50 protein-coding genes are annotated in these 53,678 nt (G+C 53.2%); 31 read left to right on the plus strand and 19 right to left on the minus strand.

Annotated features, from left to right (window positions below; translation table 11 throughout):
* Window positions 1–223: hypothetical protein (locus ACSV5M_RS19955; protein ID WP_439178434.1), on the plus strand; the 223-nt coding region annotated here is incomplete at its 5' end.
* 21 nt (window positions 224–244) lie between these two features.
* Here the strand turns inward: ACSV5M_RS19955 and ACSV5M_RS19960 are convergent.
* Both ACSV5M_RS19960 and ACSV5M_RS19965 read right to left on the minus strand, forming a co-directional pair.
* Window positions 245–682: a VOC family protein gene (locus ACSV5M_RS19960; protein ID WP_439178435.1), complete on the minus strand. Its 438-nt coding sequence runs from the start codon at window positions 680–682 to the stop codon at window positions 245–247.
* 42 nt (window positions 683–724) lie between these two features.
* Window positions 725–1,567 carry a helix-turn-helix domain-containing protein gene (locus ACSV5M_RS19965; protein WP_439178437.1) on the minus strand — a complete coding sequence of 281 codons (843 nt, stop codon included), beginning with the start codon at window positions 1,565–1,567 and terminating at the stop codon, window positions 725–727.
* A 162-nt stretch (window positions 1,568–1,729) separates the two neighbouring features.
* On the opposite strand from ACSV5M_RS19965, the gene ACSV5M_RS19970 reads away from it, so the two are divergent.
* Window positions 1,730–3,208 (plus strand): cellulase family glycosylhydrolase, encoded by a 1,479-nt coding sequence (locus ACSV5M_RS19970; protein ID WP_439178438.1) that lies wholly within the window; start codon window positions 1,730–1,732, stop codon window positions 3,206–3,208.
* Window positions 3,209–3,296: 88 nt separating this feature from the next.
* Here ACSV5M_RS19970 and ACSV5M_RS19975 read toward each other — a convergent pair whose 3' ends face one another.
* The 5 genes from ACSV5M_RS19975 to ACSV5M_RS19995 all read right to left on the minus strand — a co-directional run bounded on the left by ACSV5M_RS19975 (window position 3,297) and on the right by ACSV5M_RS19995 (window position 11,181).
* A complete protein-coding gene (locus ACSV5M_RS19975) occupies window positions 3,297–4,217 on the minus strand; it encodes a hypothetical protein (RefSeq protein ID WP_439178440.1) in 921 nt (306 codons plus the stop codon).
* A 17-nt stretch (window positions 4,218–4,234) separates the two neighbouring features.
* The gene (locus tag ACSV5M_RS19980) at window positions 4,235–5,449 is read right to left on the minus strand and encodes a hypothetical protein (RefSeq protein WP_439178441.1); all 1,215 of its coding nucleotides are present in this window, start codon (window positions 5,447–5,449) and stop codon (window positions 4,235–4,237) included.
* Between the two features lie 226 nt (window positions 5,450–5,675).
* Entirely contained in the window at window positions 5,676–7,271 is a 1,596-nt protein-coding gene (locus ACSV5M_RS19985; protein WP_439178443.1) for a hypothetical protein, read from the minus strand.
* Between the two features lie 96 nt (window positions 7,272–7,367).
* Window positions 7,368–9,920, minus strand: a complete 2,553-nt coding sequence (locus tag ACSV5M_RS19990) for a LamG domain-containing protein (protein ID WP_439178444.1) — start codon at window positions 9,918–9,920, stop codon at window positions 7,368–7,370.
* A 73-nt stretch (window positions 9,921–9,993) separates the two neighbouring features.
* Window positions 9,994–11,181 (minus strand): DUF1585 domain-containing protein, encoded by a 1,188-nt coding sequence (locus tag ACSV5M_RS19995; protein WP_439178521.1) that lies wholly within the window; start codon window positions 11,179–11,181, stop codon window positions 9,994–9,996.
* Window positions 11,182–11,683: 502 nt separating this feature from the next.
* On the opposite strand from ACSV5M_RS19995, the gene ACSV5M_RS20000 reads away from it, so the two are divergent.
* The 10 genes from ACSV5M_RS20000 to ACSV5M_RS20045 all read left to right on the plus strand — a co-directional run bounded on the left by ACSV5M_RS20000 (window position 11,684) and on the right by ACSV5M_RS20045 (window position 20,259).
* Window positions 11,684–14,446, plus strand: a complete 2,763-nt coding sequence (locus ACSV5M_RS20000) for a hypothetical protein (protein WP_439178446.1) — start codon at window positions 11,684–11,686, stop codon at window positions 14,444–14,446.
* A 4-nt stretch (window positions 14,447–14,450) separates the two neighbouring features.
* Window positions 14,451–15,251, plus strand: coding sequence for an SH3 domain-containing protein (locus ACSV5M_RS20005; protein ID WP_439178449.1), 801 nt, complete (start codon window positions 14,451–14,453; stop codon window positions 15,249–15,251).
* Window positions 15,221–15,895: an outer membrane beta-barrel domain-containing protein gene (locus tag ACSV5M_RS20010; RefSeq protein WP_439178451.1), complete on the plus strand. Its 675-nt coding sequence runs from the start codon at window positions 15,221–15,223 to the stop codon at window positions 15,893–15,895. Before ACSV5M_RS20005 ends, ACSV5M_RS20010 begins: the two co-directional genes overlap by 31 nt.
* 18 nt (window positions 15,896–15,913) lie before the next feature.
* Window positions 15,914–16,396 carry a TlpA disulfide reductase family protein gene (locus ACSV5M_RS20015; RefSeq protein ID WP_439178452.1) on the plus strand — a complete coding sequence of 161 codons (483 nt, stop codon included), beginning with the start codon at window positions 15,914–15,916 and terminating at the stop codon, window positions 16,394–16,396.
* A complete protein-coding gene (locus ACSV5M_RS20020; RefSeq protein ID WP_439178454.1) occupies window positions 16,393–16,632 on the plus strand; it encodes a DUF4266 domain-containing protein in 240 nt (79 codons plus the stop codon). Before ACSV5M_RS20015 ends, ACSV5M_RS20020 begins: the two co-directional genes overlap by 4 nt.
* On the plus strand, window positions 16,619–17,824 hold the full coding sequence (locus tag ACSV5M_RS20025) for a DUF3570 domain-containing protein (RefSeq protein WP_439178456.1): 1,206 nt from the start codon (window positions 16,619–16,621) through the stop codon (window positions 17,822–17,824). Before ACSV5M_RS20020 ends, ACSV5M_RS20025 begins: the two co-directional genes overlap by 14 nt.
* A gap of 49 nt (window positions 17,825–17,873) precedes the next feature.
* A complete protein-coding gene (locus ACSV5M_RS20030) occupies window positions 17,874–18,359 on the plus strand; it encodes a hypothetical protein (protein WP_439178457.1) in 486 nt (161 codons plus the stop codon).
* A complete protein-coding gene (locus tag ACSV5M_RS20035) occupies window positions 18,356–18,667 on the plus strand; it encodes a hypothetical protein (RefSeq protein ID WP_439178459.1) in 312 nt (103 codons plus the stop codon). Before ACSV5M_RS20030 ends, ACSV5M_RS20035 begins: the two co-directional genes overlap by 4 nt.
* 196 nt (window positions 18,668–18,863) lie before the next feature.
* Entirely contained in the window at window positions 18,864–19,850 is a 987-nt protein-coding gene (locus tag ACSV5M_RS20040) for a YbaY family lipoprotein (protein WP_439178460.1), read from the plus strand.
* A gap of 97 nt (window positions 19,851–19,947) precedes the next feature.
* Window positions 19,948–20,259, plus strand: coding sequence for a DUF4156 domain-containing protein (locus ACSV5M_RS20045; protein ID WP_439178461.1), 312 nt, complete (start codon window positions 19,948–19,950; stop codon window positions 20,257–20,259).
* Between the two features lie 129 nt (window positions 20,260–20,388).
* Here the strand turns inward: ACSV5M_RS20045 and ACSV5M_RS20050 are convergent, their stop codons facing one another.
* Window positions 20,389–20,577 (minus strand): hypothetical protein, encoded by a 189-nt coding sequence (locus tag ACSV5M_RS20050; protein ID WP_439178463.1) that lies wholly within the window; start codon window positions 20,575–20,577, stop codon window positions 20,389–20,391.
* A 3-nt stretch (window positions 20,578–20,580) separates the two neighbouring features.
* Between ACSV5M_RS20050 and ACSV5M_RS20055 the strand changes: the two genes are divergently transcribed.
* Window positions 20,581–22,305, plus strand: coding sequence for an RICIN domain-containing protein (locus ACSV5M_RS20055; RefSeq protein ID WP_439178464.1), 1,725 nt, complete (start codon window positions 20,581–20,583; stop codon window positions 22,303–22,305).
* Between the two features lie 173 nt (window positions 22,306–22,478).
* Complete coding sequence (ppk1, locus tag ACSV5M_RS20060; protein WP_439178466.1) at window positions 22,479–24,548, plus strand: polyphosphate kinase 1; 2,070 nt, start codon at window positions 22,479–22,481, stop codon at window positions 24,546–24,548.
* A 19-nt stretch (window positions 24,549–24,567) separates the two neighbouring features.
* Here the strand turns inward: ppk1 and ACSV5M_RS20065 are convergent, their stop codons facing one another.
* The 4 genes from ACSV5M_RS20065 to ACSV5M_RS20080 all read right to left on the minus strand — a co-directional run bounded on the left by ACSV5M_RS20065 (window position 24,568) and on the right by ACSV5M_RS20080 (window position 27,532).
* Window positions 24,568–26,079, minus strand: coding sequence for a Ppx/GppA phosphatase family protein (locus ACSV5M_RS20065; protein WP_439178468.1), 1,512 nt, complete (start codon window positions 26,077–26,079; stop codon window positions 24,568–24,570).
* Between the two features lie 198 nt (window positions 26,080–26,277).
* Window positions 26,278–26,787, minus strand: a complete 510-nt coding sequence (gene secB, locus ACSV5M_RS20070) for a protein-export chaperone SecB (RefSeq protein ID WP_439178469.1) — start codon at window positions 26,785–26,787, stop codon at window positions 26,278–26,280.
* A gap of 61 nt (window positions 26,788–26,848) precedes the next feature.
* Window positions 26,849–27,088, minus strand: coding sequence for a glutaredoxin 3 (gene grxC, locus ACSV5M_RS20075; protein WP_439178470.1), 240 nt, complete (start codon window positions 27,086–27,088; stop codon window positions 26,849–26,851).
* Between the two features lie 33 nt (window positions 27,089–27,121).
* Window positions 27,122–27,532, minus strand: a complete 411-nt coding sequence (locus ACSV5M_RS20080) for a rhodanese-like domain-containing protein (protein WP_439178472.1) — start codon at window positions 27,530–27,532, stop codon at window positions 27,122–27,124.
* 408 nt (window positions 27,533–27,940) lie between these two features.
* Here ACSV5M_RS20080 and gpmI point away from each other — a divergent pair, with 408 nt between their 5' ends.
* The 5 genes from gpmI (at window position 27,941) to ACSV5M_RS20105 (ending at window position 33,561) form a co-directional block, all read left to right on the plus strand.
* Window positions 27,941–29,488 (plus strand): 2,3-bisphosphoglycerate-independent phosphoglycerate mutase, encoded by a 1,548-nt coding sequence (gene gpmI, locus ACSV5M_RS20085; RefSeq protein WP_439178474.1) that lies wholly within the window; start codon window positions 27,941–27,943, stop codon window positions 29,486–29,488.
* Window positions 29,489–29,578: 90 nt separating this feature from the next.
* Window positions 29,579–30,736 carry a murein hydrolase activator EnvC family protein gene (locus ACSV5M_RS20090; protein ID WP_439178476.1) on the plus strand — a complete coding sequence of 386 codons (1,158 nt, stop codon included), beginning with the start codon at window positions 29,579–29,581 and terminating at the stop codon, window positions 30,734–30,736.
* A 169-nt stretch (window positions 30,737–30,905) separates the two neighbouring features.
* A complete protein-coding gene (locus tag ACSV5M_RS20095) occupies window positions 30,906–32,306 on the plus strand; it encodes a S41 family peptidase (protein WP_439178478.1) in 1,401 nt (466 codons plus the stop codon).
* 7 nt (window positions 32,307–32,313) lie between these two features.
* Window positions 32,314–33,165, plus strand: a complete 852-nt coding sequence (locus tag ACSV5M_RS20100) for a divergent polysaccharide deacetylase family protein (RefSeq protein WP_439178481.1) — start codon at window positions 32,314–32,316, stop codon at window positions 33,163–33,165.
* Window positions 33,166–33,342: 177 nt separating this feature from the next.
* Window positions 33,343–33,561, plus strand: a complete 219-nt coding sequence (locus tag ACSV5M_RS20105) for a DUF6316 family protein (protein WP_439178482.1) — start codon at window positions 33,343–33,345, stop codon at window positions 33,559–33,561.
* A gap of 79 nt (window positions 33,562–33,640) precedes the next feature.
* On the opposite strand, the gene hisF is transcribed toward ACSV5M_RS20105, so the two are convergent.
* From hisF to hisB, 4 genes are all read right to left on the minus strand, one after another.
* Entirely contained in the window at window positions 33,641–34,414 is a 774-nt protein-coding gene (gene hisF, locus ACSV5M_RS20110; RefSeq protein ID WP_439178484.1) for an imidazole glycerol phosphate synthase subunit HisF, read from the minus strand.
* A gap of 24 nt (window positions 34,415–34,438) precedes the next feature.
* Window positions 34,439–35,170, minus strand: coding sequence for a 1-(5-phosphoribosyl)-5-[(5-phosphoribosylamino)methylideneamino]imidazole-4-carboxamide isomerase (gene hisA / locus ACSV5M_RS20115; RefSeq protein WP_439178486.1), 732 nt, complete (start codon window positions 35,168–35,170; stop codon window positions 34,439–34,441).
* A 155-nt stretch (window positions 35,171–35,325) separates the two neighbouring features.
* Window positions 35,326–35,970, minus strand: a complete 645-nt coding sequence (gene hisH, locus ACSV5M_RS20120; RefSeq protein ID WP_439178488.1) for an imidazole glycerol phosphate synthase subunit HisH — start codon at window positions 35,968–35,970, stop codon at window positions 35,326–35,328.
* A 90-nt stretch (window positions 35,971–36,060) separates the two neighbouring features.
* Window positions 36,061–36,654 (minus strand): imidazoleglycerol-phosphate dehydratase HisB, encoded by a 594-nt coding sequence (hisB, locus tag ACSV5M_RS20125; RefSeq protein ID WP_087467689.1) that lies wholly within the window; start codon window positions 36,652–36,654, stop codon window positions 36,061–36,063.
* Window positions 36,655–36,858: 204 nt separating this feature from the next.
* Between hisB and ACSV5M_RS20130 the strand changes: the two genes are divergently transcribed.
* The 5 genes from ACSV5M_RS20130 (at window position 36,859) to ACSV5M_RS20150 (ending at window position 41,048) form a co-directional block, all read left to right on the plus strand.
* On the plus strand, window positions 36,859–37,491 hold the full coding sequence (locus ACSV5M_RS20130) for a hypothetical protein (RefSeq protein ID WP_439178491.1): 633 nt from the start codon (window positions 36,859–36,861) through the stop codon (window positions 37,489–37,491).
* A 162-nt stretch (window positions 37,492–37,653) separates the two neighbouring features.
* Entirely contained in the window at window positions 37,654–37,779 is a 126-nt protein-coding gene (locus ACSV5M_RS20135) for a hypothetical protein (RefSeq protein WP_439178493.1), read from the plus strand.
* Between the two features lie 113 nt (window positions 37,780–37,892).
* Window positions 37,893–39,269 (plus strand): glycosyltransferase family 4 protein, encoded by a 1,377-nt coding sequence (locus ACSV5M_RS20140; protein WP_439178494.1) that lies wholly within the window; start codon window positions 37,893–37,895, stop codon window positions 39,267–39,269.
* The gene (locus ACSV5M_RS20145; protein WP_439178496.1) at window positions 39,256–39,987 is read left to right on the plus strand and encodes a class I SAM-dependent methyltransferase; all 732 of its coding nucleotides are present in this window, start codon (window positions 39,256–39,258) and stop codon (window positions 39,985–39,987) included. Before ACSV5M_RS20140 ends, ACSV5M_RS20145 begins: the two co-directional genes overlap by 14 nt.
* Window positions 39,984–41,048: a prenyltransferase gene (locus ACSV5M_RS20150; protein ID WP_439178498.1), complete on the plus strand. Its 1,065-nt coding sequence runs from the start codon at window positions 39,984–39,986 to the stop codon at window positions 41,046–41,048. Before ACSV5M_RS20145 ends, ACSV5M_RS20150 begins: the two co-directional genes overlap by 4 nt.
* A gap of 201 nt (window positions 41,049–41,249) precedes the next feature.
* Here the strand turns inward: ACSV5M_RS20150 and ACSV5M_RS20155 are convergent, their stop codons facing one another.
* Entirely contained in the window at window positions 41,250–41,744 is a 495-nt protein-coding gene (locus ACSV5M_RS20155) for a DUF4870 domain-containing protein (RefSeq protein WP_439178500.1), read from the minus strand.
* 37 nt (window positions 41,745–41,781) lie between these two features.
* Window positions 41,782–42,516: a helix-turn-helix domain-containing protein gene (locus ACSV5M_RS20160; RefSeq protein WP_439178502.1), complete on the minus strand. Its 735-nt coding sequence runs from the start codon at window positions 42,514–42,516 to the stop codon at window positions 41,782–41,784.
* Between the two features lie 137 nt (window positions 42,517–42,653).
* On the opposite strand from ACSV5M_RS20160, the gene ACSV5M_RS20165 reads away from it, so the two are divergent.
* Window positions 42,654–46,121, plus strand: coding sequence for an acyl-[ACP]--phospholipid O-acyltransferase (locus ACSV5M_RS20165; RefSeq protein ID WP_439178504.1), 3,468 nt, complete (start codon window positions 42,654–42,656; stop codon window positions 46,119–46,121).
* A 33-nt stretch (window positions 46,122–46,154) separates the two neighbouring features.
* On the opposite strand, the gene ACSV5M_RS20170 is transcribed toward ACSV5M_RS20165, so the two are convergent.
* On the minus strand, window positions 46,155–47,099 hold the full coding sequence (locus ACSV5M_RS20170) for a LysR family transcriptional regulator (RefSeq protein ID WP_439178506.1): 945 nt from the start codon (window positions 47,097–47,099) through the stop codon (window positions 46,155–46,157).
* A gap of 117 nt (window positions 47,100–47,216) precedes the next feature.
* Here ACSV5M_RS20170 and ACSV5M_RS20175 point away from each other — a divergent pair, with 117 nt between their 5' ends.
* From ACSV5M_RS20175 to ACSV5M_RS20200, 6 genes are all read left to right on the plus strand, one after another.
* Window positions 47,217–48,152 (plus strand): sodium-dependent bicarbonate transport family permease, encoded by a 936-nt coding sequence (locus ACSV5M_RS20175; RefSeq protein ID WP_439178509.1) that lies wholly within the window; start codon window positions 47,217–47,219, stop codon window positions 48,150–48,152.
* Window positions 48,153–48,272: 120 nt separating this feature from the next.
* Entirely contained in the window at window positions 48,273–48,683 is a 411-nt protein-coding gene (locus ACSV5M_RS20180) for a phosphate-starvation-inducible PsiE family protein (RefSeq protein WP_439178511.1), read from the plus strand.
* 108 nt (window positions 48,684–48,791) lie between these two features.
* A complete protein-coding gene (locus ACSV5M_RS20185; RefSeq protein WP_439178513.1) occupies window positions 48,792–49,286 on the plus strand; it encodes a hypothetical protein in 495 nt (164 codons plus the stop codon).
* 10 nt (window positions 49,287–49,296) lie between these two features.
* Window positions 49,297–49,728: a hypothetical protein gene (locus ACSV5M_RS20190; protein WP_439178516.1), complete on the plus strand. Its 432-nt coding sequence runs from the start codon at window positions 49,297–49,299 to the stop codon at window positions 49,726–49,728.
* 141 nt (window positions 49,729–49,869) lie between these two features.
* Window positions 49,870–50,982, plus strand: a complete 1,113-nt coding sequence (locus ACSV5M_RS20195; protein ID WP_439178519.1) for a glycoside hydrolase family 5 protein — start codon at window positions 49,870–49,872, stop codon at window positions 50,980–50,982.
* A 244-nt stretch (window positions 50,983–51,226) separates the two neighbouring features.
* Window positions 51,227–53,497: a YgiQ family radical SAM protein gene (locus ACSV5M_RS20200; RefSeq protein WP_439178523.1), complete on the plus strand. Its 2,271-nt coding sequence runs from the start codon at window positions 51,227–51,229 to the stop codon at window positions 53,495–53,497.
* Window positions 53,498–53,678: the final 181 nt, after the last annotated feature.

Here is a 53,678-nt window from a genome sequence, read left to right on the forward strand (position 1 = left end):
GGAACTGGAACTGGAACTGGAACTGGAACTGGAACTGGAACTGGAACTGGAACTGGAACTGGAACTGGAACTGGAACCATTATCATCATTGTCGTCGCCGCCACAAGCGGTTAGCAGGGCAGCGAGCGAAAGAGTCAACAGAAACGTTATTGGTGTTTTCATCGCGGTTTCTCCTATCTGGGATTCGCCGCGAGTCTATGACCGGCATGTTACAACTTCGTGATGTTTTGGATGACAGCCGCCATTACGATTCAAACATCGCGTCGTAACGTCGTTGCATTTCCTCCGGCGTCACCTTCTCGATACTGTGGCCAACATTCCAGCGATGGCCGAACGGATCACGAAAAACGCCGCTACGTTCCCCATAAAATTCATCCTGAGGCTCGCGTTCGAGGGTCGCACCCGCAGCAACCGCCGCTGCAACCACGGCATCTGCATCGTCCACATGCAGATGTAAGCTCACCGGCGTTGCGCCCACCGTCCGCGCACTCAGAATGCCGCATTCGGGATATTCCTCACTCAACATCAAAATGGTGCCGTTAAAATCCAGTTCCACATGCCCCACCCGGCCACTGGGTTCAGTCAGGCGAAACAACTCCTTAACCCCAAAGACCTTGCCATAAAATTCCACGGCGGCAGACGCATCGTGCACATGCAAGTAGGGAAACAGTTCATGAATCATCGGGAATTCTCCTTAGCCAAAAAGTGCAGTCTGCTTCATTCTTCATTCACTATCTTGAATAAAGTTGACCTGCAGATGGTGGGCGAAGCGTGGCGCAAGGTGCCGGTAGGTCAAGGGTGTTACGCCGGTCAGGTTGCGGAAGTCGCGTTGCAAATGCGCCTGATCAGCAAAGCCGGCGGTCAGCGCCAGCTCCGCCAATGTCGTATCGCGCGGCGCCGCGAGCACCTGCTGCAGCCGCCGCACACGGCAATACGCCTTGGAAGAAAGGCCAGTGGCACGTTTGAACAACGCATTGAAGTAGCGATGGCTATAACCGCTCTCCCGAACCACCTCGGTTACTGTGGCACCCTGAGCAAAGCGGCTAAGTCCAAACGCGATAGCCGGGTGCATTGACTTATTGCCCGGCAAGGACCGCCCCGAAAAGCATAACCCCGGCAATCGTGCCAGCATGACCGCCTCCAGCACGCGCAGCTGTTGCTCCGGGGTGGTCGCTGCCAGCAATCGTTCCCAAACTTGCTCGGTGTATTGCCCCCATACCGCATCCAGGTTGGTGTGACGTTCAGCCAAAGCATCCGCCGGTACACCAAATAATGGCTCAGCGACACCGGGATAAAACTGCACGCCCACGGAATACACCGCATCACCAATCCATTTGCCGTAAAACCTGGTGCGGGGACCGCCGATAACGGCTAATGACATAGCTTCGCTAACAGGGCGAGCGGGAGTAACCAGCCGCAAGGGGGCTCCACGCAAGCGAAAAACCAGATGCATATCGCCTGTGGGCAACACGTGCTCAAACGCGGGCCGGCTCGCGGTTTGACTGAACACCCACAGGCGCTTTACGAAAGGCCGCAATGCCGCACAGGCAGGACGCGAATAATGCATAGCCTGTAATCCCCAAATCAGTTATCGGTGCACCGGTTTTACACTTCTTTCAGCAGCGGTGGTAGGCCTTTGCGAGGATGAATGCTAAGCTTTTGCATGAAACCGGTTACACCCGATATACACTCGAGACCATAAAAAGCCTCATGATAATAAGGATCACCCATGACCCCCTTGCGTTTATTAGCCTTTGTGTTGGGCACAGCCCTCGCTTTACCCGTACTGGCGTTCGAGCATTTTATTACCCGCGACGGCCACCGATTGCTGGATGGCGCGCAGGAATTCCGCTTTGCCGGCATCCACGCCCCGGAGTTACACCGCATTGAGGATGACGCCCGCGGCCCCTGCAAAGCGGACCCGCGCGGTTGGGGCCAATACTTCCAGTGGCCCACTGCCGAAGAGCAGGAAAACTGGATCAAGGCATTGGTGTACACCGGCCACAAGGCGATGCGCGTTTATGTGCTCTCGGTAGAAACCGAGCACGATGCCGCTTGCGAGCGAGAGACGCACATTCTTAAACCGACCACACCCAATGGACTGCCGCGCCTGAATGAAGCGGCCATGGTGCATTACGACCGCATGATCGCGCTCGCCGACAAGCACGGCCTGCGGTTGATCTTACCGTTTGTGGACCACTGGAAGTGGTGGGGCGGGCGCGAGCAACTGGCCGCGTTTTACGGCGAGCCCGAAACCGCCCTGCATGACATCAACAGCAAAACCTTTGCGGCTTACCTGCACATTGTCGAGCAGGTCATTACACGCAAGAACACCATAACCGGGCGCGAATACCGCGATGAGAAAGCCATCATGGCGTGGGAAACCGGCAACGAATTAAAAGAAACCACTGAACCTTTTTTGAAGAAAACTGCATCACTGATCAAGTCGCTGGATAAAAATCATCTGGTGATTGATGGCACCTACCTGACCGTTAATAAATTCGCGCTGGACGATCCCAATATCGACATCATCTCCAACCACTTCTATACCACCAATGGCAACAACAACCCCGATCAGGTCTTAAAAGATTTACAAGCGATTGATGGAAAAAAAGTGTACCTGATCGGCGAATTTGGGTTGCGTGATGCGAAGGGATTGAATGACATTATGCAAGCCGCTGTGCATACCGAACACAAGGGCGCGCGCGCCGCTGGTGCATTCATCTGGGGCTTTCGCGGCCATCGTCATAACGGCGGTTTTTACTGGCATAAGGAATATACCGGCCATTACAGCTATCATCTCCCTGGCTTCCCGGAAGGTGAACCCAATGAAGAGCAAGCGGTTGTTGACCTGGTACGCAAAGCCCAGGCCCAAATGAACGGTCAACAAAAAGCGCCGCCACTACCCGTACCGGAAGCACCCGTGCTGCGCGAAATTGAAGATCCCACCAAAGCCATCAACTGGATGGGCTCACCGGTTGGTCGTTTTTACCGCATCGAACGCGCCACGTCGGCCAAGGGTCCATGGAAAGTGATTGGCGATAATATTTCCGACGGCATCCAGGAATTTAATCCACGCACCGATGTGTTGTTTAAAGATGATGGGAAATTGAAGCAAGGAAAGACCTACTATTACCGTGTTATAACGAAGAATGAGAGTGGGGAGTCTGATGCGTCGAATGTGGTGGCGGTGAAGATTGGACCCTAAACGGTTAACAAATTTTTCTGTCGAGCCTGCTGAATGTTATTTCAGCAGGCTGCTGTTTTAAATGCGCGCTATACCAAACAAAACCGTTTTATGGTTGCCCCGCTTGCGGCAATATTCTCTCATCAGGTTCGCCGTCAAAAATCCTTATCAACAAATCAGGATTCTGCTTAATAGTGTCGGTTGTTGATTGTTCAAGCCACTCTTTGCCTACAACCTCTTTAAGCGAATTGTTTAACGCATAATCCAGTTTAAAACTTTCCACCATCGGTTCAAACTTCCTAAATGCCTGACCTCTTCTGAATTCCAATGGCGGCACATTATCATTGTGGCTGTATGTCAATGACGCCTCCAAATACACGCTTGTAGTCAGGGGAATTGCATAAATAACTATCAGCTCTCCTCGGGGCGCAGCAATGGAATAGGCCGTCCATTTTTGCTGATTAAATATGGCATCCCTTTGCAGCGCAGCAACCTCGTCACCAATCATCACTCCAAAACTTGAGTGATACGAAATATCAAGACCAACATCTTCTTCAATTGCTTCATTTAAGGGCTCGTAGCGTTGCATGTAGCTATCATGCAACATCATCATAAAATCGAGTCTGCTAGACGTATCGTAAGGTCTTTGATGAACCAGATGCTGAGTGTTTGAAAAATTTCGCTGGATAGACAAATCAAACATGACCGTCCCTAGCGCCTTACCAAACCAACCCGGTTCTTTAATATCCCACCAACGCCGAATCAGGTTCCCATACTGGGGGTCATCAAACCTGGAAAGATCAGAAATATCCAGCACTTCCACCATATCCCCGGCAGGCATATCTTTACTGAAATCTTCTGGCATTGCGAAATGAAAGACATTGCCCGATAAATTAATCTGGCGCGGATAAAATTTGTTTTTTTCTGCTTGTGCAGATCCGGAAAACATACCAGTCAGTATAGATAGCATAATGAGTACCAGCGTGGTTTTACGCTTCAGCGAACAAGTTGGATTGAGGTTATTTAACACAACATATACCTATCGGCTTATGGCAAATAATTTGGTCTGGACTGGCTGGCAATGCTCGTTTCGATTTTGTTAAAAACCTTTTGGATACCATTTCGTCCCTTACCTGGCCCGTTGTCCATATTATGGCGCCATGACGCCTGACTCTGCATTAATGTATGCGGACTTTGTAGTACTGAGCCTGACATGACGTGGTTACTGTATAGCACTGAGCCAATAATTTTTCGTGGGTTAAGCGTATTCATGCCGATGATGTTGGGCACCATGTCGTAATCATTGCTCCGAATGGCAAGCACTTTTACACCAGCGCGAGAAAATAAGGGTTTGGATCGCAGATTATTATTGGCATTGCCGTGAAAGACAATGCTGTGTCTGTCGAGCAGTTTGCCTTTGTCGGGAGTCCGTAAACCATTTAACCGCCCTTTATTGAACATCCAACTGCTGGAACCATTTAATAGATAACGCACAGCCTCAGCAAAAATGACCCCGCCCTGACTGTGGGCGATCCACTGGGTTTTATTATCCTGCGCCTGAGTATTGGAAAGCACTTTGGCGAAGTGGCGGGTAACTGCCGTGGTGATGCCCATCTTATCGCGGAAGGATTCCCAGGTATCGCCGATTCCGCCATCGCTGGGATTATGGAACAAGGTGTATTCCCGCAAATTTTTAAATTCGTATTCGAGATGTGCACCCATTAGCCAAGCAGCCTTGGTCAGATTATTAGATTGACCATTAACAGCAGCATATGGCGTACTGACTTTGTCTGTCTTAGCTTTAATTTGCCATATACCCTGATTATTCCGTTTAACATGATAGAGAGATGCTTGCTCCAGGCGGTCACGCTGCTTTTGTAATTTATCTATTAATTGGATGTTGTAGACCACCACCTCACCGTTGGCAATTCGATAATCAATGCGATAAGCATTGTTTTCCAGCTTGAAGGTGCTAATGCTGCCTTTCAAAATATTGGCAGATGGGGAACGGGGGATAGCGCGCAGCTGCCTCAGCAGGCCATCAAGGCTTTGATAATCTGATGTTGCACTTTCGCGTGCAAGTATAAATCCTGCATATCCTGTTAACGTAACTTTATAGCCCGCAGGATGTTGAGTTTTATCAATGGTGCTTATGAATTTTTTGTTCGTTTGGGAATTCAACATCGCCGCATGCTGGGGTGATGTCTGCACGGCGCTGTGTCTTAAGAGCAATTGGGTGTGTATATCCTGACTGGTGTCCATAAATAATCCCTTACTGTTTTCTGCTGTCCTGGCAGTTCCATTTTTTGGTTCGCACGGATAATGACGGAATCCGCGCGCGATTTCAATTCTGAATCCAATTTAGTAAACGCGCCTGGTGTTGTTTATTGGCGTGTTGCGGATGACGAAGGCTCCTTCAGATTTTTTCGACCTGAAAAAATTGCCCCGCTTACGCAGGGCAAATTAAAAAATATTATAAAGAGTGCGGTTAAGTCATCGGCGTCGATATCGTGCCATTACATATCGGCTGAAATGCGGTGAGCCGATCCATCATGGCTGCACTGCCTAAACCGTGGGTGGGAAACAAGATCGGGAACTGGCCTTGTTCGTTGTGCAGGGCCATGTAATTTAATATCACCATCTCCACCAGCAAATTCACATTGTTAGCGACGGGACTGGATGCGGTTTCCACGTCGCCGCTGGCACGCATGTAACCAATTTGTTGATGCTGCGCCTGTTGAGCGGCGGTGCCACCGATTAATGCTGGACGACCGGCGGGGTTGTATACCAGAAAGAATGAAGAAGCGGTCTGTTGATCGTCGCCAGTCCAGACGCCTTTGCCGCGCCCTTCTTCTGACATGTCCAACATGCCGTTACTGAATACTGAGCCATCACTGAACACGTAGATCATCAAGGGCACGCCTTTGCGAGCGGCGTATTCCAGGCAGGCGCCGATGCAACGGCCGGCGCGCAGATCGCGCTGCTCGCCGGTGGAGCGGTCGCCGGTATGGTAATCATAGCCACCCATGGTGATGGTGCCAGCACCGGCATACCCTTCAACGACGAGTTTCATGACTGAAGCAGTTTTGCGGAATTCGCCGTCCCTATCGAATTCTGCGTCCGTAAATATACCGCCAGGTCCCACGATCTCCGGATCAGATTCGGGGTTGATCGCGGAAGGATTGCCGAAGCGATCAGCCAGGTCAGCGCTCTTCACGTAACCGCAGCGCATCATTTCTTTCAGGACTTCATCTTTGGTTACGCCGGTACCCGGGTTGACGTGATTCAGTTTACTGTCACTTAACCGGTAAATGGATTCCATGACGGCAACGGTATCTTGCTGGCTGAGCAGCCCGACCAGGTCACCTACGTCAACCAGGCCGGTAACGTCCCGTGGGTTGTCCACTTTGGTCGGACGCACCTCCGGGTTGATCATCATCGCCGGTGCCATAGAGTTACCACCGGAATCGCCAGCACGGGAACCAATCAATGCCAGCAAAGAGCCGTTGGAGCCGGCACGGTTGATGCCGTACATGGGGTTATGCGGGTTATTGCCGGTGTCGTTTTCCGAACGCGCCGGAATCACCGCACCATTGGTTGCCGGCGCGGCGGCGACCGCCTTTTCGAGAATGCCGCGCAGCATCTGGCTATCGGAATGGAACGCCAGTCCAAGGTCGGTATTGATGAAGTTGCCCACCGATGCATTGGGCACCATCTCCGCCGGTAAGCCTTGTTTGCTGTAGCCGCTGGCAGTCAGGAAATCCAGTTGGCCGTTTTGCTTGCCTACCAGCACGTTGGAGCCGGCAATGTTGGCGCCGCCCGCCAGATCAAAACAAATAAAGGGAATCTTACCGGCACCTTGCGCGGCGATGCCGCAGGCATCACGCGCCAACGACACATCGGCGGACAGCGCCGCCTCGGCTTTGCGCGGATTGGCAAACAAACTGAACACCGAGCCACCGAGCACCGTACCGAAGCCAGCCTTGAAACCCTGCGCAATCAATTCGCGTCGGGTCACCGGCCGCCGGTGGCTGTTGAGGAGCAACGGCGCATCGGGGTGAAGTGGAGGTCTGCGTTTAGCCATGGTATTTCCTTCGCTACTGTATTTTGTAGTCGTTTAGATAATTGACACATTCTGGACCGGGGAAGCCAGTGCTCCCCCAGGCATACTTTTGCGGAACTATTGCAGCAGCATCACTGCACCACCGAAGGCCGCCGCACAGGTGGCCATGGCAGTCTGGGTAGTGCCGGTTCCGCCATTAACCAAACGGGTAATCAATTGGTCCAGCTCCAGACGCAGCTCATCAGGGTCCGCCTGTACATCCAGCTTGCTGCCTTCAATTTCATGGGCCAGCAATTTTTCCAGCAAGGGCTCAATAATCTGGTCGCGACCGGTCGGGCTGAACGCCGTGCCGGCGCCCGCGCCGAAGTTAAAGCCGGGGAAGAAACTGCCACGACGGCCGGTATCACTGATCAGGGCATTACAGTAAGACACTACCAGTTGCGTCACCCCCATCTGGTGAGCAGCAAGGAAGCCTTCCATATTCGGCTGGGTGGGCAATTGCTGCTGCACATTGGTATAGGTTTCTGCCACCGCAGCGTTGGTGGAGGGCACAGTGGTCAGGGTGGATAAGGTCGCGTTGATCTCCGCAAAGGTACGCAGGCCAATCAGCGCCTGGCCTTCGACGTTTGCTGGCGCTGCCGGCGTGGGAACGGTCGGCTCGGGCCGTTCGTAACTGTGGGTGCCGATGCGATCAAAAGTCAGGAAGAACTCATCCAGCTCCGGGCCGCGTTTGGCTTCAATGACCGTACCCAGGGTCGACAGTACTTGCCGCCCTTCAACCATCTGATCCTGACGCAATTCGGTGCTCAGGTTGGCAAACACTTGCCCCACCATCGCCTCGGCGCCATTGATACCGATGCGGATGCCTTCAACATCGACGCCACCGGTCATCTGCGCTGTTGTGCCGGTTTCCGGATCGGCCAGGATGGTGAAGAAGGGCTGGCTGAACAGGTAGCCATAATCATCAAACTGCTGCACCTCAAACACGATAAAGCTGAGCGGCACATTGATCAGTTCAGACACATTAAATAGCAGCAGGTAGCGCGCACCTACGCCGACTTCAAAGTTCTTCAGGATATCTTCCGGCGCCATGGCGCGGTTGTGGATACCGAGAAAGCGCATGCTACCCAGCCAGACGCGGTTGTTGGAGACTTCATTACCTACCACCAGCGCAAAGCTATCATTCCAGTCTTCCAGCAAGGCGCCCGGCGTCGGATCTTCATCACCGGTGAATTCACCGTTGACGTAAATACGGCGGCCATTGATGGGGTCAAAGGTCGCCACTACATGTTGCAAGGTGGCTTGCAGACGCTCGTCGTTGTCGTCGGTGGCCAGCTCGGGGAGACCGTCGGCATCGCTCTGGTTGGTACGATTCATAAAGCTGTAATTGGCGTTGTATTGCCCCAGCGTGAAGTTGCGCTCGGTGGCACTGCCGGAGAGGCTGACAATCCGCGCCGGATTGCTGTCGTTCTCGCCTTGAGCGGCGTTGTCCGGAATCACCCAGGCTTCGATACTGTACTCGCCGGTGACCCGAATCTGGTTATAGATCTTGCGACTTTCGCCCACCGATGCCTGGGCCTTGCCGTTACGGTCAATGCGAATACCCCAGGCACTACTCCAGCCCACATTGCCCGAGAGGATAAGATTGGTGGCAGGCTCCACACCACTGGTGTCGTAGGCGATGGACCCGGTGCCGGTCTTGAATTCGTACTTGGCGATCAGGTCGGTATCAATACGACCGCCGCTGCTGACCACAAACGCATCACCCAGGCCGACCGCTTTACTCATGATCAGGTTTTCATCCACCACGGTGGGTTCAATGGTGTCAGCAAATGCCTGGATGGCATTGCGCATGGTGGTGGCACTGGCGGCACAGTCGTTATTCCAGCAGTTGTGGAAGTCGATACCCAGACGCTGCACGAAGCGTGAGGCACCGGGGTTGTCGAGCCGCATCCGCGCCTTGGACGCTTCATAGGCCACATTGACATCGGTGCTGCTGAAGTAGGGCTGTTGACGGGTTAACGCACCTTCGGCGTGGCAACTGCCGCAGTATTGGGTTAACAAGGGATAGACCGTTGAGGCGAATGCACCGGGTGAATCAGGGAAACTCTTGCTGTCACTAACATCGCGCTCTTCCGGCGGGGTCAGCACCACGGAGTTGGCCTCCGTACCGGTATTTTCTGCCCAGGCAGCAATCCAGGTGGTAATGATATCGCCGCACACAACCGGATCAGCAGCCCAGCAGTTATGACCGCCCAATACCCGCGTTACCAGACGCGAGTTGGAGGGGTTGCCGAGATCCACCAGCCCGTTATTAATCACGGCTGCGTAGGCGAGGTTAATGTCGTCGCCCCGGGCAAAAGTCGGTTGCTGTCCACCCTTGTCGTTGTGGCAACTGCCGCAGCGATTTTCCGGCGCGATCTTGACCCACAAGCTGGTCTGGAACTTGAGCACATCGGCCGTCGCGGCCGGATTGGTGCCTTTATAAGAAAAGTTGTTGTCGTCCACGCCACCATTAGGCGGCGGATTCGGCGGTGTTGTCTCAGCCCCGCTGCTCGAACCACCACAGCCCGCCAGTGCCAGCAAGGTGGTTAACAGCAGCGAGAGCACAAGCAGCCCTGGGCGGTAGTGACCGCGAGAGTGGAAATTTGGTTGGCTCAGTGTGTCCACGGTAGTTACCTGATGTTTTTGATCTTAGGCCGATGCGCAACCGCACCGGCATTCCCCAAGTAGCGGCTCTGGATCAGGGCCCTTTGCAATAATCAGCAGTTTCAATAAATACCTGTTTCAGGTTGTAGTTGCTGGCGGCAAAGCTATCCGTGATGGCGTCCAGCTCCGCGCGGTCAGCCGCATCGGCAGGACGGCGCAGGCATACATTGCGAAACACCTTCTCAACCTGGCAGTGGGCGAATGCATGGCTGTGGGCCAGCTCCATACCCATGGTTTTTGCACCGTTGCCGGCACCCGGCAGGCTTGCATCCCAGCCCAATGCGGCGTTCTGACCTTTACGCCAGTAGTTTTGCCACTGGTCATCCGGAGTAACGAAGCCGTAACGGAAGGTTGATGCGTTGATGCGGTATTTCTTTTCCACCCGGCTGTTGGTATCCGGATCAATATCCGCTGCGGTGTTGTAGTGGATGCTGCCATTGATGCCTTCAGGGTCGGCATCAACATCAAACTCATAGTCGTAGTACGCAAAGGCCTGGGCCATAGGGTCCATACCGTTGTGGCAACCGATACAGTTGTTCAGGAAGACGCGGCTGTCACCGCCGGGGCTGCGGCTTACATCCTGGCGAATACGATCCGGCACCAGCGAGGTGTCATGCACCTGTTCCAGGTCGCGACAAAGGTGGTTCAACAGGGTGAAGCGGAACATGGCACGGTTGGTGCCCGCGATAAAGAAGGCTTTGGCCGCTGCGCGCGTAGTTAATACGCCGGAGGTGGCGCTGGCGGGCAAACCATTGACAGACGATTGAGCGCGGCGAACCAAGGTGTTTTTTAAGCTGTGACCGGCAGACTCCAGCGCTTGATAGTGGTTATTGTTGTTATTGGCATAGGCCGGCAAACCGCTGGCGTTGCTGGTGTAGAGCACATCGTCATAAAGAATCTTGCGGAAGTCGTCTTCGTCACGCACCAGGCCGATAAAGGTCGCGGTGTAATCATTTAACGGGGCAAAGACAGTTTGTTCACGGTTAGTCCAGGGCGTGGCCATATTCTTGAGGGTAACGCTGTAGAAGGCTTCGTTATCCATCGCCACTTCCACGGCACCCGCCACATTACCGCCTTCAATCAGCGAGGCCATCTGCAGAAGTACCGTTTCCGACGGCGGCACACCCGCCACCCGGTTATGAATTTGCAATGCCTGTTCCCGGTAACCGGCCATCGCGATGGACGCAAACAGGGAAACCAGCAATAGCGCACCGGACACCATTCGGCGATGCACAGTAGGACGCCACCCGGCAGGTCTGCCAGGTGATATAAAGGCTTGTGTGGTCACGGCTGCTCCAGATTTTTGTTCTGCCTCGACTGAAAAATCAGTCTAGCAGGCTAATTGTTCGCCACTGATTATAAGTCGCCGAACGGTATAAACCTGCGGCTCGCTTGCATCCACATTGTGGACCTCATCACAGATTCGTTAAAACGCGCCACTCCCGACCCTGCCCGACCAGCGACGAAACAGCGAGATGCATAGAATTCAGCTATTTTTAGAAGCCAGTCGGTTCAGGTTGAAAGGATTTGCCGGTGGACGCTAAAGCGTGACCAGATCGAGAGATTGGCGCCAGGCCTTACCTGAGAATGTGATTCCCGCGCGGCGGCATCCCATTCAGGCGCCAGCGCCCACCGGATATCGGCCGGCAATAACGACTCGCGGCAATTGACTGCCATGATTGAGCTATCATCCCAACCCGTTTTCTTGTGCAGGGCAAAACGCCATGATCCACCATGTCCGTTCATCACTCGTGCGCAGCCTGCCCCTGTGGCTTGGCTGTTTGTTGGTTACCGCCTGCGGTGGTGGAGGTGGCGGCAGTGAAGGCGGTGGCCAAAGCCCGGACCCAGTCACGGTGGATTTGCCGGTGGCGTTTATTGACCGCCCCTTGCCGACAGATGAAGACGATCCGGAAACCCTTTTGCCCCTGGATATCCTTGACCCGGCGGCCTTTAATCCCGGTGCCGCTATTTATGTCAAACCCCGGGCCACAGCGCTGGCAGCGGCGGTGAACATTACCAAAGACGCCTTTATTGCCGACGATAATTTCGACCCGGAAGCCCCCAATTACGATGTTAAAGACCTGAGCATCCATCCCGATGGCGACCGTCTGTTGTTTGCCATGCGCGCGCCAGAAATCCCCAATGCCGATGACGACGAACAACCCAAGTGGGATATCTGGGAATACCACCTGATCGATAAAGTCCTGCGGCGGGTCATCACGTCCAACATCGTTGCCGAGGCCGGTCACGACGTCAGCCCCCGCTATCTGCCGGACGACCGCATCATCTTCAGCTCCACCCGCCAAACCCGCAGCCGCGGGATGTTGCTGGATGACAACAAACCCCAGTACACCGCCCAGGAAGAGGGTAATGACGGGCCCGCGTTTGTCCTGCATGTGATGGATAACGACGGCACCAACATCCAGCAGATCACCTACAACCAGAGCCACGACCTGCAACCCACGGTACTGGATAATGGGCGCGTGCTGTTTCTTCGCTGGGACCAGGCCAATGGACGCAACAACCTGAGTTTGTATACCGTGAATCCCGACGGTACCGACCTGCAATACCACTATGGTTTCAACAGCCTCAACACCACCCCGCGCAATGAATCCCTGACCTTGTTCCGACCGCAGTCGCTGTCCGACCGACGCATAGCGGCGATCTTCAAACGCCGCAGCGAATTCCTGGGCGGCGATATGGTGGTGATCGATACGGAAAACTTTGTCGAAAACGATGTGCCCATCAACGGCGGCGGTGGCGAGGCGCAGGAGCGCATCTACCATCTCGATATCGTCACCGATGACGAGCGGTCACGTAATGGGGTATTCAGTTCGCTCCATCCGCTGTTCGACGGCACCAACCGCCTGCTGGTCAGTTGGAGCCAATGCCGGATGCAGGTGATCTCCACGGGTCGCCTGGTACCCTGTACCGACGAGTGGTGGGAAAATCAAGCAGCGGAGATCGCACCACCGCTGTTCGGGATCTGGATTTACAACATGACCAACGACACCCAGCAACCCGTTGTGCTCGGTAAAGAAGGGCGCATGTTTACCGAGGCGGTGATCATGGAGCCGCAAGCACCACCCAGTTATATCGCCCCGACAACCACCAATGCCGACCTCGGCACCTTGCATATTCGCAGTGTTTACGATGGCAATCTCGCCGACGTCAATACCAACAACCTGAACCTCAGTGTTCTGGCCAATCCTGCTCAAACCTCGGCCAATGCCCGGCCCGCACGCTTCCTGCGCATCGTCAAGGCCGTGTCCATTGCGGATAACGATGTGCTCGATGAGCAGGAAGACACGGTGTATGGCAACCGCTTTAACCAGAACACCGGCCTGCGTGAAATCATTGGCTATACACCGGTGGAGCCTGACGGCTCGGTATTAGTCCAGATACCTGCTGATATCGCCTTTACCGTTGAGGTACTGGATGGCCAAGGTCGCCGGATCAGCAACAACGCCACTTACTGGATGCAGGTCCGTCCGGGAGAAAGGCTCGAATGCAATGGCTGCCTCAATACCAGCCCCACCCAACCGGTGAGTCGCGCCGATGTCGTGCCGGATTCTATCAACCCCGGCGCCTCGGGTGTGGCGTTTCCGGGCACGCAACGATTCGACCAATTTGGTACCCCTGAGCTGCCGCAAGCGGGTGAAACCATGGCCGAATTTGCAGCCCGTACCTACTTCGCTGCGCCCGGCGCCCAACCGGGTGATCCCGATATCTACCTGAATGCCGGCTTACGCGAACCGACCGTAGACCTGATCTTTATCGACGAATGGACCGATCCCGCCCTGGCACCCGGTCGCCCGCGCGATGAGGCATTTGCATATCGGTACCTGGGCCTGATTCCAGGTGATTCCGAGCAGTCCTCGGTGAAGGCACCGCTCAAAAACAAAGGTTGTATGGACGACTGGAACAGCACCTGCCGCATCGTGATCAACTATGAAAATCACATCCAGTATTTGTGGGAGATAGAAAGAACCTCTGCGAATGTGGTGGATGAGTTGGGTGAACTCCGCCCTTTCAATTGCATCGGCTGCCACGCGGGCAGCAGCACCATCGCCGATGTCACCAATCCGAATTTGACCGGTGCCATCCAGCTTAACCTGACCCGCGCGCCGCGCCAGAATACCGAGATGACCTCGTATTTTGAGCTACTCAATGCGCGCGCCGAACGGGAAGTGGATGAAGCCGGCAATGTAGTCACTGTGCCTGAGTTTTTGCTGGATGCCGAAGGTCTGCCAGTACTGGATGAAGAGGGTAACCCCGTCCCCAACCCGGAATACGATGAAACGCCGCCCAGCATCGCGCGCGGCAACGCCCGCGGTAGCGAGCGTTTCTTCAGTCGTTTCAGAGAGAATGGCAGCCATTCTGGCTTTTTAAACAATAGTGAGTTAAAACTGCTACGGGAGTGGATCGACCTCGGCGCCCGCTATTACCAAAACCCCTTTGACTCGGCAGACCCAATTCAAGAATAAAACGATGATAAACGCTGTATCGCTACCCCTTGGGGATGTCTGCTTTGTACTGCACCGCCGCTGCCTTCGGGGCATCGGCGGTTTGTTGTTTTTGTGTGCCGCGTTGTGGCTCAGCCCTGGCGCCTGGGCCGATGATGATCCGCAAGTGACGGTCAACGATGCCTACATCAATGTTCACAACGGGCCCGGCCGCGGCTATCCGATTTTCCATGTGGTGGAGCGCGGCGAGGTCATTACGCTGCTGAAAAGCCGCACCGATTGGATCAAGATCAAAACCTATCGCGGCAAAACCGGCTGGGTGCGCCGCCGCGATCTCCAGTTCACCCTCGGCCCCGATGGTCAGCCACCGGAACTGGATGATCCCAAGCAGGAAGATTACCTCACCGACCGGTTTGAACTGGGCGTGGCCCTCGGTGATTTCAACGGCGCCGACTCACTGACCGGCACCCTGGGTTACCGCTTTACCGAAAACCTCACCGCCGAACTGCGGGTTGCACAAAACACCGGCCAGTTTTCGGATAGCCAGATCCTCGCCGTCGCGCTCTTGCACCAGCCGTTTCCCGAATGGCGAATTTCACCGTTTTTCAGCCTCGGCACCGGCGAGATCAAAACCTTGCCCAGCGCCACCCTGGTAGAGCCGGAGGATCGCAACGACACGCTGATCCAGGCCAGCCTCGGCAGTTATATCCACTTGACCGGCCGCTTTTTCATGCGCGTTGAATACACCAACCACATGATCCTGACCAGCCGCAACGACAATGAAGAGGTCAATGAATGGAAAGTCGGTTTCAACATCTTTTTCTGATGCGCACAGCAGCACTCTGTGTGGGATGCCTTTTGTGGGCAGGCGCACCGCTGAGCCTGGCGCAGGAGGCAGACGACGAGGATGAGTTGGGTCAGATCATCTCGCCGGATATCGAACGCCGCACCATCAAGGAAGAGATGATCGACAGCGAGAACTTTGAGTTCGGCGCGTTCTACGGTTTGCTGGGCATTGAAGATTTCGGCACCAATGACGTGGTCGGGGTCACCATGGCTTACCACATCACCGAAGATTTTTTTGCCGAAGCGACCTACGGCATGAGCCGGTTACAAGAAACCAGCTACGAACTGCTCAGCGGTGGGGTACAACTGCTCACCGACGAAGAGCGGGACCTGACCTATTACAACCTGTCGCTGGGATACAACCTGTTTCCCGGCCAGATCCAGATCAGCGATAAATGGGCGTTCAACACGCGCATCTATTTAATCGCCGGCGCCGGCAACACGCAGTTCGCCTCCAAGGATTATTTCACCTATAACTTTGGAGCCGGTTTGCGGTTCTTCGCCACCGATTGGGTGTCGTTCGATTTGAGCATGCGCGATCACGTGTTCACCCACGAATTGTTCGGCGAGAGCAAAGAAACCCACAACCTCGAAGGCCGCATCGGCCTGTCACTCTTTTTCTAAATTCGCAGGAGTCGTTTTATGAAATTATCTCTGCCCGCTTTAAGTGTTATTTTTCTGCTGGCATTTGCCGCGTTCACCCACGCCGCCCCCGCTCCGGACTTCACCTTAAAAAGTGAAAGCGGCGATAACGTGCGCCTGGCCGAACAGCGCGGCAAGGTGGTGATGCTGAATTTCTGGGCCTCCTGGTGTGGTCCCTGCCGCACCGAAATGCCCTTGCTGGATGACATGTACAAACGTTACAACAAAGCCGGTTTTGAACTCTATGGCGTGAACGTTGAGCAAGACACTGCCGCTGCCAAAAAATTGATTGAAGATTTAGGTGTGAGCCTGCCGGTGCTTTACGATCCTGACAGCAAAGTGAGCAAGCTCTACAAAGTGGATGCTATGCCTACCACTGTCGTGATCGATAAAAAAGGCGAAGTGCGTTTTGTGAATCGCGGTTACAAAGCCGGTGACGAAAACAAATACCGCGACCAGATTCGGGAGCTGATCCGCGAATGATTCCCACAGCACCTAAAGCCATTCGTGCGCTTTTGTTGATCGGCATATTCAGCTTGTGCGCCTGCGGGCGCATTGAACCCTGGGTCAAACCTTATGAGCGGCAGAACATTGCTGATCCGCTGATGAGTTTTGATCGCGATCCGATTTCCAGTGGCTATTTGCATCACGTATACGATGCGCGCGAAGCGGCACGGGGTGGCGATGGCGGTGCGGGAGGCGGCTGTGGTTGTAACTAATCCCCTGCGTATTGGCCTGGCGTTATTAAGCCTTGCCCTGCTGTTTTTTTTCGCGCGCGCGCAGGCAGAGGTGTTGCCTGATGAACGCATCGACATCATGTACCACAGTTACGAAGGCGGCGGCACCCAGATCGATGGCCCTGCCATTCTGGTGCGCAAAAATCTCGGCAATTCGGTTTCAATTTCCGGCCAATATTATGTAGACAGCATCAGCGGCGCCTCCATTGATGTGGTCGCCGCGCGCGGTGCAGACGTGGAATCCGGCGCGAGCCCCTATGCCGAAGAGCGTAAACAAAAAGATCTTGGCCTGGTTTATCTGCATGATCGCACGACGTTTAATTTGGGCTACTCAACCAGTAAGGAAAATGATTTCGACTCCACCACCTACAGTTTCAGCGTCAGCCAGACTTTCTTTGGTGACCTGACTACGGTAAGTCTTAACACCAGTTTTGGTGATGACATTATCAGCCGCAATGATGACCATACTGGAGAGTTCGGTGAGCGTGAGGCAGAGCGGCGTCGTTACAGCATTAATATTTCACAAATCCTGACTAAAAATTTGATTGCCGCCTTGAGTGTGGAAAGCGCCGTGGATGAGGGTTACCTACAAAACCCTTATCGCGTTATGCGCTTTTGCACCAACGGCGACGGGGTGAATCCAGTTTGTAGTGAGGCTCGCGAAGCAGCAGAGAAATATCCCAACACCCATAACAGCGATGCCGTCGGCGTGCGTGCCATTTATTATTTACCATATCGCGCAGCCATCCGCGCCGATTACCGGGAATTCTCCGACAGCTGGGGTATCGAAGCCAGCAACTATGAAGTGCGTTACACCCATCCCTATAAGGAGTGGCTCTTCGAATTAAAATACCGCGCCTACGAACAAACCGAGGCGGACTTTTACAGCGATCTATTCCCCTACGCCGACTATCAAAACTTTATGGGCCGCGACAAGGAATTAAGTCCTCTCACAACCACCACCTTTGGATTGGGCGTTACTTATCAGTTACCCACAGGATTTGTTCCCTGGTTTGATAAGAGCACCGTGAATTTGTACTGGGATCGCATCCAATTCGATTATGAAGATTTCCGTCGAGTTGTGCCGCGCGAAGAAGGCGTATTATTCGGCCAGGAACCGCTGTATAACTTCGATGCAGATGTCATCCGATTGTATTGGTCATTTTGGTATTGATACTTCGCCCACATATATACGAAGCTAGAAACATAAGGAGATAAAAATAGTGGGGGAATTAAAACAGTATAAGTGCCTGACTGATTTGGAGAAAATAGTTTCTGAAATAAAGAAACTACGTGGTCGACCCATCATCAGGGGAAAGCACCCAACACTCTATGAAGATAGAGCAGATGGAAAATATCGGACGGTAATGGGCATCCGCAAATGCGATTATAAATTTAATATTGATGAAACGTGGATTTTGCCAGACCGTCAAATGGGATTGTCCTTTTCCTCTTCTTGGGAAAACTTAAAGTTTGTTCTCGGCATGCAAGCAAAAAGAGCAAAGAAGAAGCCTGTAGATGTATTCTGGATTCTTTCGGAAGCAGACATACCAAATGGCCTTGAGTTTGTGGAAGATGAGAAAAATAGTGGCCACTATTTTTTAGCAGTAACAAAAACAGAAGGCATGAGTATTGAAGAGTTGGCCAGAAAACTGGAGATTGTTTCCTATCGCATGTCTGTAATAAGGAATGGAGGAAATTGTATATGATGGAATTTGCTCGCTATCCTCATATCCAAGACCTTTTAAGGCATTATGCAGAACAAGAAAACCGCAATGACATTATTAGTTTGATGAAAAATAATGTCACAAACGAAAGCGATGCCGAAACTTTTAGCCGATTCGTATGGCACGTAGCGGAATTAGTGAATAACGACGAAGAAAATGCAGTTGAAGTTCTAGGCAGTACCGACAATACAGAGATGCTGCCTGATCTGAATTACGAGGTCTCCACTTATATGAGAGCCATTGGTTACTATTCTGTTTGGCAAAGAGTATCAGATCAGGAAATGCAATAGTTGCCCATAACAGGGCTGGTCACATGCACGCTCAATATCGCATAACCTTTCACTCTTCGGCAACTTGAAATAAGACGACTGCTTGCGTTTGTTATTCGCATACTTTATTTAAGTGAAACAAAGTAAAGTACACCCAGTCCAAAAACCATTCCGGACCTACGCACTTCGTTTCAAGAAGCTTCAAGAAGGTAACCTCATGAATAATTCAAGGATCAAGGGGCAGCTGCTCGCCACCTTTCTGCTGATCACCGCTGCCCTTATGGGTTGTACCAGCACCATCACCGGCGATATCTATTATCGTGAGCGCATCGCTCTGCCGCCGGGTGCGAGCGTCAGTGTGGCACTTGAGGATGTGAGCCGCGCCGATACGCCAGCCACGACCATTAGCAAGATCGAATTCACCCCCGAGACGCAGGTGCCGATCCCCTTTTCCCTGACTTACAACACCTCTGATATCAACAACAAACATCGCTATGCGCTGCGTGCCCAGATCCGCTCGGCGGACAATCAGCTGCTATGGGCTACGGTTGAGCACTACGGCGTGCTGACCCATGACAGCCCGAAAGATCGCGTCTCGTTACAGGTTGCGCGCGCGGATCAAACACGCGTTACCAGTCAGTCCACCGACGATGCCCAACGACTCGCCTATGAATGCGATCAGGTACTGGCACTGGTGGTAGTCAATGCCAATACGGCGGTGATCCATATCAATGGTGCCGATCTGCAATTGCAGCAGGCACCGGCGGCTTCGGGCGCGCGCTATACAAACGAGCGGGCGGAATTCTGGAGTAAAGGCGAGGAAGCCTCTATCACCGTGGATGGCGAAACCTTGAGCAACTGTCGTAACAAACCGGAGCAGTTGCCCTGGGCTGAGGCCAAGGCCCGCGGTATCGATTTCCGTGCAACTGGCAATGAGCCGGGTTGGCTGCTGGAGCTGGATGCAGATCTGCAAATTGAGTTTGTCGGCGACTATGGCAACTACCGGGTGATTACCCCGGTGCCGGTGCCGGACCTGGATTCAGCGCAACGCAGCAGCTATCACGCCGTCACCGAAAGCCATGACCTGTTGCTGACCATCGAAACCAAGCCTTGCCAGGACAGCATGAGCGGTATGCAATTCAGTCAGGAGGTGCGCATTCTGTTGGATGGCAGAGCCTACAACGGATGTGGCAAGTCCCTTTAACCCCTTGGTATTTTTTTCGGCAAGCGCTATCGTGTGCAGCGTTTTGGCACGGGGTTTCAATCCGGCAATTACACAATCTATAACGAGGAGGTTTTGCATGAAGTCATTATTATTTGTCGTGGCGATAGCCACCCTGAGCAGCGCTTGTACCTGGGTAAAGGTGAGCGATAACGGCACCGGCGTGGCAGTGGCCAATATGGCCAACGTGCGCAACTGCGAAAAACTGCGCAATGTGAACGTCAAAGTGAAAGCCAGCGTCGGCCCGATTGACCGCAACGCCGACAAGGTAGCCACTGAGCTGGCCAACCTGGCGCGCAATGAAGCAGCCAGCTTCGGCGGCGACACCGTGGTGCCCACGTCTTCTGTTGAAAACGGCAGCCAAACCTTCGCCGTCTACAAATGTAAATAATGCCTTGTACCCAGGGACGGGGCACACAACGCCTGTAGGTCGAATTAGCCGCCCAGCGGCGTAATCCGACAAATCCCCATCAAGTAAAACCCACCAAGTAGTACTCGCCAAGTAATACTCATCCGCCCATTAATCTATTTGCCCCACTTTGCCCCCCAAGGTTCGGCTAAGCCCCCAACCCCCGAACGCCCACCAGCGATCTTTCAAGGTTCTACAACCCCCACCCGAACGACGCCCTTCTTCCAACTCCATAGACTTTCCCTGGCCACCATCCGGTGTGCGCATCACTCCCACAATAACGTCTAACTGGAGCAACACCTTATGTCTCGATTACACCCTCTTCTTTTCACTTTGCACCGCCGTCTTTACGGCGTCATCCTGTTAACGCTGATGCTGTTTGCCAGCACCGCTCACAGCCAATTTGTACATACCCAGGGCACGCGCATCCTAGACGGCAATGGCAACGAAATCTATTTCACCGGCATGAACCTCGGCAACTGGTTGCTGTGGGAAGGCTATCTGATGATGGGTGACTTCAATTACCGAACCCATACCCAGTTCCTCAACAGCCTCGGCAGCGCCTTGGGCGGCATGGATAATGCGCGGGAATTTGAACACCAGTGGCGCCTGCATTATGTGAATGAGCGGGCTATCGCTGATTTGGCCGGGTTGGGTTTTAACTCGGTGCGCGTGCCCTTCCACTACAACATGTTCTGGCAGAACGGCCAGCTCAGCGATCACGGTTTCCAGTATTTCGACCGTTTGATTGAGTATTGCCGCACCCACGGTGTTTATATCCTGCTGGATATGCACGCCGCGCCCGGTTATCAAAACCCCGGCGATCACAGCGACAATCTGAATTCCAACGCCAGCCAACCGCGGGATTCCGTGAAGTTCTGGGACGGCAACAACATCCAGATCGCCCGTCAGGTATGGCGCCACATCGCCAACCGTTACAAGAACGAACCCATGATCTGGGGTTACGACTTGATCAATGAACCGGTACTGCCGCCGGGCCGCGAATATGAATTGCTGCCGTCATTGATCCAGCTGCGCAACGCGATTCGCGAGGTAGACAACAACCACATCATCGTGGCGGAAGGCGGCTGGTGGGCGTCGCAATTGCAGGTACTCGACTGGACTGATCCTGCGACCCAGGCGGCCACTGGCGTGACGACGCGCTGGGACAACAACCTCGTCTATGAAACCCACCATTATGTGTTTGGCAATGCCGGCGCGCTGGCAGATATGTACACGCGGGACGACATCACCAATCGCTTGAATATTCCGCTGATCCTCGGCGAATACGGCGAGGACACCAATGAGATCATTCGCACCGCAACCGACTGGTCAATCAACAATATCGCCGGGCATTTCCCCTGGTCGTTTAAGAAGATGTCTCACGACCGTACGCTCTGGACTGTGCATCCCAATAACATCTATAACCAGGTGAAAAACTTCATCAACAACGGCGGCACGCCACCGGCCGGTGCTTATCAGGGCATGCTGGATTTCGCGCGCAACAACATCGCCAACGGCAGTGCTGGCCTCCAGTGGCACCAGGGGTTTTACGACGCAGTAAAACATAACGGCACCACAAACCCCGGCGGCCCTGGCGATGGTGCCATTACCAACGGAATTTACGAGATCATCAATGTGGGCAGTGGTAAAAGTCTGGATGTGCAGGACGTCTCCACCAGCAACGGCGCCAATGTGCAACTCTGGGCCCGCACCGGCGCCGACAACCAACGCTGGCAGGTAACGGCATTGGGTAACAGTGAATATCGTATAGAAGCTGTGCACAGCGGACGCGCCCTGGATGTAGCCAATATCTCCGCCGCCAACGGGGCGAATATCCATCTGTGGACTTATGGCGGCGGCGCCAACCAGCGCTGGCGCATTGAGCCGGTGGGCGACGTGTACCGCATCCTGTCGGTGTTGAGCGGCAAGTCGTTGGACGTGGCTGGCAACTCCACCGCCGACGGTGCCAATATCCAGCAGTGGGATTACTTTGGCGGCGGCAACCAGCTGTGGCAGCTTTACTAGTGCAGGATCGTTAAAACAGCTTGACCAGGGACGGCTTCCACCTTTCACTCGTACCACACCCTCAAACGCTAATGCCGCGTGGCTCTGCTATCTTTAAAATACCTCCGCTGTCTTAAAACTGTCACATTCCCGTCATAATCTGAGGCGCAAAAAGCTACTTGTCATAGGGGTACATGGTGTCCGACGCTTTCTTTAATCGCGAACTGAGCTTGCTGGAGTTCAACAAACGCGTGTTGTATCAAGCCTACAACCAATCCCTGCCGTTACTGGAGCGCTTGCGCTTCCTGTGCATCTTTTCCACCAACCTCGATGAGTTTTTTGAAGTGCGCGTCGGCGGGCTGGTGGAGATGATTGAGCTCAACGCCCAGACGCCGCCCGGTCCCGATGGGCTGAGCCAAACCCAGACCTTGACCGAAATTTCCGAGCGGGCTCACCGGCTGGTGGAAGAGCAATATCGCATCCTCAACCAGGCACTTCTTCCGGCGATGCGCGAAAACGGCATCCGCGTACTGCGGCGGGAGGAATGGAACAGCCAACAGGTGAAATACCTGAAAAGTTATTTTGAAACCGATGTGCTGCCCGTGCTCAGTCCTATCGGGCTGGACCCGGCTCACCCCTTTCCGCGCATTCTTAATAAAAGCCTGAACTTTATCGTCAAGCTCGATGGCAAAGATGCCTTTGGGCGCAACTCCGGGCGTGCAATTGTGCAGGTGCCCCGGTCGTTATCACACATCATTGAACTGCCGCCGGAGCTGGCCAGCGAAGGTCGCGAATTTGTTTTCCTGTCGTCAATCATTCATTACTTTATGGCGGAAATCTTTGTCGGCATGACGGTAATCGACAGTTACCAATTCCGCCTCACGCGCAATTCCGATATTTTTCTCGATGAAGAAGAAACCGAAGATCTGTTGCGTGCGGTTCAGGGCGAACTCGCTTACCGCCAATATGGCGATGAAGTGCGGCTTGAATTGACAGACACCTGTCCTGCCGAGCTGGAGCAATTTTTATTGCACCGCTGTGAAATCAAAGAGCGCGATCTTTACCGCATCAATGGCCCGGTGAACCTGAACCGCTTCAGCGACCTGTTCGATCTGGTAAAAGACAGCCGCTTTTTCTTTACCCCGTTCGTACAGGCGATGCCGAAATTTCCCAAGCGGTCCAACAGTTATTTTGAAGCACTGCAAAAACAGGACATTCTGTTGCACCATCCCTTTGATTCATTCCAGGGCGTGGTGGATTTTTTGCGCGAAGCGGCCACCGATCCCCATGTGCTGGCAATCAAGCAGACCTTGTATCGCACCGGCTCCAACTCGCCGGTGGTTGACGCGCTGGTGGCCGCTGCTAAAAACGGCAAGGAAGTCACTGCTATTATTGAGCTGCGTGCGCGCTTCGATGAAGAACAAAACGTGGCATTGGCGGAGCGCTTGCAGCGTTACGGTATTCACGTGATTTACGGCGTGGTGGGTTATAAAACCCATGCCAAGATGTTGTTAGTGGCGCGGCGGGAGCAGAACAGTAAAGTGCGCTACTACGTGCATATGGGCACCGGCAATTACCATCCCAAGACCAGCATGATTTACACCGACTACGGTTTGATGACCAGTGACAAAGAGATCGGTGATGATGTGTATCGCATCTTCTTGCAGTTAAGCAGCATGGGCAAAGCGTCGAAGATGGACGCTTTGATGTACGCACCCTTTACCTTGCACAAAGGACTCGTCAGGCGAATTCGTACCGAGCGCGAACATGCCGAACAAGGAAAGCCGGGGCGCATTATTGCAAAGATGAATTCGCTCTACGATGAAGAACTGGTCAATGAACTTTACGCCGCATCGCAAGCTGGTGTGCAAATTGATCTAATTGTACGCGGCATCTGCCAGTTGCGTCCCGGCGTTGAAGGCTTGTCGGAAAATATCCGCGTGCGTTCCATCATCGGGCGCTTTCTGGAACACAGCCGGGTTTTCTACTTTGAGAACAATGGCAATCCGGAATTATTGTGTTCCAGTGCAGACTGGATGAGTCGCAACATGTTCCACCGTGTGGAAACCTGCTTTCCCATCAAGAGCAAAAAAATTCGCGATCGTATCATGGAAGATTTGACGCTATACCTGGCCGATAACACTCACGCCTGGATTTTGCAGGAAAATGGCAATTACGTGATCACCGAACCCCAAGAAGGCGAAGAGCTGATTGATGTGCAGGCGATACTGCTGGATCGCTGGACCACACCCGTTATCAAATAGCGGGGCATCAAAAAGAAGGCTAATCGCCGTTCGCAATGACATCCAGAAGATAACCGATCTCTTCAAGATGCTGGGCTTCACTTTCAAGGTCGGCGTGGGTCAAGGTATTGGCTTCAAGCCAGGCCGTCGACAAGGTGAGTTTCAGTTTGTGATTACTGGCGCGAAGTTTAATCGGCAAGCGCCCTTCTTTCTTGCGCCCGCGGTGAAAGATAATCGCCAGGCGCAAGAGGATTGCCACCTGTAACAGCGCGATGTTTTCCAACGGAAATTGTTTGACCGGAAACCGTTTCCGATGCGCTAACACCAGCGCCGCCAATTGCTTTTGCTCCGCGCGCGAGCAACCGGCCATATCAACGTGCTCAACAATATATGCGCTGTGTTTGTGGTAGTCGCTGTGAGCGATATCCAGCCCTACCGGATACAAACGGGCAGACCAGCGCAGCAGTTTACCCGCTTCATCAACATTCAATCCCCAACTATCGCTCACTTGTTCCAGTAACATGAGCGCGGTTTTTTCCACGCGCTCGGCTTTCTCCAGATTCACATGAAATCGTTTGGCCAGAGCATCGACACTGGCCTGGCGAATATCGTGATCTTCGAGTCGCCCTTTCAGGTCATAGAGCAGGCCTTCGCGCAATGCCCAATCGGCAGCGGTCATCTGATCCAGCTGCAGGCTTTCAAAGAGTGCGCTCAATACAATGACACCGCCGAGAAAAACCGCCTGGCGATCATCAGATAAGCCGGAGATCTTTAAGTCCGTGTTGCCGTGCTGGCGGTACATCTGCACGATGATGTCGAGACTTTGCTTCTCAATGGTGCCATCACTCCAGCCCATGCTCTGGCACACTTTAGCGACCGCCTTGATAGTGCCGGAGGCGCCGAGCACTTCTTGCCAGCCCTGCTCAACAAACAGGTCGTTCACCGGCTCCAGTTCCTGCAAGCAGGCAATGCGCGCTTTTTTGATCGCTTTGTCGGTCACTTTGCCGTCAAAGAAAAATTGTTTGGCGATGGCAACACAACCCATGCTCAAACTCTCTTTCAACAAGGGCGCCATGCCCTGACCCAGAATGATTTCGGTACTGCCACCGCCGATATCAATCACCATCCGTTTCCCTTCGCCGGGCGCAATGCAATGGGCTACGCCCAAATACACCAGCCGCGCTTCTTCATCGCCGGAAATAATCTCCACCGGATGCCCCAGGCGCACCTGGGCTTCCTGTAAAAATTGACGCGAATCGGTAATGCTGCGCAGGGTTTTGGTGCCGACGATACGCACACTGCGCGAGGGATATTCGCGCAAACACTCACCGAAGCGTTCCAGACAGGCCATGGCTTTTTCGCGCGCTTCGTCGCTCAAACTGCCATCGGCCTGCAAACCCCAGCCGAGGCGCACCGGCTCACGCAGGCGATCCAGCAGGATCAACTGGTCGTTGTCCCAGCGGGCAATGATCATATGAAAACTGTTGGAGCCAAGATCGATAGCGGCGATATGACTGGCGTGAGCGGTTTCTTTACGGGAGAGATTGAACATGACATCGACACCGGATCGCAGTGGTAAATCATGTACCGCCCACCCTCAACGGAGGGCATTCACGCAGAGTGTTGAATGACAGCGGCAGGTTTTTCGATCAACAAAGAACCTTGTTCATCGTTTCACTTGTTTATCGTTTCAGGATTGCCAAAAAGTGTAGCACGCAGGCAGCAAACCACTGCCTGCGATAACAAAAAATCAATTGGCTGTGGCGGGCGCTTCTTTGCCGGCTTCAGCTTGTTGCTTGGCCATAACCACGGCCTGGGCAAACACGGCATCAAAATTAATTGGCGCCAGCATTAATGGCGGGAAAGTACCGCGATTCAAAATACTGTCGATGGCTTCGCGCGCGTAAGGAAACAGTATTTGCGGGCAAGCGGTATTGATCACCTGGCTCAACTGGATACCTTCAAAGCCGGAGATCGCAAAGATGCCGGCTTGTTTTACTTCCACGAGGAACACGGTGCGACCTTCAATCTTGGCGGTGATGGTCAGCAGCAGTACCACTTCGTGGGTGCCTTCGTCCAGCTGATTGACCTGCACGTTTAAATCCTGCTGGATATTCGGCTTGAATTGCTTGGTAAAGGCTTCAACGCCCATTGGGGTTTCAAAGGAAATATCCTTGAGGAAGATACGTTGAATGGCAAAATTCGGGCCGCCGGCCTGCTCGTGATTATTAAGTTCTTGTGAATTATTTTCTTCGGACATAATGCACTCTATTGATTGCTGTTTCTGAAAGATTAAAAGCGGATGCGATCAGCGGCAAACATTATTTCGCCAGCAACTCATCCAGCTTGCCGTTTTTGTCCAGCGCCCACAAATCGGTAAACCCGCCGACATGCACGTCGCCAATCCAGATTTGCGGCACCGTGCGCTGTTTACTTTTTTCCATCATTTCCTGCCACAGATGAGGCTCACGATCGACGCGAATTTCTTCTGCGGTTACGCCTTTTTGCGCCAATAATTTTTTGGCGTTATTGCAATAGGGACATACTGCTGTGGTGTACATCAAAACCCGCGCCATGGTGACCTCTCACGCCGACTACTTTTTTACCAGCGGCAAATTCTGCGCTTGCCACTCCGCAATACCACCGGACAGGCGACGCACAACAAAGCCCTGCTTTTCCAGCGTCCGCCCAACACTACCGGCGTGCTGACCCAGCTTGTCGGCCACGATGATGATCTTGCTTTTGTAGCTCTCCAACTTATCCAGTTCAGCGGCAACCTTGCTGAACGGAATATTGATAGCACCCACAATATGGCCCGCTTTAAATTCTGCACTGTCGCGCACATCCAGCAGCACGGCAGAATCCTTGTTGAGCAATTGCGTGACTTCGTGCACGGAGATGGGGCGACCACTCTTGATGCGTTCACGCCAGGCGTAGATATAAATCAACACCACCAGCGTACTGACCAGCAGCCATTCCTGACTGATAAATACAAAGAAATTCACAGGTTACAGATTCCTTTAACAAAAGAGCCGCAACAGGTCGCATCACCTTGTCATCATCGTTGACAGCGATAAGCCTGCGCTGGATGTGGAGGCAGGTCGATGGATATCAAGCGATAGATGCGCTATTTGTTGCAGATAAATTTTTTCAAACGGACCCGGACACCCAATCCCGGTAACATGGACCGCACCTAATACGATGACCCGAATATCCGTTACAGGGTGCAAAGAAGGGCGGCAGTATACACCATGCACCGGGTATTTCTCAGTCATTGTCATAGTGTTCACTGGCTTAACCGGTTAGAATATGCCGCACTCGCCGATGGGCAGCAGACGATGAAATAGCAGCCTGATGTCGGCAAATTCCTGAATAATTCCCCCACCTCTGGATTGTAGAAGCGACGACTGAGTATGACCGCGACCAAAAAACCCCTCGTATTGATTATCCTCGACGGCTTTGGCCATTCGGAAAAGACCGAACACAACGCAATTTATGCGGCAAACACCCCGGTGTGGGACAAGGTCTGGGCGAATAATCCCAAAAGCCTCATTGCCACCTCCGGTCTGGATGTCGGCCTGCCGGAAGGCCAGATGGGTAACAGCGAAGTTGGCCACATGACCCTCGGCGCCGGGCGCGTCGTTTACCAAAGCCTCACCCGCATCAACAAAGCCATCAGCGACGGCGATTTCTTCACCAATCCGGTGTACGTCGAAGCCATCGACGCTGCTGTCGCCAATGACAAAGCCGTACATATTCTCGGCCTGCTATCCGATGGCGGTGTTCACGCTCATCAGGACCACATCTACGCCATGATCCGAATGGCAGCCCAGCGCGGCGCCAAGCAGATTTACCTGCACGCGTTCCTCGACGGCCGCGACACAGCGCCGCGCAGCGCAGAAGCTTCCCTGCAAAAAGCTGAAGATCTGTTCCGCGAACTGGGTGTGGGCAAGGTGGCTTCCATCATTGGCCGCTACTTTGCGCTGGATCGCGACAATCGTTGGGACCGTGTAAAAGCGGCCTACGATGTGATGGTCACCGGCGCGGCCGAATTTGATGCGCTCACGGCCGTCGAAGGGCTCAAGGCCGCTTATGCGCGTGATGAGAATGATGAATTTGTGAAGGCCACCGTTATCTGCGGTGAAGGCGAAGAAGCCGGCACCATCCAGGATGGCGACTCAGTGATCTTTATGAACTTTCGCCCCGACCGCGCCCGCGAGATTACCCGCGCACTGATCGAACCGGAGTTCGATGGCTTTGAGCGCGAGTTAGCGCCGAAGATTGCCCATTTTGTCCAAACCACCGAATACGCTTCGGACATCAAGGCACCCGTTGCTTTTCCGCCGGAAGACCTTACCAACTCCTTCGGTGAATACCTGTCCAACCAGGGCAAAACCCAGTTGCGGATCGCTGAAACCGAAAAATACGCACACGTGACCTTCTTCTTCAACAGCGGCACGGAAACCGTGTATCCCGGCGAAGACCGTATCCTGGTACCGTCACCCAAGGTGGCAACCTATGATCTGCAGCCGGAGATGAGCGCGCCGGAAGTGACCGACAAACTGGTTGCCGCGATTGAGTCCGGCAAGTACGACGCGATTATCTGCAACTACGCCAACGGCGATATGGTGGGCCATTCCGGTATCTTTGAAGCCGCCGTAAAAGCGGTAGAGGCGCTGGATATTTGCCTGGGCCGCGTGCTGGGCGCGCTGGAAAAAGTCGGCGGGGAAGCCCTGGTGACTGCCGACCACGGCAACGTGGAAGAGATGTTCGACGCAGAATCAGGCCAGGTCAGCACGCAGCATTCGACCTTGCCGGTGCCCTTCGTCTACTGCGGCCAGCGTCAGGTGACCATCGCCGATGGCGGCTCCCTGGCTGATGTGGCGCCCACCATGCTGCATTTGATGGGACTGCCGCAGCCTGCCGAGATGACCGGGCGCAACCTCATTACTGTAAAGTGATGCGGTGCGCGAAAGACTGTTAATAAAAACAACTGCTATGCCATCCGGGCCGCATTGCGGCCCGGGCTTCTCTCCGCAGGAACTGGTTCCATGAGCAGGTATTCATCAATTTCCATTCTCTTCAACTTCCGCGTTTACGCCGTCGCTCTGCTATGTTTTCTGGCGTCTGCCAGCCTCGCTGACCAACAGCAAGATATGAAAGCCTTGCAGGAAAACATCCAGCAATTGCAGAAGGAATTGAAATCTATTCAAGGTGAGCGCAGCGAGCTACAAAAAAATCTGCAAAAGTCCGAGACAGAAGTCGGTGAGCTGTTAAAAAAAATTGAGCAGATCAACCGCGACCTGAAACAACAGAACAACCAGCTCAAGGAGCTGCAACAGCAGCGCGAAACCCTGCAAGGTGCCAAGCGCTCACAACAGTCAGAGGTTGCTACGCAAGTCGCCTCGGCGTACCAGCTTGGCCAGCAAAGCCAGATCAAGTTATTACTCAATCAGGAGTCACCGGAGCGGGTGAGTCGCCTGCTTAAATACCATCAATATTTTCTTGCCGCACGCGCTGACAAGCTGGCGGCGTATCAGGCCACGCTGGAACAACTGGATGAGCTGGAACCCCGTATCGCCGCCAAAACTCTGGAGCTGAATGAGAGTCAAAAAGCGCTGCAAGCCCGCCACCTGGAATTGAAGCAGCGCCAACAGGATCGTCAGCAGGCCCTGGCCAAAATCAACAGCACCCTGAAAGATAAAGATCAGGAACTGCGCCAGATGGAGGAAGACCGCAAACGCTTGCAAGCGCTGTTGCAACAGGTAACCCATACCGTCGGCTCGGTTCCCTTACCTGACGGCAATGAAAAATTCAGCAGCCGCAAAGGGCGGTTACCCTGGCCCACCGATGGCAAGGTCATCCACCGGTTCGGTAGCCCGCGCGTGAGCGGCCAGATGCAATGGAGCGGCATGATGATTCGCGCCGCCGAAGGCAAGCCGGTGATTGCCGTGCATCACGGGCGCGTGGTGTTTGCCGATTATTTTCGCGGGCACGGTTTACTGCTGATTGTGGATCACGGCGAAGGCTTTCTAAGCTTGTATGCGCACAACCAAAGCCTGTTTAAAACGACGGGTGACTGGGTGCGCGCGGGTGATGCCATCGCCAGCGTGGGCAACAGCGGCGGCCAGGCAGAAACAGCGTTGTATTTCGAAATCCGTCAAAACGGCAAACCTACTGACCCAGCCACCTGGCTGGCGCGGGCCTGACAGATTAAGCAGCGTTGATTGTTGATTACACCGTTTTTTTTGCTGCTCGAACCGATATATAACGCAAACTGTGCACCTGCTGCTGGCCAGCGGCAGCAACTTGTTTTAGATTGACCGTCTTTTTACCCGATACATAAGAATGCGGAGCTGAATACCGCAGGAGATTCCGATGCTTTACGCACACCGCAAACATTCATTAATACTGCTGGCGTTACTCAGCCTGGCTCTGCCGATCCAGGCCAAGGATGCCAAAACGTCGCAGCAGGATGAAGGTTTGCTGCCTCTGGAAGACCTTCGCACCTTTACCCGTGTGTACGACCATATCCGCAGCGGTTATGTGGAGGAGGTCAGCGATGCCAAGTTACTGGAATATGCCATCAAAGGCATGATTGCCGAACTGGACCCCCATTCAAGCTACCTCGATAAAAAAGCCTTTGAAGACTTGCAAGAAAATACCACCGGCGAATTCGGCGGTGTCGGTGTGGAAGTGGGCATGGAAAATGGCTTTATCAAAGTCATCGCTCCGATTGATGATACGCCCGCGCAAAAGGCGGGCATCGAAGCCGGCGACCTGATTATTCGCCTGGACGACAAGCCGGTGAAAGGCATGAACCAGAATGATGCCATTCAGATGATGCGCGGCCCCAAGGGCAGCAAGCTGAAGATGACTATCGTGCGCAAGGGTGTGGAACAGCCCTTCGATGTAGAGATAGTACGCGACATCATCCGCACCCAGAGCGTGCGCACCCGCCTGCTGGAAAACGATTATCTCTATGTGCGTATCGCCCAGTTCCAGCTCAACAGCGGCAAGGACATGATGCGCAAGATTCGCGAACACCAGGAAAAGAACCCGGAGTTACGCGGCATTGTGCTGGATCTGCGCAATAATCCCGGTGGCGTATTGCAATCCTCCGTTGAGGTTGCCGATGCTTTCCTCGACAGTGGTCTGGTGGTGTATACCGAAGGTCGGCTGGAAAATAGCGACGTTAATTACCATGCGACGCCTGGCGATATTGCCAAAGGTCTGCCCATGGTGGTGTTGATAAATGACGGTTCTGCGTCGGCCTCCGAGATCGTCGCCGGTGCCTTGCAGGATCACAAGCGGGCAGTGCTGCTGGGCACACGCAGCTTCGGTAAGGGTTCTGTGCAATCCATCATTACCATCAACGAAGATCGCGCCGTGAAACTTACTACCGCGCTGTACTTCACCCCCAGCGGCCGCTCCATCCAGGCCCAGGGGATCGAGCCGGATGTTATCGTTGAACGCGCCCAGGTCACGGCACTTAAACCGGCTGGCGGAACCACCGAAGCAGACCTGGCGGGCCACCTGAGCAATACCCGTGGCGGCGACGAGAGCACCAGCCAGAAACGCGAGAAGGATCGCCTCGCCACCCAGGAATTGCTAACCAAAGATAATCAACTCCACGAGGCACTGAACCTGCTCAAGGGCTTGCATATCTTCCGCCAACAGCAATCCATCATGCTTCACGCCGCACTGGACGCTGAAGCTGACGAAACGGCAGAGTCCAACGCAGACACCCCGACATTGAATACCGCCCCCCAGGAATGATGCCCGCGTGAACTGGCGGTTGGGTATCCTTGTCGCGCTCTGGTGCCTCGCCCAGCCTGTCTTTGCCGCCCGACTCGCCATCATCATCGATGACATTGGCTATAACGGCCCCCTCGGCAGACGCGCCGCCGACCTGGACGGCGCCTTTACCCTCGCCGTCCTGCCCTTCACACCCCATACCCGCGAACTGGCCCAGCGTGCCCACGCGCAGGGCAAGGAAATTATCCTGCACGCGCCCATGAGCAATACCCGGCACATGCCCTTGGGTAAGGGTGGGCTGGAAAGTGGTATGGACTATGAAGAGTTTATGGTTACCCTGCGCGCTGATCTGGCTGAGATTCCGCATCTCGCGGGCGTCAACAATCATATGGGCAGCCAGCTTACCCAGGAGCCAGGCCCGATGGGATGGGTGATGGATGAACTCGTCCGCCGCGGCCTGTATTTTGTGGATAGCCGAACCAGTGCCGCCAGTCAGGCTATGGCTGTCGCCGAAGCCTATGGCGTTCCTTCGCTAAAGCGAGATGTGTTTCTTGACAACATCCGCACCCCGGAACATATCCGTGAGCAACTGATGAAGGCCGTACAACTGGCCAAGCGGCGCGGCAGCGCGGTCGCTATCGGTCATCCTTATCCACAGACGCTAAGCGTATTGGAGCAGGCACCCGCACTGCTGGCGAGCCATGGCGTCGAACTGGTTTTTGCTTCTGATTTAATGCCAAGGCCATCACAGCTTGGGGCAAAAATCGGAACCTCCTGCTTGGCCCCACCTCCAAAATTGTGGGTGCAGCCATCCACCCAACCGAAACCTGTAACCATCCACAGCCTGCTCGAAGGTGTCGTGGAATTTGGTTATCAGTAGTAAGAGATGACATACCAACTCGATATATCCATTTTCAGGGACGCAGGTTTATAATCTTTTAGTGGTGATTTTAGCTAAAAGACCTAACTTAATTATCAAGGACGGCCTTGGATGGCTACCACAACTGGCTGTGTATTCAGTCGTATCAAGCCAATAGTAACTACAGGAACCCAGACTATGAACAATCGAGCAGGCGAAAACGGCAAAGTCCCCGCCCGTAGTGGCCGCTTCTTGAAGAAAGAAGGTTATTGGTACTACAGCACGCGCGAGGGTGTGGATATAGGCCCATTCGACAGCCGTGAGGATGCAGAAGTGGGCGTGGGTGAATTCATTGATTTCATTTGTGCATCGGAACCACAGGTCTTGGCGGCACTTAAACAGTACCGCGCAGCGTAATCCACATACGACAACAGACTCCAAATCCACATAAAAAAGGGCGCTTCAATAAGCGCCCTTTTTTATGGTCATCCTTTTTTTAAAGGCGAACTTCAATACCCCGTTCATGCATGTAAGCTTTAGCCTGGGGAACAGTGTATTCGCGGAAGTGGAAAATACTGGCCGCGAGCACGGCGTCTGCCCGCCCCTGGGTAACACCATCCACCAAATGTTGCAGATTGCCAACACCGCCGGAGGCGATGACCGGCACTGGTACCGCATCGCTGATCGCGCGCGTCACACCAAGATCAAAACCATTTTTGGTTCCATCGCGATCCATACTGGTTAACAGGATTTCACCCGCCCCGTAACCTGCCATGCGCGCCGCCCATTCCACCGCATCAATCCCCGTTGGCTTGCGCCCGCCGTGCGTGAAGATTTCCCAGCGCGGGGTTTCACCCTCAGCGCTTACACGCTTGGCATCAATGGCGACGACAATGCATTGCGCACCGAAGCGATCCGATGCGGCTTTCACAAAGTCCGGATTGAACACCGCCGCGGAGTTGATACTGACTTTATCAGCGCCGGCATTGAGCATGCGGCGGATATCGTCCACTGTGCGAATACCACCGCCGACCGTGAGCGGAATAAAGACTTCACCGGCAATTTTTTCTACCGTGTGAACCGTGGTATCCCGTTCCTGATGGCTGGCGGTGATATCGAGGAAAGTAATCTCGTCGGCACCTTCCTGGTTGTAGCGCTTGGCAATTTCTACCGGGTCGCCGGCATCGCGGATATCGAGAAACTGCACGCCTTTAACGACGCGACCATTGTCGACATCGAGGCAGGGAATAATGCGTTTGGCGAGTGGCATGGTTTACCTGTCAAAAATATTCAATTAATTGGCATCACACCAGGCTTGGGCTTCCGCCATATTGAGCGTGCCTTCGTAAATAGCACGCCCGGTAATCGCACCGCAAATGCCTTTGTGAGCCTCGGCTTTGAGCGCTTTGATGTCGTTCATGTCGGTAATGCCACCGGAAGCGATTACCGGAATGCTTGACGCCTGGGCCATAGCCACGGTGGCCTGTACATTGACACCTTGCATCATGCCGTCGCGGGCGATGTCGGTGTAGACAATGCTGCTTACGCCATCCTGTTCAAAGCGTTTGGCCAGTTCGCTGGCCTGGATATTGGACACTTCCGCCCAGCCATCGGTCGCCACCCAACCGTCTTTGGCGTCGAGGCCGACGATGATGTGGCCGGGGAATTGTTTGCACATGTCGGTGACGAATTGCGGTTCTTTTACGGCTTTGGTGCCGATGATGACGTATTGCACGCCAGCCTGGAGGTAGTGTTCGATGGTGTCGGCGCTGCGAATGCCGCCGCCGATCTGGATCGGCAGTGTAGGGTAGGCTTGGGCAATGGCGGTGACGACGCTACCGTTGATGGGTTTGCCTTCGAAGGCGCCGTTGAGGTCGACGAGGTGGAGGCGGCGGCAGCCTTGGTCGACCCATTGTTTGGCCATGGCGACGGGGTCGTCGGAGAAGACGGTGGAGTCGTCCATGAGGCCTTGGCGGAGTCGGACGCATTGGCCGTCTTTTAAGTCTATGGCGGGGATAATTAGCATGAATTTATCTCGTCGTTTGGTTTGGTGATGGTGCGTCGGCAATGGGGATAGAGGCCTGAAACACGCCGTGAATCCATCCATGGAGGCTCATCGTCGACATCCCTGTCTCCGATAGTTTCAGGCCTCTATCCCCATCGCCTCTAGCTGGCTCTTCATCAGGCCTTGCCATCCCAATGTAAAAAATTCTTTAACAGTTGCAGGCCGGCAGTGTGGCTTTTTTCCGGGTGGAATTGCACGGCGAACAGGTTGTCGCGCGCCAGGGCGGCGTCGAAACGTACGCCGTAGTCGCAGGTGGCGGCGACCAGTTGGCGGTCCTGGGCGTGCACGTAGTATGAGTGCACAAAGTAAAACCGGCTGGATTGGGGAATGTCGGCCCACAGGGGGTGGGGGTTTTGTTCGACCTGGTTCCAGCCCATGTGGGGAACTTTGAGGGGCACGCCGTCTTGCAGGTGTTCGCCGAAGAATTTGACTTGGCCGGGCAGGATGCCGATGCAGGCTACGCCGTTGTTTTCTTCGCTGTATTCCATGAGCGCTTGCATGCCGACGCAGATGCCGAGTACCGGTTTGCCGGTGGCGATTTGTTCGCGCAGGAGTTGGCCGAAGCCGAGGCGGTTGATTTCGGCCATACAGTCGCGGATGGCGCCGACGCCGGGGAAGATGACGCGGTGGGCGTCGGCGACCTGGGTGGGGTCGTCGGTGACGATGACGCGCGTGTCCGGTGCGACGTGACTGAGCGCGCTGGCAACGGAGTGGAGGTTGCCCATGCCGTAGTCGATGACGGCAACTGTTTGTCTGGTCATAGGTTTAATCAAAAAATTCTGGTTCAACGCGGCAAAATTGCCGATTTACTTTCAATTACAGCGCTCCTTTACTTACAAGGTGCCTTTTACTTACAGGGTGCCTTTGGTGGAGGGCATCATACCGGCCATGCGCGGGTCGAGTTCGAGCGCCATGCGCAGGGCGCGACCGAAGGCTTTAAAGACCGTTTCGATCTGGTGGTGCGCGTTGTGGCCGCGCAGGTTGTCGACATGCAAGGTAACACCGGCATGGTTTACGAAACCCTGGAAGAATTCCCAGAACAATTCAGTATCGAACTGGCCGATGCGTTTTTGGGTAAAGGGTATTTGCATCACCAGCCCCGGGCGACCGGAGAAGTCGATCACCACCCGCGATAAGGCTTCATCCAGCGGCACATAGGCATGGCCGTAGCGGCGGATGCCTTTTTTATCGCCCACCGCTTTGGCAATGGCCTGGCCAATGGTGATGCCGATGTCTTCTACCGAGTGGTGGTCATCAATGTGGGTATCGCCGTCGCAGGTGACGTCCAGATCGATCATGCCGTGGCGAGCGATCTGGTCCATCATGTGTTCGAGGAAAGGGACCCCGGTGTTGAACACCCCTTTGCCAGCGCCGTCCAGATTGAGGCTGACGCTGATTTTGGTTTCGAGGGTGTTGCGGGTAACTTGGGCGATACGGTCAGACATAAATGACTCCAGCATGCGCACACCAACCGGATGACGGCGTGTCGCGACAGATGTGCGCGAATTATATAGATAAGCGCTGCTGAATTCACCGCTGGCGGCTTAATCGGTGTGATTGCCTGCGTGCATCAGCGAAAATCCGTTAAGCTTGGGTACAGGTTTCTCGCACTAGTATCCCGTTCAATAACAGGCGCCAAAGGAGTCCCTATGCCTACACTGTTCCGTTTCGTCCGTCTTGCCTCCCTGCCCTTGCTGTTTGCTGCCACACCCGTTCTTGCCCAGGATGTGTATGAAAGCCGCACTTATGGTCCCACCAGTGGCTGGAGCTGGTCGGCCCATGTCGATCACATCAATATCGATGATAAAGCAGCAGCTGAACAAGGTATTGAGGATTATTTTACGGCGATTGGTGGTGCCGCTGAGTATTACACCAGCGACAGCGAGATGACTTTGTCGCTCGGTCTGAGCATCATCCTCTACAACGACAATGACGAATTCAGTCAGTATGTAGAAGACTGGTGGGGCGATGAATACTACGAAAGCTCCGACGCCACCGGCGGCCAGGCGTTTATTGAATACGGCCCCAAGTATAAATTTGGCGCTAATAACAGCAGCTTTTTTGTGGTGCGCGGCGGCCTGAGCGGCATCTTCTTTTCCGAACGCAGCATCAGCAGTTGCCGCAACTGTTATTCAGAAGATATCGATATCGATGGCGGGCTTTATGGCGTACTAGGCGTGGGCCATAAACTCGGCTATTTCGATATCGGCCTGCAATTCCATCAATATTTCACCGGTGACCTCGATAACGGCTTTCGTCTCAAGCTGTCATCTTCTTTCTAGCGGGGCGACCTGCGGGGGAGGCTCATGGACATAAGAATACGCTGCAAGGACGCAGACCTTTAAACCCTTCCATTATCCATCTGTCCAAATGTTGATCCCGATCAATATGCCCAGGGATCAACCGCTCCAGAATACGTTAAACGTCATCAACAGGAGGACATCATGGAAATCGCCGGTATCATTGCGATTGTTTGTTTAGTCGGCAGTTTGGCCCTGCTTGCATTGGGTGGGGCGCTACTCATCCCTATCGATAACCACCTTCACCCGGACCAATCGCACCGCCATTGATGGTTGGTAACCGCTCTGGTCTGTCTGTAGCAGCACACCTATAATGCCCGCACGCTTTTGACGGGCATACGCATTCAGCGGCGCCCCTTTTTTGACGGACGCTGCTGTTATTTATGTCCTATTACCCTGTTTCACACCCGGCGGCACCCGCTATCCAGGCCGCACCATCCGCTGTTGCCTCCGGCAGCCAATGCCTGCGTATCTGTCTGCTGGGGTATCGCAGCCATCCCCATGTCGGCGGACAGGGTATTTACCTGCATTACCTGAGCAAGGCGTTGGTTGACCTGGGGCATCAGGTGGATGTGATCTCCGGGCCGCCTTATCCCGAACTCGATAGTCGAGTGACATTAATCCGCTTACCCAGCCTTGATCTCTATGCCGTAGAAAAACCTTTTCGCGCCTTGCGCTGGCATCACTTGCGTTCGTTTACCGACGTGTACGAATGGTGGAGCAAGATCAGCGGCAGCTTTGCGGAGCCTTATACCTTTGGTCGACGTCTGGTGCGTTATTTCCGGCAACAGCAAACGCACTACGACATCATCCACGATAACCAAAGCCTGTGTTACGGCCTGTTGACATTGCAACAGCAGGGATTGCCGGTGGTGGCTACCGTTCATCATCCGATTACGCGCGATCTGGAGCTGGCCTTGGCATCCGCCAATAGTCCCGGTCACCGCTGGCTGATCAAACGCTGGTATAACTTTTTGCCGATGCAGAAAAACGTGGTGCAGCAGCTGCGGCATGTGATCACTGTCTCTGAACAATCGCGGCGCGACATCGCCGATGCTTTCGCCCGGCCACTGCATAAGATTCAAGTCATCCCTAACGGCATTGACGTAGATACTTTCAAACCACGACCTGAAATCCAACGCAACCCCTGGCAATTAATGACCACCGCATCTTCTGATCAACCGTTAAAAGGTCTGTCAGTATTGTTGCGAGCTCTGGCAAGATTGCGCGATATATACCCGCAGATTTCCTTGTTAGTGATTGGTAAATTAAAACCGGACGGCGCGACCGAACGGGAATTGCATCAATTGGGTTTGCGCGACTGTGTGCAATTTATTTCCGGCATTCGTGTTGAAGACATCGTTAGCTTTTATGCCTCCTCCTGTATTGCAGTAGTGCCATCACTTTATGAAGGGTTTGGTTTACCAGCGGGCGAGGCGATGGCCTGTGGCATTCCCCTGGTGTGCAGCGATGGCGGCGCCTTACCCGAAGTGGTAGGCAAGGCCGCGCATCTGGTCAAAGCGGGTGATACAGACGATTTATATCAGGCGCTCGACCACTTGCTACGCCACCCGGAACAGCGCGAGCATCTGGGGCAACGGGGGCGTGAACATATACTGCAGCAATTAAGCTGGTCCGTCGTAGCGCAGCAAATGACCGCTTATTATCGCCAGATGTTGGGCCAGCACACCAACAGCGAGTTGCACACACCCGCCGCCGTTTCCGCACCGCCAACGGCAGATGTTTATGCTAACGATTGATTTCAAATACTTTCCGTTGCTACCCGGTGAACGAGTGCTGGACGTCGGCTGCGGCGAAGGCCGGCATGTGATCAATGCTTACCTGCATGGCGACGTGACGGCCATTGGCATCGATCTGAATCCCGATGATTTGCGCATCGCACACCAACGTTTTATACCGTTTTCACAACCGGACAATCCGCAGAAACATTTTGCCTTGCAGGTAGCCGATGCCACGCGTCTGCCTTTTTCCGATCACAGTTTTGACAAAATTATTTGCAGCGAAGTGCTCGAACATATTCACGATTACGAAGCCGTGCTGCGCGAGATTCGCCGCGTGTTAAAGCCCAAGGGTTTACTGGCGATCAGCGTGCCGCGTTACTGGCCGGAAAAAATTTGTTGGCAACTTAGTCGCGCCTACCATGAAGTGGAAGGCGGGCATATCCGCATCTTTAAAGCGGCGCACTTGCGCCGCGTTGTGGAAACGCACAACATGCAATTTCTCCACCGCCATTGGGCCCACGCCTTGCACTCGCCTTTCTGGTGGCTGAAATGTTTATGGTGGGACAAACAGGATGACTCGCGCCTGATAAAACTCTACCATCGCCTGCTGGTGTGGGACTTGATGCAGCGCCCCTGGCTGACCCGCACCCTTGAAAAATGTTTGAACCCGCTGTTGGGAAAAAGTGTGGTGATGTACTTTCAGCACGGCGCAACAGACAAGGCTAATAAATCGTGAACGAATTATTATTGAGCAAAGGATTTTTCCCCGAGTCGCTATTGCGGCCCACGGTGAATTACATTGTGCAAACCCAGTTACCCAACGGCTGTATCCCCTGGTTCTCTAACGGCAAAGCCGATCCCTGGGATCATATTGAAGCCGCCATGGGGCTCACCATCGGCGGCGAACATGCGCGAGCGCAACGCGCCTATCGCTGGCTCGCTGAAGAACAATTACCGGACGGCAGTTGGTGGGCCAATTACTACGCCGATCAGCCGGTGGATCGCAATCATCGCGAAACTAATTTTATCGCGTACATCGCTACCGGGCTTTGGCATTATTTTCTGGTCACAGATGACAAAGCGTTTCTGGTTGAACTCTTTTCCTGTGTTGAACGAGCCATTGATTTTGTCCTGCGCTATCAATCGCCCACCGGCGAAATCTATTGGGCCGTAGCGGAAGACGGCGCGCCCAAAAAAGACGCGTTGATTACCGCCTGCGCGTCTATCTACAAAAGCCTCGACTGTGCCAATGCCATCGCCGACACTCTGGTTATCGCCAAACCGGCCTGGCGTAAAGCACAAACCCGCCTGGGCAAAACCCTGCGCGAACACCCGGAATGTTTTGACCGCACCTGGAAAAGTAAAGAGCGCTTCTCCATGGACTGGTTTTACCCGATCCTCACCGGTGTTATCAGCGGCAAAGCGGCACAACAACGCATCGATAAAAAATGGGTTTTATTTGTTGAAAACAATATCGGTTGCCGCTGCGTAAGTGACGAACCCTGGGTAACCGTAGCGGAATCCTGCGAGCTGACCCTGGCGTTACTCGCCGCCGGCGACCACGCCCGTGCGCTGCATTTATTCAGTTGGTTGCATCAGTTTATGGATGAGGATGGGGGTTATTGGACGGGCTATAACTTTCGTGACAAAGTGATTTGGCCAAGGGAAAAAACCACTTGGACGGCAGGGGCCATTTTATTGGCGGCGGATGCGTTGATAGAACACACTGGAGCGGCTCGTTTGTTTACCCAAGCCATTGAGATTCCAAATACAATTGAAAATAATTTTTTTGCATAAATAACCACTTTTCAAGCGTGGACCTTGTAGTCCGTTTGGCATTAGGGCAGGGGTTTCGAAAACGCATGAATACATCCCTGTAGCTCCTTCAATTCATCCATGAATTGAAGGTTTCGAAACCCCTGCCCTAACGCCAAACTCACATAGTGCGAACGTCAATTTTTAGTCTTACAAGCCAGCAACTTGGTTATTTAAGGTGAGTTACTTAGTCACAGGTGTTCTCGGTGTTTCGTTAACCGCCATAAAACGAATCGCCATGGGATAATTGCGAATCACGCCGTCTTTCGCATTGATTGCGCCCATAACCGTAAAGATGATTGAGCAGACAACCAAGGCCAACAACAGAAATACGCCCACTACAATCACCATCAGGATGATACAGCCGATGGTGTAGATAAAGGCACTGATAATCCAGTTAAAAATCACCCGCCCCTGCTGATCAATATAGTCATCATCCTTCTTGGTCAGCCACATAATCAGCGGAACCACCCAGCCGAGCACTGGCAGAACAAAACAGCAGAACTGGGAGAAATGCATGATCATGCTGTAGCTGCGGCTATCCATGTTACCCAAGTCCAGGGACTGCGTCGGCTTGTTATCCTCCAATGCCTGGGCTTTGCCTTTCTGGAATTCTTCTTCGGTAATAATCCCTTTCTCTTTTAACTCATTCAGTTTTTCTATCTTGTCGAGATCCATAGTGGCTCCTTGTTGTCGGGATGAACCGGTAAGCGGTTTACATCCGCCGGTATTTAAACAGCTGTTCGTATTGCCAGTTGCGCAAGGCAAGCACCAGAGTGTAACCCTGCCGCTCGGGCAACGCCAGACCGGCGTCGGCATTATTCAGTTGATCGAACTCGCGCGCCAGCCGTTCAATTTTTTTCTGTAATTCGCCATTGGATTGCGCCGATAACATACCGTTCAACACCACCAACCGGTGGTCCGGTTTATCGAACTGTGCCTGGAATAATTCTTTTTCTATGGTGTCGAGGAAGAAGCGTTGAATGGGGCCGTTCTTGCGCCAGCTGAAGTTGGGCGCGACCAATAATTTGATGCGGTTTTTGGGCAATAACTCAATGATCTTCAACCGATCCAGGCGCGCGAGTTTTTGCACGCATTCGTGTTCGGTGAAGGTGTAATGGCGCAGCATGTCTTCCAAAGTCCAACGGTTGAGCACGCATACGGTGATGATCAGGAAACCGGGGTCGCGCACAATTTCTTCTTCCTGCTCCTCACTCAGCTCCTGCAAGCGCGCTTGCCGCTCCACCATGAGTTGCACCAGGTCGGAGATTTCCATCCCCATCATCAGGCATACTTGCTGGATTTGTTGCAGGCTGAAGGTGCGGCTGCTGAACAGGCGTTTGATCGAAGCTTCCGATAGCTCCATCGCCTGGGCGACATCGCGGTATTTGAGGTTGTGGGATTTCAGGGCGGACTTGAGGGTCTCCACCAGGGCGTCGACTTGAGCCATAAGAAACTCCGGGGGTATCATTAAACGATACCGTTGAGTCTATACAGCGCAACATGGAATGCAAAGGTCGAAGATAAAAATACAGTCTGGCAGAGTGCTGCTGTCTCAATGCCACACCTTCATAAAAAGGAATATGTATGTCACAGCTCGTCAAGATTCGCGGATTTATCCCGTACTTGCTGGTGGTTTTCCTCAACGCCTTTGTGGATCTCGGCCACAAGATCGTTATTCAGAACACGGTGTTTAAAGTCTATGACGGCCAACAGCAGATCATCCTCACCGCGATTGTCAATGCGCTGATCCTGCTGCCGTTTATCCTGCTGTTTTCGCCCGCCGGTTTTTTCTCGGATCGTTTTCCCAAGAATAAAGTCATGCGTTTCAGCGCCTGGGCCGGTGTTGCTATTACTTTGATGATCACCGCCTGTTATTACGCCGGCTGGTTCTGGGCGGCGTTCAGTCTGACATTTCTGCTCGCCATCCAGAGCGCCATCTACAGCCCGGCAAAATACGGCTACATCAAAGAGCTGGTCGGTACCGAACGTCTTGCCCATGCCAATGGTGCGGTACAAGCCATTACGATTGTGGGTATTTTGCTAGGCACTTTTGTGTTTTCCGGCTTGTTCGAAATTCTGCTGCTGGAGCGCAGCACAGCTAACACCACCGCCATATTGGAACGCATTGCGCCGCTGGGTTGGCTGCTGGTGTTGTTGGCCAGCATTGAATTGGTATTGAGTTACCGATTGCCACAACAATCACGGCCCGACGCGCAAAAAACGTTTTCGGTTTCGCATTACGTGAAGCTGGATTACCTGCAACAAAACCTGCGCGCGCTGCGCGGTCGCCCGGTAATCTGGTTGTCTATTGTCGGGCTTTCTACCTTCTGGGCCATCTCACAAGTTTTGCTTGCCGCCTTTCCTGATTTTGCTGAAACACGCCTGGCCGAAACCAACACGCTGGTGATTCAAGGGCTGCTTGCCTGTAGCGGGTTAGGCATTATGATCGGCGCAATCCTCGCTGGCCGTTTCTCGCAAAAACATATCGAAACCGGGCTTATTCCGCTCGGCGCCCTGGGCATCGCCATTACCCTGGCACTTCTGCCTACACTCGATTCCTATACCGCCCTGGCTTTTAATTTTACGGTGCTGGGGATGATGGGCGGCTTGTTTATGATTCCACTCAACGCGTTGATTCAATATCACGCCAAGGAGCAGGAACTGGGTACAGTATTAGCCGGTAATAATTGGGTGCAGAATGTCACCATGCTCAGCTTCCTGGGCCTTACCGTTGCCTTTGCGTATTTCGGTTTTAACAGCGCGATGCTGCTCGGGTTACTAACAGTCGTGGCGGTCATCGGTACCGGCTACACGGTAAAACAGTTACCCCATTCGTTTGTGCGTTTTCTGGTGAGCTTGCTGTTCAAACACCGCTATCGCATTGATGTGTTGCATTTTGATCATTTACCGGCGCGCGGCGGGGTGTTACTGCTGGGCAATCACATCAGCTGGATTGACTGGGCGCTGGTACAAATCGCGTGTCCACGGCCGGTGCGTTTTGTCATGCAACGGGAGATTTATAACCGCTGGTACCTGAAACCCTTGCTGAGCCGTTTGGGCATGATTCCGATTTCCTCCGGCAACAGCAAAGAAGCGCTTACGCGTATTAATGAATTGTTGCGCAACGGCGAAGTCGTGTGTTTATTTCCCGAAGGCGCCATCAGCCGCAATGGTCATTTAGGTAAATTCCACTCCGGCTACGAACGCACGACAGAAGGCGTGGAGAATGCGGTGATCGTGCCATTCTATTTGCGCGGTTTATGGGGCAGTGCGTTTTCGCGTTCAGCTGGAAAGTTGCGCGATGAAACCTCGTTACTGGATCGCAGCCTCGGCAACCGCCGCGACATTATTGTCGCCTTTGGTAAACCCTTGCCTCTCACCACCAAAACAGCAGAGCTCAAGCAAAAAGTATTCGAGCTTTCTGTCGATGCCTGGGAAGAACACACCCACAATCTGGACCCGCTAGCCTTAACCTGGCTGAAGACAGCCAAGCGCAATCGCTTCCAACATTTTATGGTGGATGGCGAAGGCACGACCTTCAGTTACGGCCGTACCCTCGCCGCAACCCTGGCTTTTGCCAAAGCCATGCGCCGCTACACCGGCGACGACAATGTCGGCCTGGTATTGCCAGCCTCCAGCGCGAGCCTGATCAGCAATATGGCGGTGTTATTGAACGGACAAACCACCGTGAACATCAACTACACCAGCAGCGTCACCGCGGTACAAGCGAGCTTGCGTACCGCCGCTATCAGGACCGTGTTTACCTCGCGTCGCTTTATGGCCAAGTTGGAACAACGCGGCATCGCGATAGAAACCATGTTGGCTGATGCGCAAATTATTTTTCTTGAAGACGTAAAAGCTGCGTTAAGCAAAGGGGATTTGCTGCGCGCTATGTTGTTCTCATTGTTACCCGCCAACGTCATTTATTGGCTATTGGGCAGACAACGCCAACTGGATGACCCCGCTGCGATTTTATTCAGTAGCGGCAGCGAAGGCACACCCAAAGGTATCGTGTTGAGCCACCGCAATATCATTGCCAACTGCAAACAGATCAGCGATGTGCTGGATACGCGCAAGCACGACGTATTTATGAATTCCTTGCCGCCGTTTCATTCGTTTGGTTTAACGGTCACCACCATGATGCCCATGCTCGAAGGTATTCCCGTAGTTTGCCACCCTGATCCAACCGACGTTGTCGGTATCGCCAAAGCCATAGCCCGCTACCGCGCCACTGTTTTATGCGGTACTGCCACCTTCCTGCGTTTGTACACACGCAACAGTAAAGTTGAGCCGCTGATGCTCGACTCGCTGCGCATCGTCGTTGCCGGTGCTGAAAAATTGCAGGAGCGGGTGCGCAGTGAATTTGAAATGAAGTTCAATAAAAAAATCTTTGAAGGCTACGGCACTACTGAAACCACACCGGTTATCAGCGTTAACATTCCCGATATGCTGGATACGGTGTACTGGAAACTGCAAAAAGGCAATCAGCCCGGCACCGTCGGCATGCCTTTACCGGGTAGCAGTATTCGCATTGTCGATCCCGATACCCTCGACACATTACCGCAAGGTGAAGATGGATTGATCCTAGTATCCGGCACCCAGCTCATGCTCGGCTACCTGAACGACGCAGAGAAAACCGCGCAAGCCATTGTCACCCTCGACAATCGCCGCTGGTACAAAACCGGTGACAAAGGCCATCTGGATGAAGACGGTTTTCTCACTATCGTTGACCGCTATTCACGCTTCGCCAAGATCGGCGGCGAGATGATCAGCCTCGGCGCTGTGGAAGAGAAAGCGCGGGATATCTTCGATAACCCCGAGATTGAATTAGCCGCCGTTGCGTTGAGCGATGAGAAAAAAGGGGAGCGCATTATTCTGTGCGTCGCCGGCAACTCTACCGACACAACGCCTGCTGAACTGCGTCAACAACTGCTTAGCGGCGGCATGGAAAGTTTGATGCTACCGGCAGAGATTCAGGTGATGCCAGAGTTGCCAAAACTCGGCACCGGAAAGATGGATTACAAAGCGCTGTTACAGCAATTACTGGCGTAAGCCTTGACGCTAATCGGTAGGGACCGGTTAGCGTTATGACAAGATCAGCTTTGCAATCTCATTCTGAACATACTTTTCTTCCACCCACTCATTTAAATGGTCATTCATGAATTTCAGGAACTGGTTTGCCGCCGCAGGAAGACGTTTATCACCGCTCCTTACGACATACCAATGACTGAGCAACGGAAACCCTTTTACATTCACAACGGCCAGGTTTGCGTTAGCCTGCGCCAAAGTATGTTCAGAAAGAACCGCCAGACCCAGGCCTGTTTCCACGCTCAGGCGAATCGCTTCATTGCTTTCAATTTGCAGGGTTTTTGTCAGCTGGATATTGTGGTCACGCAGCCAGGTCTCGGTCACCATGCGCGTTGCGCTACCGGGTTCGCGCATTAAAAAACGTTCGTTGATCAACTCCGCAATATCCACCTCGTCACGCCGTGCGGCCCAGTGATTCACAGGGGCAATCATCACCAGCGGATTACGCAAAAACCTCCCGCTCATCACGTTGTTGCCTGTGGGCGGGTGGCTGAACAGATACAAATCATCCAGCTGATTATCAAACCGTTTAAGAATCGTCTCACGGTTTCCGATATTCAGTGTGACGTCCACACCCGGGTATTGTTGCGCATAAGGACTGAGCAAACGCGGCACAACATATTTGGCCGTCGTGACAATCCCCAGACTGAAATGCCCTCGGTTGCCCTGCTCCGCATCATTGAGAAAAAGCTTGAAGTCATCAAAACGGGTCAGCGCATCCAATGCCGCGCGGTATAGCTCCTTCCCCACCAGGGTTGGCTTGTACAAACCTTCCCGGTTCTCAAGCAGCGGATGACCCACGGCTTCGGTTAACCGTTTTATCTGGAGGGAAACGGTCGGTTGGGTCAGGTGTAAATCCACCGCCGCCTGGGATATGGAGCCCGTCCGGATAACGGCAACATAAACCTGTAGCAAGCGAAAGGTCAGATGGCGAACATTCATGCGCCGCTCCTATATAGATAATTATAAATACTTACCATCATAGACATTAATTATCTTTTATTAAATGAGGTCTTCATACTGCCGCCACGATGAAATAAGGGCTCATAGGGGATGGTTATGCCGGATATTGTGGTTGCGTTTTTCCTGTTAGGTATTCTTGCCGGGCTGGCAAAATCAGATCTTGTGGTGCCGAAAGCGGCCTATGACACGCTCAGCATTCTGTTGATGCTGACCTTGGGCATCAAGGGCGGACTGGCATTGCACGGGCAGGTAAGCTGGGAGTTAGCCGCAGAAGCGGTCGTGGTCATTTTGATAGGCGCTGCAATTCCGCTCGCGCTTTATCCGCTACTGCGCAAGGCAGTAAAACTCAGCGAGGCCAACAGCGCAGGTGTGGCGGCGCACTATGGTTCAGCCAGCGCCGGCACATTTGCGGTGGCCCTGGCATTTGCAGAAAGCCAGGGGCTGACCATCTCCCCGCAGACCACGCTTTACCTGGTTCTTCTGGAGCTGCCTGCGATTGTCGTAGCCATCATGCTCTATCAACGTATTCGCGGTGGCGAAGGCAGTGCGGCAGCCGTATGGCATGAAGCACTGACGAGCCGGGGTGTGCTGTTGCTAGCCGGTGGCGTGTTGATCGGCTATAGCTACGGCCCGCAGGGCAGCGCCGATATCGCTCCACTGTTTCTTGGCGCTTTCAAAGCACTGCTCGCCCTGTTTTTGCTGGAGATGGGCCTGTGCGCCTCCAAGCACCTGTACCCCTTGCCTCTTCACCACTGGCGCCTCATCAGTTTTGCGCTTATTGCGCCTGTCTTTCTGGCCATGTTGGGTCTGGCTGTGGGTGTGCTTCTCGACATGCCGCTGGGCACCACACTTATCCTTAGCTCACTGGTTGCGAGTGCTTCCTACATTGCAGCGCCCGCCGCGATACGCAGCGCAATAAAAGAAGCCGATGTAGGCATCGCCATCTTTGCCTCGTTGGGTATCACTTTTCCCTTTAATGTATTGATAGGTATACCGCTGTATTACGAAATGCTGGTGTGGGTCACCGGCTAAATTTACGACTGCGTTATGCAGGCAATTGAGTGACGTTTCCGGATTGATTTTTTAATCACTGCAACATTTGCTGAAAGGGGCATCAATATGCACGGGGAAGATTCCAGGCTGACCAGAACCATGAGTTTGATCATCCGCTACGTTGCCAAAATTACAGCGATCATCATGGTGTTTGTGATTATCTGGGGCGTTGCCGATATTGTTTATGTGCTTTACCAACGACTCAAAGAGCCACCTTTTTTGTTGCTTGAGATCAACGATATCCTGGCAACCTTCGGTGCATTTATGGCCGTGCTCATCGCCATTGAGATCTACCATAACCTGGTGCTCTACGTGCAGGAGAACCACAACTCCCGTTTGGCCGTAGAGATTGTTCTTGCAACGGCGCTGATGGCTGCCGCACGAAAGGTCATTGTGTTTGACTACAATGAAATGGACTACAACTATGTGTATGCAACCGGTGCTGTAATCCTGGCGCTGTCGATTGGTTATTACTACATCGTCGTTGTCTCACAAAAGCATGACAAATAACGGTGATCGCCTCAGTCAGGATCGCCAAAAGTTGATTTGATAAGATTTACATTCATTGGCAGCTACACACTGCTAGAGAAGCATCCGGCATTAATATTGGACGAGGACATGATCTCAGAAGAAACTGAGAAAACAGTTCGCGAAAATTTAACTTCCGCCACAGTAGATAAAGCGTATATTGATATACTGGTAAAAGCTGCAGGAAAGTTTGGCAAAGGCGCAGAGGATTTTGTGATCAATAACGATTTACTGGATTTTCAGATAACCCCTGACACGCAAAAGAAATTGTTCAAGATAAGTTATAACCATGAAAGCCAAGAGGTTAAACGAATCTGTGAAAAGAAGGATGTAGAAAAGCTTTACGGAAAAACTGACTGGGATAAACTAAATTCCTATATCAAAGATATATTAATTGATTTAAAGTTTCGTGGTGACTATACCTCTTCAGCAAGACAGATCATACAGAAGAGTGTGGCTGACAATGATATCGTCACCTTTAAGAAAAAAATCAAAGACGAAAGCCACTGGAAAAACGTACCCAGCGATAGATTCAAACGCAGGGTTTCTTTTATTGACAAAGCACCCTCGCCCGCTTCGAAATAGAGCCAATATCATGAAGAAACTACCCAGGCTATCCGCATTCATTTTCTTATTTTCTTGCTGTATTTCTTGTTCAGCCGACACAGCAAACAAACAACCTGTTATTCCACTTTCGGTAGATCATGTTGAAACGCACCGCGTGGGCGACCACTTGGTAAGGGTTATTCAACATAATATGGAGCTGCTTCCACAGATTAATCTGGAGCTATTGTCTGTTCCAGCGGTATCGTTGATAGACAGTATCGCTATCGATAGCATTCAGTTGGATGGGAAAAAACGACGCTTTTCAGATTCGTCCGGCGTCTTTGTTGAAGGTATCACCATCGAGAACAACAGTATTCAGATCAAGCTGGATTACTATTTTTCAGACGAGGATGCAGCCATGGTCAACTGTTCTGTGCGTATCTCAGACACCTTGCAACCCCCTGAGTGCTCAAAGGAATAGCCTCAAATTCCCTCGCCAATATAGCGAACCTGGCGGCATACCAGCCAGGTTCGTTAAAAAATGTAAGTCACAGTGCAGCTTCGCTGCTGAACTCCTACACTCCAGCCCTTATACCAATAACAATTCGCGAGGAGAAAGTGCATGTGTTCCCGTTCATTTTTATCTATTAAAAATTTACTCGCCGTATTCGGCGTGATGTTGGCTGTGCAGGTGTTTGCGCAGGCGGAAGATCCGGTGTCCAGTGATCGCAAGACGTATGAAAAAGTCGGGCGCTTTGACGTAAGTCAGCTGAGAAACAAGCAGGATATTATTCGCGTGAAGGGCCATCAATTTGTCGATGCGCAAGGTAAGGTGTTTGTGTTTCGCGGCGTAAGCGTGGCCGATCCGGATAAGTTGGTGAAAGATAAACAATGGAAAGCCAGTCTGTTTGCGGAGTTAAAAAACTGGGGAGCCAATACCGTGCGCTTGCCGATTCATCCGCGCGCCTGGCGCGAGCGCGGGCAGGATGAATATCTCAAGCTGATCGACCAGGCGGTGATCTGGGCGAACCAACACCAGCAGTATCTGATCCTCGATTGGCACTCCATCGGTTTCCTCGCCTCCGGCAATTACCAGCACCCAATGTATTACACCGACAAGCAGGAAACTTTCCGCTTCTGGCACGACATTGCCTACCGTTATCAGGGCGTGCCCACCATAGCGGTGTATGAATTATTTAATGAGCCGACGACCTTGCAGGATCCATGGGGCAAAGCGGAATGGGCGGAGTGGAAGGCGCTGAATGAGCAGATGATCGATATTATCTATGCCATCGATAAGGATGTTATTCCGCTGGTGGCCGGTTTTAACTGGGCCTATGACCTGACACCGGTTGCCGATGCGCCGATTGATCGTCCAGGCGTGGCTTATGCATCCCACCCTTATCCGCAAAAGGAACAGCCCACCCCACCGACGAAGGAAAATTTCTTTAAAGCCTGGGATGCGAAATGGGGCTTCGCCAGCAAAAAATATCCGTTAATTTGCACGGAGTTGGGCTGGGTGCAACCGGATGGTTACGGTGCGCACGTACCGGTGAAAAACGACGGCAGTTATGGCCCGCAGATTATCGAGTTTATGGAAACGCGCGGCATCTCCTGGACGGCCTGGGTGTTTGATCCGCAGTGGTCGCCGACCATGATCAATGACTGGTCGTTTACACCGTCGGAGCAGGGGGCGTTTTTCAAGAAGGTGATGCAGGAAAAGGCGGGCAAATGATCTAGCGGTTTGTCGAATTACGCCTTTGGCTAATCCGACCTACGGGTGGGGAGCGAAGCGGTAATTGGTTATTTTTAGTGCTGTTTACTGGTGGGCTATTCTGAGACAATAGCGGGCAATTTTTCGGGGCTGCAACGGCGGCCCTGTCGTTAATTCCCGGGTTCTTATGAATAGCTTTGCCAAAAATCTCTTTTCTTATACACGCCCGGCTGGCGCCACCTATCAGCCGGCGCCATTCTTGCCAATGTCCCGCGCCGAGATGGACACCTTGGGCTGGGATAGCTGCGACATCATCATCGTGTGTGGCGATGCCTATGTGGACCATCCCAGTTTCGGTATGGCGGTGATCGGGCGTTTCCTCGAATCCCAGGGTTTTCGCGTCGGTATCATTGCGCAGCCCGACTGGCGCAGCGCAGAACCCTTTAAAGTCCTTGGCAAACCCAACCTGTTTTTCGGTGTCAGCGCCGGCAATATGGATTCCATGATCAACCGCTACACCGCCGATTTGCGGCTGCGCTCGGATGATGCTTACACACCCGGCGGCCAGGGCGGCAAGCGCCCGGATCGTGCCGTTACGGTGTACAGCCAACGCTGCAAGGAAGCTTATAAAGATGTACCCATTGTGCTCGGCGGTATCGAAGCCAGCCTACGCCGCATTGCGCAATACGATTACTGGAGCAACGAAGTGCGCCGCTCGGTTTTGATCGATGCGACGGCGGATATTCTGTTGTACGGCAATGCCGAGCGGGCCATCGCGGAAATTGCCCATGAACTCGCCGCGGGCAAAAATATTAAAGAACTGGACAGTATTCGCGGCACCGTCGTTATCAAAAAAGAGGCGCCGGGTGGTTGGACGGAGATCGATTCTTCACGCATCGATTGGCCGGGCAATATTGATAAGTTACCCAATCCTTACGAGTACCAACACAACAGCAAATCTGTTGTGGATGCGGCGCAAACTGATATCAATAATTCGCAGGTCGGCTTGCGTCAGCTGGACCCGGAAACCATGGCAGCGCAGATCGCGCAATTAAATCCTGATAATGCGCTGACGACCCAGGGCTGCCCTGCACAGGGTGAAATGTCCGGCATTAATCCCGACGAACCACAACCGATTCGCATTATCCCCATGCCGCTGCAAAATCGCAGCGAAATCCCTGATGATGAGAAGGTGTATGTCCGCCTGCCATCCTTCGATAAGGTGCGCAAAGATCCCGTGCTTTACGCACACGCGTCGCGCGTGCTGCATCAGGAAGCCAATCCTTTTAATGCGCGGCCCTTGATTCAAAAACATGAGAACCGTGAAATCTGGGTCAACCCGCCGCCGATCCCGCTGGAAACCGACGAGTTGGACGGCGTATTTGATTTGCCTTATCAGCGTGTGCCGCACCCCGCCTATGGCAAGCAAAAAATTCCTGCGTACGACATGATTAAAACCTCGGTGAATATCATGCGCGGCTGTTTTGGCGGCTGTACGTTTTGCTCGATTACCGAACACGAAGGCCGCATTATCCAGAGCCGTTCGCAGGAATCCATCCTGCGTGAGATCGAAGACATTCGCGAAAAAGTGCCGGGCTTTACCGGACATATCTCTGACCTCGGCGGGCCTACCGCCAATATGTATCGCCTGACGTGCAAGGATATGCCGACGCTAAGCAAGTGCCGGCGGTTGTCCTGCGTGTATCCGACAATTTGTAAAAATTTAACCACTGATCACAAACACACAACAGCGCTGTATCGCGCCGCGCGGCAGATCAAAGGTGTGAAACGGGTTTCCATTGCCTCCGGTTTGCGTTACGACCTGGCGGTGCAGGACCCGGAATACGTGAAGGAATTAGTGACCCATCATGTGGGCGGTTATCTAAAGATTGCGCCGGAGCATACCGAAGAAGGTCCGCTGGCGCAGATGATGAAACCCAAGATGAGCAGCTACTACGAATTCAAACGGCTGTTCGATAAATTTTCCAAGGAAGCGGGTAAAGAGCAGTTTCTGATTCCCTATTTTATTGCGGCGCACCCCGGCACCACCGATGAAGACATGCTTAACATGGCGCTGTGGTTGAAGAAGAACAATTTTGAAGTGGATCAGGTGCAGACGTTTTATCCATCGCCCATGTCGCTGGCCACGGCGATGTATGTGTCAGAACGCAATCCGCTGAAAAAACTGACATATAAGAGTAAAAAAATTAGCATTCCACGTGGATTGGATCAGCGCCGCTTGCACAAAGCCCTGTTGCGTTATCACGACCCGGCGAACTGGCCGGTGATTCGCGAGCTGTTGGTAAAAATGCGCAAGGGAAATTTAATCGGGTCCGGTGCCGGTGCATTGATTCCCGCTGAGCACGCAGCACCGAATAGCGGTGCGCGTGCCAATCCGCGCGGAAAATCCAAGCCGCATAAAGCCGCAAAAGCGTTTGGCGATAAATTTGAAAGTGCCAAAAAATTTAATGCGGGCTTCACAGCAAAGAGCAAACCCACCACAAAATTTGCTAAACCCAAACCCTCCAAAAAATAACCCCGTAGGTCGGATTAGACGCCTGAAAAGGCGTCGCAATCCGACAAGAAAACTCGCCGAATAATTGTGCTGCGGAAATTGCAAGAAGGGTGTCGGATTACGCTTGCGCTAATCCGACCTTGTATCTCTCTGAAGAAGTTGATTAGCTACCAACTTCAACACCCGAGCCGGGTGAATGCGT

Origin of the sequence: Cellvibrio sp. ARAG 10.3, from assembly GCF_051846955.1 — a bacterium.
Lineage (GTDB): Bacteria > Pseudomonadota > Gammaproteobacteria > Pseudomonadales > Cellvibrionaceae > Cellvibrio.

Bases quoted from the DNA above. Each gene is read 5' to 3' on its own strand.
- ACSV5M_RS20005 (WP_439178449.1), top strand. From the start codon at position 14,451: ATGATAAACGCTGTATCGCTACCCCTTGGGGATGTCTGCTTTGTACTG.
- ACSV5M_RS20015 (WP_439178452.1), top strand. From the start codon at position 15,914: ATGAAATTATCTCTGCCCGCTTTAAGTGTTATTTTTCTGCTGGCATTT.
- ACSV5M_RS20010 (WP_439178451.1), top strand. From the start codon at position 15,221: ATGGAAAGTCGGTTTCAACATCTTTTTCTGATGCGCACAGCAGCACTC.
- ACSV5M_RS19970 (WP_439178438.1), top strand. From the start codon at position 1,730: ATGACCCCCTTGCGTTTATTAGCCTTTGTGTTGGGCACAGCCCTCGCT.
- ACSV5M_RS20090 (WP_439178476.1), top strand. From the start codon at position 29,579: ATGAGCAGGTATTCATCAATTTCCATTCTCTTCAACTTCCGCGTTTAC.
- ACSV5M_RS20190 (WP_439178516.1), top strand. From the start codon at position 49,297: ATGAAGAAACTACCCAGGCTATCCGCATTCATTTTCTTATTTTCTTGC.
- ACSV5M_RS20185 (WP_439178513.1), top strand. From the start codon at position 48,792: ATGATCTCAGAAGAAACTGAGAAAACAGTTCGCGAAAATTTAACTTCC.
- gpmI (WP_439178474.1), top strand. From the start codon at position 27,941: ATGACCGCGACCAAAAAACCCCTCGTATTGATTATCCTCGACGGCTTT.
- ACSV5M_RS20045 (WP_439178461.1), top strand. From the start codon at position 19,948: ATGAAGTCATTATTATTTGTCGTGGCGATAGCCACCCTGAGCAGCGCT.
- hisA (WP_439178486.1), bottom strand. From the start codon at position 35,170: ATGCTAATTATCCCCGCCATAGACTTAAAAGACGGCCAATGCGTCCGA.
- ACSV5M_RS19980 (WP_439178441.1), bottom strand. From the start codon at position 5,449: ATGGACACCAGTCAGGATATACACACCCAATTGCTCTTAAGACACAGC.
- ACSV5M_RS20170 (WP_439178506.1), bottom strand. From the start codon at position 47,099: ATGAATGTTCGCCATCTGACCTTTCGCTTGCTACAGGTTTATGTTGCC.
- ACSV5M_RS20145 (WP_439178496.1), top strand. From the start codon at position 39,256: ATGCTAACGATTGATTTCAAATACTTTCCGTTGCTACCCGGTGAACGA.
- hisH (WP_439178488.1), bottom strand. From the start codon at position 35,970: ATGACCAGACAAACAGTTGCCGTCATCGACTACGGCATGGGCAACCTC.
- ACSV5M_RS19960 (WP_439178435.1), bottom strand. From the start codon at position 682: ATGATTCATGAACTGTTTCCCTACTTGCATGTGCACGATGCGTCTGCC.
- ACSV5M_RS20035 (WP_439178459.1), top strand. From the start codon at position 18,356: ATGATGGAATTTGCTCGCTATCCTCATATCCAAGACCTTTTAAGGCAT.
- ACSV5M_RS20095 (WP_439178478.1), top strand. From the start codon at position 30,906: ATGCTTTACGCACACCGCAAACATTCATTAATACTGCTGGCGTTACTC.
- ACSV5M_RS20105 (WP_439178482.1), top strand. From the start codon at position 33,343: ATGAACAATCGAGCAGGCGAAAACGGCAAAGTCCCCGCCCGTAGTGGC.
- ACSV5M_RS19985 (WP_439178443.1), bottom strand. From the start codon at position 7,271: ATGGCTAAACGCAGACCTCCACTTCACCCCGATGCGCCGTTGCTCCTC.
- ACSV5M_RS20175 (WP_439178509.1), top strand. From the start codon at position 47,217: ATGCCGGATATTGTGGTTGCGTTTTTCCTGTTAGGTATTCTTGCCGGG.
- ACSV5M_RS20055 (WP_439178464.1), top strand. From the start codon at position 20,581: ATGTCTCGATTACACCCTCTTCTTTTCACTTTGCACCGCCGTCTTTAC.
- ACSV5M_RS20130 (WP_439178491.1), top strand. From the start codon at position 36,859: ATGCCTACACTGTTCCGTTTCGTCCGTCTTGCCTCCCTGCCCTTGCTG.
- hisB (WP_087467689.1), bottom strand. From the start codon at position 36,654: ATGTCTGACCGTATCGCCCAAGTTACCCGCAACACCCTCGAAACCAAA.
- secB (WP_439178469.1), bottom strand. From the start codon at position 26,787: ATGTCCGAAGAAAATAATTCACAAGAACTTAATAATCACGAGCAGGCC.
- ppk1 (WP_439178466.1), top strand. From the start codon at position 22,479: ATGGTGTCCGACGCTTTCTTTAATCGCGAACTGAGCTTGCTGGAGTTC.
- ACSV5M_RS20160 (WP_439178502.1), bottom strand. From the start codon at position 42,516: ATGGCTCAAGTCGACGCCCTGGTGGAGACCCTCAAGTCCGCCCTGAAA.
- ACSV5M_RS20165 (WP_439178504.1), top strand. From the start codon at position 42,654: ATGTCACAGCTCGTCAAGATTCGCGGATTTATCCCGTACTTGCTGGTG.
- hisF (WP_439178484.1), bottom strand. From the start codon at position 34,414: ATGCCACTCGCCAAACGCATTATTCCCTGCCTCGATGTCGACAATGGT.
- ACSV5M_RS19965 (WP_439178437.1), bottom strand. From the start codon at position 1,567: ATGCATTATTCGCGTCCTGCCTGTGCGGCATTGCGGCCTTTCGTAAAG.
- ACSV5M_RS20040 (WP_439178460.1), top strand. From the start codon at position 18,864: ATGAATAATTCAAGGATCAAGGGGCAGCTGCTCGCCACCTTTCTGCTG.
- ACSV5M_RS20195 (WP_439178519.1), top strand. From the start codon at position 49,870: ATGTGTTCCCGTTCATTTTTATCTATTAAAAATTTACTCGCCGTATTC.
- ACSV5M_RS20155 (WP_439178500.1), bottom strand. From the start codon at position 41,744: ATGGATCTCGACAAGATAGAAAAACTGAATGAGTTAAAAGAGAAAGGG.
- ACSV5M_RS20180 (WP_439178511.1), top strand. From the start codon at position 48,273: ATGAGTTTGATCATCCGCTACGTTGCCAAAATTACAGCGATCATCATG.
- ACSV5M_RS20065 (WP_439178468.1), bottom strand. From the start codon at position 26,079: ATGTTCAATCTCTCCCGTAAAGAAACCGCTCACGCCAGTCATATCGCC.
- ACSV5M_RS20135 (WP_439178493.1), top strand. From the start codon at position 37,654: ATGGAAATCGCCGGTATCATTGCGATTGTTTGTTTAGTCGGCAGTTTG.
- ACSV5M_RS20020 (WP_439178454.1), top strand. From the start codon at position 16,393: ATGATTCCCACAGCACCTAAAGCCATTCGTGCGCTTTTGTTGATCGGC.
- ACSV5M_RS19995 (WP_439178521.1), bottom strand. From the start codon at position 11,181: ATGGTGTCCGGTGCGCTATTGCTGGTTTCCCTGTTTGCGTCCATCGCG.
- ACSV5M_RS20200 (WP_439178523.1), top strand. From the start codon at position 51,227: ATGTCCCGCGCCGAGATGGACACCTTGGGCTGGGATAGCTGCGACATC.
- grxC (WP_439178470.1), bottom strand. From the start codon at position 27,088: ATGTACACCACAGCAGTATGTCCCTATTGCAATAACGCCAAAAAATTA.
- ACSV5M_RS20140 (WP_439178494.1), top strand. From the start codon at position 37,893: ATGTCCTATTACCCTGTTTCACACCCGGCGGCACCCGCTATCCAGGCC.
- ACSV5M_RS20000 (WP_439178446.1), top strand. From the start codon at position 11,684: ATGATCCACCATGTCCGTTCATCACTCGTGCGCAGCCTGCCCCTGTGG.